Origin of the sequence: Antarcticibacterium flavum (genome assembly GCF_006159205.1) — a bacterium.
GTDB lineage: Bacteria > Bacteroidota > Bacteroidia > Flavobacteriales > Flavobacteriaceae > Gillisia > Gillisia flava.
Genome location: NZ_CP040812.1, coordinates 2,536,501 through 2,594,171, shown reverse-complemented (window position 1 = coordinate 2,594,171; position 57,671 = coordinate 2,536,501). Strand labels below are relative to the sequence as shown.

The following is a 57,671-nucleotide window of genomic DNA, read 5'->3' as shown; positions in this document are numbered from 1 at the left end:
TCCCTCTTCTCAAAGGAGCATCATCCATTATATCATCATGAACAAGTGAAAAATTGTGAAATACTTCTATAGCAAGAGCCGCATCCAGGGCTTTTGTATAAGGTGCGTCAAAAATCTCTGCAGACATTAAAACCAAAACCGGGCGAAGGCGTTTCCCTCCCAGGTTAAGTATATAGGTAATAGGTTCATAAAGATTGACGGGTTCTTTGGTTACAACTTTCTTATTTAGATAATCCAAAAAAGCCTCACGGTATTGAGCAACTGATAGCATTCGAAGAATTTTGCAGCTAAAATAGGATAATTATAAAATATTTGGATAGTCACGACTGAAGAAAAATTTTAGGAAACTTTACTAGTTTTTAAAGTTTCCTATTGTATCTTTGCGCCCTCAGAAAATGAAAATGAAGAAAGAAATAACCTATACTGCCGCCGACCTCTTTTTAAACCTGGGTTTCAAAAGTGTGACAATGGACGATATTGCCAATAAAATGGGTATCTCCAAGAAAACAATTTATGCTCATTTTCCCACAAAATCAAAACTGGTTGAAGCCACCACCTATCACCTGCTGGAAACCATTGACAAAGGGATAGAAGAGATTCGCAAAAAAGATCTTAATCCTATTGCTGAACTGTTTGAGATCAAAAAATTTGTGATGCACCATTTGAAAGATGAAAAATCTTCTCCACAATTTCAGCTCAACAAATATTATCCACGGGTATACGAAGATGTACAAAAACATCACCTTCACACTATGCACTGCAGCATAGCCGATAATCTGGAAAAAGGAATAAACGGAGGATATTACAGGCAATCCATACCAGTTGATTTTATAAGCAAATTTTATTTCGTAGGCATGATGGCCATCAAGAATAATGAGGTTTTTCCTGTTACGAAATACTCCATGAGGGAACTAACAGAAAATTACCTGGAATATCACCTTAGGGCAATCGTAACTCCCAAAGGATTTGAAAAACTGAAGGAATTTTTAACTATTGTAGATTAAAATGAAGAAGTTCTATATAATAATAGGTGTTATATTTTTTACCAGTCAAGTATTTGCGCAGGAGCAGGAGGCACCACAGGCCTATACTTTTTCCCTGGAGGAAGCTATAATTTTTGGTTTGGAAAATAATTACACCTCTCAAATTGCTCAAAAGGAAGTAGAAAAAACTCTAAAACAGCGTTGGGAGATCATTGCACAGGGCTTGCCCCAACTATCGGCAAACGTGGATTATCAAAATTTACTTGAGCGTCCTGTAACCTTGCTTCCCGCTGAACTGGCCGGAGGAGAACCCGGAACTTTTGTACCCGTAAGGTTTGGAACCCAGCACAGCCTGGCCGGCACCGCTACCTGGAATCAATTGATCTTCGATGGTTCTTACATCGTGGGCGTACAATCGGCAAAAACCCTGCTACAAATTTCAAGGAATGCGAAAACCAAAACAGATCTTTCTGTAAAGGAATCGATCATAACTGCTTACGGGAATGTTCTTTTAGCTGAAGAAAGCGTGCAGATCCTTGAAAAGAATGTGGGATCTATTGAAAAGAACTTTACCGATACCCAAAAGATCTTCGAAACGGGTTTTGCTGAAGAAGAGGATGTGGAGCAGCTGGAGATCACTCTCCTGGGATTGCAAAATAACCTTAACCGAAGCAGGCGCATGAGAGACATTTCCTATGAGATGCTCAATTTGACACTTGGCCTGCCAACAGACACACGGCTAACCTTAACTGAGGATCTTGATAGCCTGGCTATGAAGTATTATGACCTAAACCTGCTCACAAAAGAGATCCCTGTAGAAGAGAACATTGACTATCGTATAGCATCAAATAATGCTGAAGCTGCCAGGATCTTTGTGAGACTTGAAAAGGCCAAGGCTCTTCCTTCCATTACAGGATTTTTGAACTATGGGGTGCAGGGTTTTAGCGAGCAATTTACCTTCTTCAATAGCGATCAGGATTATTTTAATCAATCCATCCTTGGGGTAAGTCTTAATATTCCAATATTCAGCAGTGGGTTGCGGGGCGCAAAGACTCAACAAATGAAGATAGAATATGAGCAGGCCCTACTGGAACTTGATGATACAGAAAACAGAATAAGGCTCGAGATCAATTCAGCAAAGAACGATTATGAGTTTAGTCTCGAGAACTATCAAGCACAAAAGAAGAACCTTGCACTGGCAGAGCGTATTGAAAATAAGAACCAGGTAAAATTCTTTGAAGGTATTGCAACAAGTTTTGAGCTAAGTGAAGCACAAAGACAATTATTTGCGGCTCAACAGGATCTTCTTCAATCTATGCTGGAGGTAATTACTACCAAAGCAACCCTGGAGAACCTTCTTGACACCACGAAATATTCCGATAAAAATTAAATCTCATTAAGCATTACTATGAAAAAGTTACTTTATATATCCTTCCTTTCCATCCTGCTTATTTCTTGCGGCAATAGCGAGGAAAACTCTGTAGACGAGGTGATAGCATCCCAGGATCTTGACCAAATAAGGGCTAAGCGGGTTGAATTAAGCAAAGAGCAAAGGGATCTCGCCACAAAGATGGAAAAACTTGATGCCGCTATTAATGACCTGGACCCATCGCTAAGGCTCGCCCTTGTCACTACAGAAATAATAAGGGACACCACCTTCAGGCATTATACCCGGGTGCAGGGAGATGTTGCAACCCGTGAGAATATTATCATTTACCCTGAGTTTTCTGGGGTTCTCACCCGCATATTGGTAAGTGAAGGCGACCGGGTGAACCGCGGGGACCTTTTGGCAACTATAGATGACGGCGGGCTTTCCAGCCAGCTTGCACAATTGGAGGCACAGGCAGCACTTGCCAAGACAACTTATGAGCGACAGCAGAGATTATGGGAACAGAACATTGGCTCTGAGATCCAGTTTTTGGAAGCCCAAACCACCTATCAAAGTGCACAAAATGCTGTAGACCAGTTACGTTCCCAACTAGGGAAAACGCAGGTAAGAGCTCCCTTTAGCGGGGTAATAGATGAAGTGATATCAGATGAAGGCCAGGTGGTAAGCCCCGGGCAAAATCAATTATTCCGGCTTGTAAATCTTAAAAATATGTATGTGCAGGCATCTGTTCCCGAAACTTACCTCAACCAAATACAGGTGGGAAGTGAAGTGATCGTGGAAATTTCAGCAATTGATAAACAATACGAAGGCAAGGTAAGGCAGGTTGGAAATTTTATCAATCCCAACAACCGCACATTCCAAATTGAGGTTTCGTTACCGAATGATGAGGGGATGATCAAGCCAAACCTTATAGCGACAGTAAAACTGAATGATTATACAGCTGAAGATGCTACTGTAATTCCTGAAAGTGCCGTATATAAGAATTCCATGGGTGAAAGTCTCATCTATGTTTTCAAACCTGAAAATGACAGTATTGGTACTGCAGAAAGAGTGATCATTGATACCGGCTATAAACAGGATAACAGGGTCGAAGTACTCGAGGGTATCCAAAGCGGGGATGAAGTGATCGTTGAAGGTGGCCGTAACCTGCGCGACGGGCAACGGGTAAAATTAAGAAACTAAGCAGCAGTTAGCATATAGCCTTACTATGAGTAAAAAAATAGATAAAGAATTTAAAATATCATCCTGGGCAATTGAGAACAGGATGACCGTATACGTGATCATAGCCATTGTACTTGTAGGTGGGCTCATTTCCTACTACAGTATGCCCAGGGAATCCTTTCCCGAGATCATTGAGACCAAGATCTATGTAAGTTCCATCAACCCGGGAAACTCGGCTGAAGATGTTGAGAAATTCATCACAGAGCCTTTAGAACAGGAATTCAATAATGTGGGAGGGGTTAAGGAAATTAGTTCCACCACATTCCAGGATTATTCCATGGTAATAGTGGAGTTTGATGATGATGTGAGTGTTGATGTAGCCCGGCAAAAGATCAAGGATAAGGTAGACCTGGTAAAGGCAGAGACTACCTGGCCTACCCTGGATAACGGCGCAAAGGTAGAACCCAATGTCTTTGATCTTAATCTTTCAGAAGAGCAACCCATCCTCAATATTAATTTGACGGGAGATTTTACTGTACAGCAATTAAAGGAGTATGGGGAATATTTGCAGGATCGTATTGAGATCCTTCCGCAGATTAAAGAAGCCACCATTCGTGGGGCTGAGGAGATGGAGATCGAGATCGCCCTGGATGTCTACAGGATGACCGCCTCCAAGGTGAGCTTTGACGATGTGGTCAACTCTGTTAGCGCAGAGAACAGGACAATTTCCGGAGGAAATATTATCACCAACAACCTCCAGAAGAATATACGCATCATAGGAGAAATAGAAGACCCCGCAGAGCTGGAGAATGTGGTGGTGAAAAGAGAAGACGGTAATATCTTCCTAAGGGATATCGCACAAATAAGGTTCCAGGAAAAAGATGCTACCACTTTTGCCAGGGAATATGGTGATCCTGTGGTGATGCTGGACGTGAAAAAACGTGCCGGCAGTAATATGATCGAGGCGGTAGATGAGATCAAAAAGATCATTGAGGTTGAAAAGGAAACTTACCTGCCAGAAAGCCTGGAAGTATCACTTACTAATGACCAGTCAATTAAAACACAAATCCAGGTAGATGACCTGGTGAACAATATAATTTTTGGAGTGATCCTGGTGGTGGTAGTGCTTATGTTCTTCCTTGGTTTCAGGAACGCCTTATTCGTTGGTTTTGCTATCCCTCTTTCAATGTTCCTTTCTTTTATTATCCTTTCCACCCTTGGAATTACCCTGAACACCATGGTGCTCTTTGCACTGGTAATGGGATTGGGGATGCTTGTGGATAACGGGATTGTTGTGGTAGAGAATGTGTATTCCCTTATGGATCAGGGTATGCCCAGGATTAAAGCAGCCAAACAGGGACTTGGAGAAATTGCCTGGCCTATTATTGCTTCAACTGCCACTACCCTTGCTGCCTTCTTCCCCCTTGGACTGTGGCCGGGAACAATTGGTAAGTTCATGATGATCTTCCCTATGACCCTTTCAATAGTACTTGGATCCTCTTTGTTTGTTGCCCTCATTATTAATTCGATGCTAACCTCGCGTTTCATGCAAACCGAGGAGAAGGAGTTTACAAAGAAAAAACTGGTAAGGCTAAGTGTGATCCTTGCAGGAAGTGGACTGCTGCTGGTAGTGACAGGTTTTATTATAGATGCCGGGGTTTCCCGCGCAATTGGGAATATCCTGCTCTTTGCTGCTATTATGCTTTGGTTCTACAAGTATGTTCTTTCAAAGGGCGTAGATTACTTCCAGTATCGTGCATTAAAGAAACTGGAGAATAACTATGAACGCTTTTTAAAGTTTGCCCTGCGGAAGAAGAAAGCGTACATGTTCTTCTTCGGAACGCTTGGACTGCTTATTTTCTCTTTTGTACTTGTGGGACTGGTACAGCCAAATGTGTTGTTCTTTCCTGAAAATGAACCAAACCAGATCATCACTTACATCGAATTTCCTGAAGGGACTGATATTCACAAAACCAACGAGCTCACCAAACAGGTGGAGCAAAGGATTTTTGAGGTTATAAAGAAATATGAGGATGAAGACGGGTATAATTATATGGTAGAGAGTGCCATCTCCCAGGTTGGACAGGGCGCAGGAAACCCGCAGACCGATGGCGGGCAGCAAAACGATATGCCTCACAAGGGTAAAGTTACCCTCTCGATGAGGGAATTCAGCGAAAGGCGCGGGGTAGCAAGCAGTCATGTGCTTAGCGAAGTTCGGGAAGCGGTAAGGGGTTTCACCGGGGCTTCTATAATAGTAGAAAAAGATGCAGCCGGTCCTCCTTCTGGTTATCCCATTAACATAGAACTTAAAGGAGAAAATTATGATGAAATGTTACTGCAGGCAGAAGGCATTAAAGATTACATAAATAGCCTTGGAATAGCAGGAATTGAAGAATTAAATATTGATGTAAACAAATCTAAACCGGAGCTTGGAATTAAAGTAGACCGTCGAAAGGCAGGGCAGCTGGGCGTATCAACCTCCTCTGTAGGACAAACGCTAAGACGTGCCATATATGGGGAAGAAGTCTCTACATTTAAAGATGGTGATGATGATTATCAAATCAATGTGAGATTTAATGAAGACCTGCGTTATGACCAGATCGCCCTTTTCAATCAACCTGTAACCTTCAGGAACAACCAGGGAGAATTGGTACAGGTGCCTATTTCATCGGTTATTGAAACCCGGGAGACCTCTACTTTTAATTCTATTAAAAGAAAAGACCTGAAGAGGGTTATCACTATTTACTCTAATGTCCTGCAGGATTTTAATGGAAACGAGATTGTGGAGCAATTAAAATCGGCACTAAATAACTATGATCTTCCAAAGGAAATGAGTTTGGAGTTTACAGGGGAACAGGAAAAACAAGCTGAAAATATGAGCTTTTTGCTTAAGGCTTTATTGATCGCTCTTGGCGGAATCCTTTTAATACTGGTCGCGCAATTCAATTCAGTTTCCAAACCGGCTATTATATTAATGGCGGTGGTACTAAGCTTAGCGGGTGTATTCCTGGGACTGGTAATTTTCCAGATGGACTTTATCATTATAATGACAATGATGGGGATCATTTCCCTCGCGGGGATCGTGGTGAACAATGCGATCGTACTCATTGATTACACCCAGCTCCTGGTAGACAGGAAAAAAGCTGAGTTGGGATATGAGGACCATGAGCTCCTTACAAGAGAAGAATATTTTGAAGCCATCGTAGCCGGTGGAAAATCAAGGTTAAGACCTGTACTATTGACCGCCATCACTACGGTATTGGGATTGATTCCACTTGCAGTAGGTTTAAACATTGATTTCTTCGGACTCTTTATAGATTATGCTCCCAATATTAAAATTGGAGGAGATAACGTGATCTTCTGGGGCCCGCTGGCCTGGACCGTTATTTTCGGATTGATCTTCGCTACTTTTCTTACACTTATTGTTGTACCGGTAATGTTCTACCTGGTGAATAGGATGAAAGTGAATGTTCGCAATAAACGAACTGCGAGAAAGCGCCTTAAAAGCATAAAACAGGTATAATATAAATGACTTTTTAATAACAAAAACCCCGGCCAAGAGACCCGGGGTTTTTGCTATTTTTTATTCTCCATGGCTTTCGTTAGTTCCTTTATTCTGTTGATTTTTATTTTTTCCATATTATTTAGGTCCAGCCAGCTATAAATAAGTTCAAAGCTCCATGAGGAAATTTGGGTTTCAGTTATCTGGACCTCATGTCTAAAACTTTGCAGCTCAGATTCTTTCGCTTTATCCTGAAGTATTTTTAAAACCTGTTCCAAATATCTTAAAAGGAGTTGCTTATCCTTCTGTTGAATTTGCTCTTTCTTAAGGTAATCGAGATAATCCTGGGCTGCAGGAAGATCTTCCTTGATTATGTAAAGCTCCAGAAGACTTAATTGATATCCAAAATCTACCTGTCCTGCTTCAAGATTATGTTGAATATATTTTTTATAAAATTTCTCTCCCTCTGAAAAATAATCTGCAGCCAAAGAATCTTCCTCTATTGCCCTTGCCAGTAACGCTGCCTCTGCCCAATCCCCAGAGTTAAACCTTTGGGATACATAAGCGAGACCTTTAATTGCCGCCAGGGTATCACCTACGGCCAGGTGCGCCTTTGCCCTGTTCCGAAAGTTCGGATGTATAAAATTTAATACATAAGGGCCACGGGCGGTATCTCGTTCAATGGCCCTATCGTAATATTTAATGGCCTTTTCAAAATTCCCAGCATTGGCTAAAGTTTCGGCATAATCACTTGCACGTATTCTGGAATCTGTAAATTGAGCATCAACTTCAAAGGCGTGCTCAAAAAACTCTAACCGTTTACTCCGGTCCTTCTTATTATAACCAATATTCAATAAGGCTTCTGCAATACCTTCATTGGCCGGTAAGTCACTCCTGTCAATAAATCCGGCTTCATAGAATGCAATGATCAATTGCTCTTTCCTGGAATAATATCTGGATAATTCTCCAATAGGATTATTTGACAGGTCTAAAGTCCTTAGATATGGAGCATTCATTATATTACTGGGTAGAACACTAATTTGATTATTACTCAGGGAAAGAGACTCTACAAGAATATTATCCCACCCTGTTGCTGGAAGGTCATCAATCCCACAATTTTTGAGGTCCACATAATATTCTTTTGACTTTAGATCTTTCAGAATATTAAAGAAAGCCCTCCCATCTATAGGATTATTTTCCAGTCTTATAAATTTCAAATGTTCTAACTGTGAAAAACCTACGGGGAGATATTTTATTCTATTATGTTTTCTCTCGATGCGGGTGGTGTCTTTTACAATTTCTCTCGTTTCAAGATCATAACTACTTATAAAATCATTATAATGATTATTAAAGGAAATTCTTTCAAGGTTCGTTAATTGGCCTATGTTTTTGGGTAATTCTTTTAAATCGTTATTGTCCAGGCGAACTGTTCTTAATCTTGATAAATTACCAAAAGATTTGGGCAACTCCTGTAACAAGTTCTTTGAAAGATCTAAGATTTCTAATGAACTAAGTTTACCAAAGTCCTCCGGTAATTTTTTTAGATCATTTTCCTCCAAATGCACTAGTTCCAAAGCTTTTAAATTTGAAAAACTAGCAGGTAAATACTTTAACAGGTTCCTATGAAGATGAAGCTCCTGCAGGTTTTTTAAGTTACCAATTTCAGCTGGCAACATACCCAAATGATTATGGTTTATGTAAAACTTTGTGAGAGAAGTTAAAGATGATATTTCATCCGGAAGTTTTTCAATCTTATTTCTTTTTAAATTCAACTCCTCAAGATTGACTAGCTCTCCAATTTCCGCTGGTATTTGCTTTAAGCTGGTAAAGTAAATTGAAAGTTCTTTGAGATTATTTAAGTTCTTAATTGCTATATCCAAACTTTGAAAAGTTTCATTATCTGAGATTATTAATTTTTCAAGATTATTTAAGTTATAGACCTGCTGCGGCACCTCAATATCTTCCCCAACACGTTCTAAACGCAAATATTCCAATTTTTCGAAAGAATTAAGGCCGGTGGAGAAATTGGAAGTTTTAGTTCCAAAAACTACCAGATGTTTTAAATTCCTGTTTCCAGATGTATTTCCAAGAAACTCATCCAGATCGTTAATTTCCACATTGCGAAGTTCAAGTCTTTCAATCGAGGTAAATTCTTTAAAAACAGGATAATCCTCTTCCTCTAATTTGAAACTATTAAGGTAGATCTCTTTAAGTTGAGGATTGTTTTTAAATTTCTGCACCTGATCATGGAAATCAGGAAATAGGTCGGCTGAAAGAGCCAGGCTTTTTAGGTTTTTAAGCTCTGAGACCGAGTTTGGAATTCCGGCTCCATATCTTCCAGATAGTGATAAACCTTCCAAAGAAGACAACAAACCTATATTTGCAGCTATCTCTTCATCCTCTCCAAAATTAATTAGTGCAAGATATCTCAGATTCTCCAATTCCCGTAATTGATCGAAAATACCATTGAAATCCCAGCTAAACCTGCCATAGAAATTGATAAAATTAACCCCACTTATTCCACTAAGGTCTTTCGGGAAATCGACTTGAATGGGATCACCAAAAAACTTTATATTTTCCAGCTTCAAATAGAATAAATTGGGAAAGATTGCCAGGTCATTAAACACTTCCTGAAGATCCATATTCTCAGTAAATTCAATAGAAACCCGTTGGATTGCATGGGTATTTATTGAATCTTTGTATAGTTTAAAAGTCTTCGAATCATACTTAAGAATTCTATTTTCATTCCCTTTTATCTCCTGAATATTAGTATCGTATAATTTTTCGGCACCATAAAAACTAAGATATTGAGCATAAAGGTCTAGAAAGCTTTTCTCCTGCGCTTTTATAGGTATGATGAGAAAGAATAAAAAAACGAATATGTAATAATTTCGCATATAAACATTGAACTTGGTCAAGATAGCCAAAATCCTAAAAACAGAAAACCCGGAGCGTTTCAAATGCTCCGGGTTGATATAATTTATATAGTCTGCCTTAATTTACCGTTAATCGCTCTCCGGTATTCTTATAAACCTTTACTTCAGCAATCCTGTTTTCACTGTAATCTACCTCATTTAAAACATCGCCATTAGACCAAAAAAACCACTTCCCGGTCTTTTGTCCTTCGGCATATTCCGCAAGGGCATTCTTTTTACCGTCCTGTCCATAAGAAATCCATTTCCCGTGGAGCTTTCCGTCCTTGTACGTACCTTCCTGTCTAACACTTCCATCTTCATAATAAAAAGTTCCTTTAATTAATTCTCCATGTTCCTCAAAAACCGGTGGTTTTTCCTGGGCATTTGAATTTGTAAAAAATGCAAATACTGCGAATACAAGTAAACATCTAAATATCTTCATAGCTCTATTTTTTGGGAGATTATCTCAAATATACAAAATATTTACATTAAAGCAATGATTACATAACATTAAGTTAACATTGGGATTAGATATGTTAAGCTTAGAACAACCAAAATTTTAATTTTTAAAGCCTAAAAACATTAGAAACCACTCTATCTTCTTACTTTTGCTCTTTTAAAATTTGAATGAAAATCATATGTACAGAAGTCATAACTGTGGAGAGCTAAGAGCATCTCATATAGGAAAAGAGATCACTCTTGCCGGGTGGGTGCAAAAAATACGTAACAAGGGATTTATGATTTGGGTAGACCTGCGGGACAGGTATGGCGTTACCCAGCTTATTTTTGATGAAGAGCGCACGCCGGCTGCAATGATGAAAGAAGCGGCAGAGCTGGGCAGGGAATTTGTCATTCAGGTTAAAGGAAAGGTGATAGAGAGGGAATCTAAAAATCCGCAAATGCCAACGGGCGATGTGGAGATCCTGGTTTCAGAATTTACCCTGCTGAACCCCTCACTAACTCCCCCATTTACTATAGAAAATGAGACTGATGGAGGCGAGGAATTAAGAATGAAATACCGTTACCTGGACATTCGAAGAAACCCTGTAAAGGAAAGTCTTCTGTTTCGCCATAAAGTAGGAATGGAAGTTAGGAATTATCTTTCTGCTGAAGGTTTTGTCGAAGTGGAGACTCCTTATCTTATTAAGTCCACTCCAGAGGGTGCAAGGGATTTCGTGGTTCCAAGCAGGATGAATGAAGGGCAATTCTATGCACTTCCACAGTCGCCTCAAACTTTTAAGCAGCTTCTTATGGTAGGAGGAATGGATAAATATTTCCAAATCGTAAAATGTTTTCGTGATGAAGACCTGCGTGCAGACCGGCAGCCGGAATTCACCCAGATAGACTGTGAAATGGCTTTTGTGGAACAGGAAGACATCCTGAATACCTTTGAAGGATTGACCAGGCACCTCCTTAAGCAAATTAAAGGAGTGGACTTGGAAGATTTCCCACGAATGACCTATGATGATGCCATGCAAAAATATGGTAATGATAAACCAGACATTCGGTTTGGGATGGAGTTTGCAGAGCTTACCACCCAGGTGAAGGATAAAGGATTTAATGTTTTTGACCAGCAGGAACTTATCGTAGGTATTGCTGTACCCGGTGCTGCCTCATATACCCGCAAGGAAATAGATAAATTGATAGATTGGGTAAAACGCCCGCAGATTGGCGCAAACGGACTTGTTTGGGCAAAATATAATGAAGATGGAACTGTAAAATCATCTGTAGATAAATTCTATTCAGCTGAAGATCTTCTTGGATGGGCGCAAACCACAGGTGCAAAACCCGGTGACCTCATCCTGGTCATGGCAGGAGATACCCAAAAGACAAGGACACAGTTAAGTGCCTTAAGAATGTATTTGGCAACTGAATTGGGCTTAAGAGACCCAAATATTTTTGCTCCCCTTTGGGTAGTAGATTTCCCGCTACTGGAATGGGATGAGGAAACAGAACGCTATCACGCGATGCACCACCCCTTTACTTCTCCAAAACCTGAAGATATAAAACTACTGGCTACAGAACCGGGTAAAGTACGGGCCAATGCCTATGACCTGGTGCTCAACGGAAATGAAATTGGAGGTGGGTCCATAAGGATACACGACAAGGCAACCCAGGCTATGATGTTTGATTATCTTGGTTTCACCCAGGAGGAAGCAAAAGAACAATTTGGATTCCTAATGAATGCTTTTGAGTATGGCGCTCCTCCACACGGTGGGATCGCTTTTGGTTTCGACAGGCTGGTGGCTATTCTTGGAGGGCAGGAAACAATAAGGGATTATATTGCTTTTCCAAAAAACAACAATGGCCGGGATGTCATGATTGATGCCCCTGCAAAACTTGATGAAGCCCAACTTAAGGAATTACATTTACAGGTTAAGATTGAAAAGCCTGTGAAGCAATAAGTATTAGATACATAAGATGTAAAAGATCCTGCTTTACGGCAGGATTTTTTATCTTCACCATAAATTTTAAAACCCTTGTTTCTAAATTTTACCTCATCTCTGGAACAGTTTGCCTTGTGGAGGAACAGGCATATCACCCATCATCAATTCCTGATGTTCCTTAGTGCGCTTATTGGCTTCATTGCCGGCCTTGTGGCGGTAACCATAAAAAACCTCACCCATTACATCCAGCGTTTACTTGAAGGAGAGTTTGTGGCAAATTATCATGCTGCTTTTTATTTCATATTCCCTTTAGTAGGTTTAACAATTACGTTACTTATAGTTAAATATGGGTTCAAAAAAGAGGTTGGAGGTGGCATACCTACCACCCTGCGGGCAATTGCACAAAAGAGCGGGATCATGCGCAGGTTCCAGACCTACGCCTCCCTCCTCACGGCACCCATAACTGTGGGTTTTGGAGGATCTGTAGGACTGGAAGCCCCCACAGTAGTGACAGGAGCTGCAATAAGCTCTAATCTTTCCCGGCTTTTCAGGTTTAACCAGGCATCAAGGACCCTTCTTATTGGCTGCGCCGCCGCAGGTGCCATGTCTGCTCTTTTTAAGGCACCCATCGCAGCGATCATTTTTGCAATAGAGATCTTTAGCCTAGATCTCACCCTTATATCGATGATCCCTTTGTTACTGGCATCGGTTTCGGCGATCCTTACAACCTACTTTTTTTCAGGTTCAGAAATTATTCTTAATTATCAATTATCAGATGAGTTTGAAATATCCCAGGTACCTTTTTACATTCTTCTGGGAGTGATAGCCTCCATGTGCTCTATTTATTTTACAAAAATATATTTCAGGATCATAAGATTCTTCAGCAGGATAACTTCACCATTTTACCGTCTACTGTTGGGAGGAAGTATCCTTGGGGCCCTTATATTTTTCATTCCACCTTTGTACGGGGAAGGTTACGATGTGATCAATAATTTGCTGCAGGAAAATTACATGTATGCCCTTCAGAATAATTTATTCGGGGATCTCACAGAGAATATTTGGGTCGTTGTAGGGCTGCTTGCAGGGCTGGTGGTCTTCAAGATCATCGCTACCTCCCTCACCATTGGCGCAGGGGGGGTTGGAGGAATCATCGCACCTGTACTTTTTATGGGTAGTGCTATGGGACACTGCTTTGCACTTATTATTAATAATCTTGGATTTCTTAGAACCCCTTTATCTGTTAGTAATTTCACGATGGTGGGCATGGCGGGACTGGTAGCCGGCATTATGCATGCCCCCTTACAGCCATTTTCCTTATTGCCGAGCTCACCAGTGGATATGAGCTATTTGTACCGCTTATGATTACCGCGGCGATTTCCTTTATGATCACCTCACAGTTCCAGCAACATTCTGTTTATACTTTGGATTTGGCAGCCCGCGGGGAGTTAATTACTCACAATAAAGACCAGGCTGTACTTACCCTCCTGGACATAAGACAGGTACTTGAAACCAATTTCGTCGCGGTGAAAGTTGATGAGACCCTGGGAGACATAGTGCATAAAGGGGTAATAAAATCCTCCCGAAGCCTTTTCCCTGTTATTGATGAAAAGGAACAATTTTTGGGCATTATCCTCCTGGATGATGTTCGGCCAGTTATGTTCAACAGGGAACTTTATGATGAAATAAAGGTGAGGGAACTTATGCAGGTTGCACCAGATATAATAGATATAAATAAGGATTCAACAAAAACCATTATGAAAAAATTTCAGGAGAGTGACGCGTGGAACCTTCCGGTAGTGGATGAAGGAAAATATATTGGCTTTATTTCAAAGTCTAAATTATTGACCGCCTACAGGCAAAAACTAATTGAAGTAACAGTTTAATTATGATGAACTTCCTAAAAATATTGACAGTTCTTATAATCCTGGCTATTGGTACAGGATTCTATTACAGGATAAATGAGGATGTGGTACTTGGTGACCGCATTATTGGACTTGCAGTTCTAGCCAGCGCATTTATACTTATGCCTATCTTTTTATATGTAAGATGGAAAGGAAAAAGACTTGAAGATTATACCCTATCTGATAAAAACATAAAGAAAATGAAGGAAGAAGGAAGGGATAAAAGATTTGATTAACTAGCTAATAATCAATAACGTTAAAAAGAATTTTAATTTAACTAATACTGATAAATAAAAATATGTAAGTTTGTGCTTTATTAATTATTTATTTTTTTTACAATGGAAGGTACAGTTAAATTTTTCAATGAGTCTAAAGGTTATGGATTCATTACAAACGACGAAACAGGAAGAGACATTTTCGTTCACGTTACAGGTCTTAATGGTGAGACTTTGAACGAAGGTGACAAAGTTGAGTACGTTGAAGAAGAAGGAAGAAAAGGATTAACCGCAGCACAAGTGCGTGTGATCAACGATTAATATATTTTTATATTTTAAATCGCAACCTAACATAGAAACCCGCTTTTAAAGCGGGTTTTTTTGTGGGTTAAAATTTCCGGTTATTGAGAAATTATGGCTTTGAGCAGCCCGAAGGGTTAGGCCATACTTTTTAACCCCTCCAGCATTGCCGTGGTAAGTTTTTCAAGGTTATAATCGTGTTTCCAGTTCCAGTCATTTCTTGCAGCGCTGTCATCTATACTACCCGGCCAGGAATTGGCGATCTCCTGCCTGAAATCGGGATCATAGGATATCTCGAATTCTGCAATATGTTTCTTGATTTCTGTAGCGAGTTCGGCCGGCGTAAAGCTCATTGCTGAGAGGTTGTAGGAGGACCTCACTTTTATTTTCTCTGCCGGGGCCTCCATGATATCAATTGTTGCCTTTATTGCGTCGTCCATAAACATCATGGGAAGGCTTGTATCTTCACTTAAAAATGATGTATATCCTGAGGTTTTAATAGCTTCATGAAATATCTCCACAGCATAATCTGTCGTACCACCGCCGGGCAGGGTTTTATAACTTATGATACCAGGGTATCGTATGCTTCTCACATCAACTCCATGTTTCCTGAAGTACCATTCACACCAGCGTTCCCCCGTTTGCTTAGAGATGCCGTATACAGTTGTGGGCTCCATAATGGTTGTTTGCGGGGTATCATTCTTAGGAGTAGTTGGCCCAAAGACAGCTATACTTGAAGGCCAGAATACTTTTTGAATTTTCTTTTCCCTGGCCAGTTCCAGGATGATAAAAAGGGATTCCATATTGAGTTCCCAGGCCTTCATTGGTAACCTCTCTGCTGTTGCACTTAGCAAAGCGGCCATAAGGTAGACATCTGTGATCTCGTGTTGTTCAATAAGTTCTTCGATACGCTCCCTGTCTATGGCATTTGCAATCTCAAACGGGCCAGATCCCATAAGTTCTTCACCACCTGCCTTGATATCGCTGGTGATCACATTCTCCTTTCCATATTTCTCCCTTAATGCCAAGCTTAGCTCACTTCCTATTTGTCCGGCAGCACCAATAATTAAAATTTTCCTGGAACTCATTTTTTAAATTTTGTTGTGCAAATATATTGATTTCGCAAAAGAACCTATAAAGATTCCACTTAAAATGAAGATTGTACAATATCTATTTTTGCTGGATTGGAAAAAGGTTTTGATTAACTTTGTTCTCTTAGATCCAGGTATGAAGATTTTATTCTTATTAGTTTTTTTATTTTTAGTTAGCAGCTGTGGCAACCAGGGAGATAGTGACCAGGAAGGCAATGCAAAAGAAGAAATAGACACCACTATTTACCAGCGCAACCTTAATGTACCCAATGAGGAAGTGGTACTGCAGCCAGAAGCCAGGGAAATAACCATGAACTGGCTCGCCTACTTAACAGCTCAAAGTGAGATCGAGAATTTTGACAACTACACCGTGAATGATGTAATCTCAAATGCCACCCCTATTGCAGAAATAATGGAAAATCTCAGGCAAAGCGTACCAGATAGTTTAAAGACCAATTCCATACAAACCAGGGTAACTGTCCTCTATACGAAAGCCAAAGTTTTGGAACATATGGCCAAAAGAAGAAGCGACAGGCCAGAAGCCATTAAGGCCACGGCAGAGGAACTTCCGGTAGATTTTAATAATTTCAAGTTACAGATCAATGAACTTTTCCTTAAAACCCTGGAGGACTTTGAAAAAGAGCTGGATGACTTCCAGCCAGAGGAGGACACACTCTCCCTTCCACGCCAAATCCTGCCTCCCACAGGTATTGGGGCAGGCACTATCCAGGATACTGTTACAAGTCTCTAGCTCATGAAAACAATTCGAGTACTTCTTCTACTATTAACGATTACAGGCTGCGAATTTAAAGCTCAAACAAACATTGAGACAATTGATCCTGAAAGCGCTAAGGATTCTATCAACCTGCTGCTAAACGACTGGCACGCCGCAGCCGGCCAGGCCAATTATGAGGGATATTTTAATCTTATGGCAGGGGATGGCGTTTTCATTGGCACCGATGCAACTGAGAACTGGCAAAACGAGGAATTCCGGTCATTTGCAAAACCATATTTTGACAGGGGAACAGCCTGGAGTTTCAGTGCACTTGAAAGGAATATTTATTTTTCTGCGGAAGGGGATATCGCCTGGTTTGATGAACTTCTAGATACCCAAATGGGAATATGCAGGGGCTCCGGAGTTCTGGAAAATACTGCTGAAGGATGGAAGATCAAGCATTACGTCCTTTCTATAGCCATTCCAAATGAAAATGTTGAAGAAGTAACTGAACTGAAGAGAGACTTTGACCGGGCTCTTATAGAAGACCTCAGGCAATAATCCATTAGCCGAATCCTTCATTGGCCTCCACATTTTATCAGAAAAATGGTTCTCTTTTGTAAGAGTTTTTAATATGCTTCTTTTTAGTACTTTAGCGCGTAAATTTTTAATCAGGTAATTAGAATGAAAAGATTAACCAAAGTAATGTTCCTTTCAGCTATTGGGGCAGCCGTATTGAGCGGCTGTAACAATGATGACAGGAAAGCGAATGCAGAGCAGGAACCACGAGGGATCAACCTGGCTTATATGGATACAACCGTAAGCCCAAGAAACGATTTCTTTAGGTATGTAAACGGGGTATGGGTAGATTCCACAGAGATCCCGGACGAGTATACCACCTGGGGGAGCTTCCACGAATTAAGAAAGAATACAGATGCCCAGGCTTTGGCCCTGCTGGAGAAAGCATCCACTAATAAAGATCTGGATGCCTCAAGTGACCAGGCTAAAGCAGTTTTTCTATACCAAAGCATTATGGATACGGTATCCAGGAATGAGAAAGGTATAGAGCCACTAAAGCCTTACCTGGACAAGGTAAAGGCAATTGAAAACAAAGAAGACCTGCAGAATTTCCTTACAGAAATGCAGCAATATGGCGGGGCAGGTTTCTTTGCATTTAGCGTGCGTGCAGATGCCAAGGACAGCAATTCAAACGCGGCATACCTGTATCCTTCAGGTCTTGGACTGCCAGACAGGGATTTCTATGTAGTAGATGATTCCAGTTCAAAAGAAATTCGGGAAAAATATAAATCCCATATCACCAGGATGCTCCAGTACCTTGGGGAGTCAGGGGAAGAAGCCGCTGCAAAGGCAGAGACCATTCTTGAATTTGAAACCAGCCTGGCAGAGCCTCAGCTTGATAAAGTAGAGCGCAGAGATGCAAGAAATACATACAACCCTATGCAGGTTTCTCAACTTCAAAATCAGGTATCAGCTATAGACTGGAACAAATATTTTGAGGAAATAGGAGCTTCCAATATTGACACAGTTATTGTTTCGCAGCCAAAATACATGGAGGCATTACAAAAAACTTTTAGCACCAATAAGGTAGAGGACTGGAAAACATATTTAACCTGGACCATCTTCAATAATTCTACCGGAACCTTATCTACTGAAATTGAAAGGGCAAACTGGGAATTTTATAGCCAGACCCTCCAGGGAGCAAAAGAACAGCGACCACTTAAAGAACGTGCACTTGCAACTGTAAATGGAACTTTAGGCGAAGCTTTGGGTAAATTATATGTAGAGGAAAATTTCCCACCAGAGGCTAAGGAGAAAGCACAGGAAATGATCTCCAATATCATTAAAGCCTTTGAGGTAAGGATCAATAACCTCACCTGGATGAGCGACAGTACAAAGGTAAAGGCCATAGAAAAGCTGGGGACCACCACCATAAAAGTTGGATATCCAGATGAATGGAAAGACTACAGCGACCTTGAGATCGCAGGGCCAGATGATGAAGAAGGTTCATTCTTCCAAAATATGATGAATGCCAGAAAATGGAACGTTAAGGAAACTATGGCAAAACTGGGAGAACCTGTAGACAAAACCGAATGGTTCATGCCTCCACAAACCGTAAACGCATACTACAACCCAAGTTATAACGAGATCGTATTCCCTGCAGCCATCCTGCAACCACCTTTTTACGATTATCGCGCAGACGCAGCGGTTAATTACGGCGGGATTGGAGCCGTTATAGGCCACGAAATATCCCATGGATTTGATGACAGCGGGTCCAGATTTGATGCTGAAGGAAACCTCAACAACTGGTGGACAGAGGAAGACTTAAAGCAATTTGAAAATCTAGGTGGCGCCCTGGCAGCACAGTATGATGCTATCGAAGTTCTTGACAGTGTTTATATCAATGGAAAATTCACCCTCGGTGAAAACATTGGGGACCTTGGAGGTGTTAATGCTGCCTATGATGGCCTGCAAATCCATCTTGCTGAAAACGGGAATCCAGGTAAAATTGACGGGTTCACTCCTGAGCAACGGTTCTTCCTTTCCTGGGCAACTGTATGGCGTACCAAAATGCGTGATGAGGCGCTAAGAAATCTTATAAAAACAGATCCACACTCTCCCGGTATGTACCGCGCGTACGTGCCTTTACAAAATATTGAAGCCTTCTATGAAGCCTTTGATATTCAGGAAGGTGATGATATGTATGTAGCACCAGAGGACCGGGTGCTTATCTGGTAATAAAAAATATTATAATATGAAAAGGGTCACAAAGCTGTGGCCCTTTTTTTATTTTTTACTGGTACTGAAATCTCTTTTCCGGTTTAACTATAGCAGAAAATGATGGGGCGAACCAAAAGGGAAATTTTATCTTTGCAGCCCAACCCCAATTAAATGTATCCAATTATAAAAGTTATTATTCCTGCTTACAATGAAGGAGCTTCGATTGGAAAAGTTGTTGCAGACGTGCCTTCGTTAGTTTCAGAAATAATTGTGGTAAGCAACAATTCTACAGACAATACAGAGGGGGTTGCAGCCGCTGCAGGAGCTACAGTGCTGGTGGAAGAAAGAAAAGGTTATGGTTATGCCTGTCTCAAGGGGATGGATCATATTGCCGGAAATGAGGAAAAACCAGATGTTATTGTTTTTCTGGATGGGGACTACAGCGATTATCCTGAAGAATTGGAGAAAATAATTTCTCCAATTTTACACAAGGATATGGACCTGGTTATTGGAGCCAGAGTGAAAGAACTAAGGGAAGTGGGCTCAATGACCTCCACCCAGATCTTTGGTAACTGGCTGGCAACTTCCTTAATGAGAATCATGTTTGGTGCAAGATTTACAGATCTTGGCCCTTTTAGAGCTATAAAGTATGACAAACTCCTGGAGTTAGACATGCAGGATAAAACCTATGGCTGGACAGTGGAAATGCAATTGAAAGCTTTACGGAAAAATCTTGACTACATGGAGGTACCGGTCAATTACCGGAACAGGATTGGAGTTTCCAAAGTTTCCGGAACATTAAAAGGAGCTACTATGGCGGGAGTAAAAATACTTGGCTGGATTTTTAAATACAGTTTTAAATAATGGATACAGCAATAATTATTTTCTATACCCTGGCATCTGTTCTTATCCTGTTCTACAGTATTTCCCAGCTTAACCTGCTTTATTACTATCTGCGCTCCAAAAGTAAAAAGGAGGAACCTGTTGTTTTCAATCTCTCAAATCCCGGAGAAACTCCGTATGTAACCATACAGCTCCCCATTTATAATGAGATGTACGTGGTGGAACGCCTTCTTCGAAATATTGCCGGCATAGATTATCCAATGGACAAGCTGGAGGTACAGGTACTGGATGACTCTACAGATGAATCTATTGAAAAATCCAGGCGCCTCGTGAAAGAGCTTCAGCAAGAGGGATTGGATATACAGCACATAACCCGGCAGCAACGGGAAGGCTTTAAAGCCGGGGCACTAAAGGAAGGGCTTAAGGTAGCCAAAGGTGAATTCATTGCCATATTTGATTCAGATTTTTTACCAAAGAAGGATTGGTTGCAAAAGACGGTTCCCTATTTTAAAGATCCCGAGATTGGGGTTGTACAGACTAGATGGGGACACGTTAACAGGGATTACTCCCTGCTCACGAAGATACAGGCCTTTGCCCTGGATTTCCATTTTATAATGGAACAAACCGGCAGGAATTTTGGAAAGCACTTTATAAATTTTAATGGTACGGCAGGAATCTGGAGGAAGGCATGCATTGAAGATGCCGGTAACTGGAGCGGTGATACTTTAACCGAAGATTTGGACCTTAGCTACCGGGCCCAGATGAAGAAGTGGAAATTCAAATACCTGGAGGATGTGGAAACCCCGGCAGAACTGCCGGTAGTGATGAGCGCTGCCCGTTCCCAGCAATTCAGATGGAATAAAGGTGCGGCAGAGAATTTTCAGAAAAACTATAAGGTCTTGTTACGCGACAGGGATCAAACCACCGGCACAAAGATCCACGGATTTTTCCACTTATTGAATTCCAGCTTTTTTATCGTGCTTTTATTGCTGGCAGTGCTTAGTGTTCCTGTTTTGTATATTAAAAATATGAATCCGCAGTACTCCTGGTTTTTCAACTTTATCGCTTTATTTACCGTTAGCGCATTGATATTTCTTATTTGCTATTGGGTCACCTGGTCAAAGCTCCATGGAAAAAGCTTTAGAAGCTATCTCAATTTTACCGGGATGTTCTTTGCTTTTTTCTCTGTGGCAATGGGCCTGTCACTGCATAATTCCCTTGCGGTACTTCAAGGACACTTTGGCAAAAGGAGCGAATTTGTTCGCACACCCAAGTTCAATATAGGTAAGGTCAAAGATTCCTGGAAAGGAAATATTTATCTGAACAAATCCCTCTCGGCAACTATCATACTGGAATTCCTGCTTTGGCTATATTTTGGTTTTGCGATCTATAGTGCTTTTAAATTGGAAGATTATGGATTGTTTGTGTTTCATTTAATGCTTTTTGCCGGCTTTGGATTTGTAGTACTTAAATCCCTGACGAATAAAACCTAAGTCTAAGGTAGTATGTACACAGGATATTGAGCAATTTAAAATAATAATATAACCCTAGGAGGTTCAGGAGAAAATGGATTCATTAACACAAATTGTTCTGGGTGCCGCAGTAGGAGAAGCTGTTCTTGGCAAAAAAGTTGGAAATAAGGCGATGCTCTATGGTGCCATTGCAGGTACCATTCCAGATCTTGACACCTTTGCGAGCCTCCTTACAGATACGGTAACAGCTACAGAGATCCACCGGGGATTCACACACTCCATCGCTTTTTCTGTCTTGTTTGCACCTGTTTTTGGCTGGCTCATTTCTAAAATCGAAAGAAAAGCCAAAGCAACCTGGCGGGAATGGTCCTGGCTTATGTTCTGGGGCCTTTTCACACATCCCATTCTTGATTCATTCACCACCTGGGGCACCCAGCTTTTCTGGCCTCTGGAAACAAGGCTGGCGTTTAAGAACATCTTTGTAATTGACCCCCTTTATACAGTTCCCTTCCTCATTTTCCTGATCCTGGCCATGCGTAAGGATAAGACCTCTGCCAAAAGAAGGAAATACAACAGGCTGGGGCTCATTGTGAGTAGTAGTTACCTGCTCCTCACCCTGGGTTTAAAAGGAATGGCTAACCTTCAATTCAAAGATGCCCTGGAAGAGCAGGAGATCTCCTATTTGGATTATCAAACAAAGCCCAGCCCATTCAATTCTATCCTTTGGACAGCCAATGTTGAGACTGAAGATTCTTTTTTAATTGGGGATTATTCTTTTTTCGATACCCAGCCCATACAATTCAAACAATTTGCAAAAAATCATCATTTACTGGGCGACTTACGGGATGAAGACAAGGTAAAGCGGCTTATAAAAATTGCTGAAGGCTGGTATATTATATCCAAAAAAAATGAAGAGGTTTTCTTCCACGACCTGCGTTTTGGAGTTCTGGATGTCAATGCAGATGATCCAAATTTCGTTTTTACCTATAAGTTAATTCCCCGGGAAGATGGTCTTGTAGTTGAAGAAGTAGACAGGGATACAGAAGAGGCTAAAAAGTTGATTTCTGTATTGGGAGATAGAATATTGGGGAATTAGTCCCCTAAGAATTACCTCATTATTGAAGGTCCCGGGTATTTGATATTTTTACTTTAACTTTCAGCAAAGAAATGCTCCTTACATGAAATTCAATATTTTTCTCCTGCTATTTACCTTTTTAACAGCCACGACCACCTCACATTCTCAAAATGATTCCAAAACCCTTTCAGAGGTAATAGAAGAAGTCCAGGATCATAAAGCTTATGACCGGGAGGAGTTTCCCCTTGGTTTATTTACCAAAGAACATTATAGAAGGGAAGCTGGTTTTGCTGAAAAGCAACTGGAAAAACTTCAAAATATCACAGAAGAAAACCTCTCAAAATCTGAAAAGATCTCCCTGGAGCTGCTAAAATTTCGACTACAGGAAAGCATTGATTTCTATGAATATGAAGCATATTTGAATCCGTTGCTTTCAGATGCGGGATTCCACGTGAGCCTGCCTTATCACGTGCGGGAGCTGGCAAATTATGGCCAAATAAAGGAATATTTGAACAAGCTCAATGCAATACCGGGATATGTAGACCAGCACCTGGTTCTGCTACGAGAGGGAATGAAAAAAGGGATCACCCAGCCCGGGGTTATTTTTAAAGGTTATGAAGCTACTTACAATGACCAGCTCGTAAAAGATCCAAAGGACAGTTATTATTACACTCCATTTAAAAACCTGCCATCCTCCATTACTAAGCAGCAAAGGGACTCTGTTCTTGCAGCCGGGGAAGAGGCAATAAAAAAGAAAGTGCTACCGGAGTTCAAGCGTATTAAAAAATTCTTTGACAAGGAATATTTACCCACTGCCAGGGAAAGTGTGGGAGTATCTGAAATTCCCAATGGAAGAGCCTACTATCAAAACAGGCTTGATTATTATACCACCCTTAAACTTACTGCGGAAGAAGTTCATCAAATAGGGCTGGATGAAGTGGCCCGTATTAATGCCGAGATGAAGAAGATCATTTCAGAGGTTGGGTTTGACGGAAGCTTCGAGGAATTCATCCACTTTCTTCGCACAGATGAACAGTTTTATGCCGTGACCGCAGAAGAACTGCTGAAAGAGGCACGGAATATCTCCAAAAAGATCGATGCCCAATTGCCAAGGTATTTCAGGAAATTACCACGAAAACCTTATGGAGTAGCCCCGGTGCCCGATGCTATTGCTCCTAAATATACCACCGGAAGATATATAAGCCCTTCAAACGAAACACAACCGGGTTATTACTGGGTGAACACCTATGATCTCCCAAGCAGGCCCTTATACGTTTTACCTTCCCTTACGGCACACGAGGCAGTACCGGGTCACCACCTGCAAATTTCCCTGAATGGGGAGCTTGGAGATAGTATTCCGAAGTTTCGAAGAAATTTTTATTTATCGGCATTCGGAGAAGGATGGGGACTTTACTCTGAATTTCTTGCTGAGGAGATGGGAATCTATACCACTCCTTATGAATTATTTGGAAAGCTCACTTATGAGCAATGGCGAGCCTGCAGGCTTGTAGTAGACACCGGGATGCACGCCCTTGGATGGACCCGGGAGGAGGCTGTGGAGTTCTTACAATCCAACACCGCCCTTTCCCTGCACGAGGTAAATACAGAAATTGACCGCTACATCTCCTGGCCGGGGCAGGCAGTTTCCTATAAAATTGGAGAAATAAAGATCCGTGAACTAAGGGCAAGGGCTGAAAAAGAACTGGGACAAAAATTTGAGATAAGGGATTTCCACGAGGTGATCCTGGGCCAGGGTACAGTGACTCTGGAAATTATGGAGCAGCTGGTGGATGAGTATATACAGGGAAAGTTGAAGGTATAAGGGATATTAGCACGGATTGCAAATCCGCGCTATCCATAATTTTGCTAAACGAGATGAACGTGATAGTGAAAAACAATGATGGCGCGAATTTGCAATTCGCGACGACTTAGTCAAGGTATCCTAACACCCACCCAAAATCACATCTGGATATTTACTCACATCAATTGAAACTTCATTTGTGCTTTTTTTCACCATTCTGATAGCTTCTTCATGGCTATATTTATGTGGTCCAATATAAAAATTTGCTCCACGCTTTGCCAAATCAATTACATATTCTAAAGTGTTTGAATTTTGGGATGGTGGAGACTGTGCCGCCGTATAAATAAATCCCAGGTTTTCTGATGAAGAAGTTTTAGGAGGTGCCGGCGGCGGTGGAGGCTGCTTATTTTCGGAAGGAACTGGTGGGGCCGGTAGTATTTTTAATCCATCCCTGCTACTGGTAGGAGGATTATGATTAAGGCTTTTTTTATCGGAAATTTTAACTGTTTTTCCGGTGGGATTTTCCTCTACCCGCACCTCCAGGTTTTTCCCGCCGTTTTTCTTTACTATTTCCAATACGTTCTGGTCGGTTGTTTTCTTTCCATTATAGAAAAACTCTGCACCCTCCTCGATCCAATCCTTAACCGATTCCATAGGTGAGGGTGGCGGAGGCGGTGGTGCCTGCATATTACCCATTACAGGAGCCGGGGGAGCAGGTGGTACATCCACATTTTTGCTGCTCTTTTCAGGAGCTGGAGGAGATTGGGGTTGGGGCGTCGGTGCAGGTGGCGGCGGGGGTGGTACGTCAAATTTAATTTGCTCTGCATTCTCCTTCTGTTCAGGGGTCATACGGCCCAGGATTGCCATTATTCTATTAATATCCTCCTGTTTTACCTGAATTTCCCCTTCAGGATTGGCATTCTGCAACGCATTGTAATACTTCACCAGCCTGTTGTATTCCGCCATCATTTCTGGTGTCGCCTTATCCTGCATTGCTGTTTTAGTAGTACAAAGAGCAACGCTTCCTGCCAATCTATTTTGAGCCATTAGCTGTCTAAGATCGATCATGATGGAAGAAGGAGCATTTTCAGCCACTTCAATATGATAGGAGGTGTAGCTCCCATTGTTGATGTGCTTCCGCAATTCTGCTAAATTTGTTTCATTTTTCTGAAAATAAAACTTTCCGCTATTATCAACCTCTAACATGAGAGTGGTAGTATTCATAGTTTCAGCCGGTAAAACGTTTATTTCTCTTTCTACAATCTCTTTATTGCTGAAACTAAAGAATAGCAAGGATATGAGTGGCAGGATCAATATTGATCTTAGCCAGATTGCTTTTTTCGATGTGTGTGTTTTCATAACTTTAAATCGTTTTTTGATTGATGAATAATTGATGGGATTTACAAGATCACTGTGTAAATGCCCTGATGAGAATTGTAATAATGTCTTTTGATAACCTGCAGTATGAACTCCTTTTTCAACTACTGCTTTGTCTGCAAGGAATTCGTGATTTAGCTTCACCGCGTCCTTTAACAGGATGATGAGCGGATTCATCCAGAACATAATTTGCAGCAATTCCACAAAAAGGATGTCCAGGCTGTGCTTCTGCCGGGCGTGCGCCTCCTCGTGAATGATGACCTCACGCGGGATTTGCTCCTGTTCATATTTCTTTCGGTTAAAAAAAATGTAACTGAAGAAGGTGTGAGGATCTACTTGCTCTCGCAGCAGGACTCTGGTATAAATGCCCTTTTTGATCTTCGGATTAATCTTTATTTTTAACAGGATCTCCCGAAGATTCCTTATAAATTTAAAACTGAAGAAAATGACTCCACCAGCATATATGGCCCAAAGAACATGCGGCATATAATCTGAAAAAGACTTGCTTTCTGCTACTGAAATTTCTTCAGAATAATGGAACAGCACAGGATCAAAATTTCCCGCGGTAGGTTCAACATACGTGGTAAGGGTGATAAGAGGAATCCCAACCGCTGCCACCACAGCAAAAAGCAGGTAGAAGCGCTTGAAATTGTGCATATTCTCCTTCTCCAGCAACAGCTTGTAAAACAGCAGCAAAGCAGCCAGGATCGCACCAGATTTTAAGATATACCACTCCATAATTACTTATTCTTAATTTCGTTATCTATCAATTTCTTTAGATCTTCCAACTCTTCCTTACTAAGGTTGGTCTCTTTCGTGAAGAACGAGGCAAACTGCGAAGCAGAATCATTGAAGAAGTTTTTGATAAAGCCGTTCACCTGTTTTGAAAAATAATCCTTCTTTTTCACCAGGGGAAAGTATTCCCGCGAGCGGCCGTATTGTTTGTAGTCAACAAAATCCTTGTCCTGCATCCGTTTTAAAAGTGTGGCCACTGTGGTTGGTGCCGGCTTAGGATCTGGATAAGCCTCGATTAGATCTTTCATAAAAGCTTTTTCCTGCTTCCAGAGGATTTGCATTAATTGTTCTTCTGCTTTTGAAAGGCTCATTACTCTACAAGTTTAGTTCGTTCTCTACAAATGTAGAATAATTATTTAATTCTACAAACATAGAAGAATAAATATTTTTCTGAAGGAGATATCAACAGAGTAAATTTTACCAGATAACTATTGATAAACAATTTCCTGTATAGGCAATTCAAAAAGTAGAAAAAGCGGAGAGTGCTATGATCAACATCTCCACCCCGGCAAAATTTTAATAATTCGGCGGTTGAAAAACTGTGTGAAACTCGAGCGCCTGGAGTTAGGTATATCTATAGAAACCTGTATATTCGCAAACTAAATTTTAGACCTGATGAGCCTGGAACAGGAATTATTTCAAAGAAGCGACTCCAAGTGTGAACTATGCGGTTCCGGGGAGGATTTGAATGTTTTTGCCATTCCAGATTCCCCTGCAAATGTTGAAAATCACATTCTAATTTGTGCCACATGCCGGGAGCAGATCGAAGATCCTGAGAAAACAGATGCCAATCACTGGCGCTGTCTTAATGATTCCATGTGGAGCAGCGTTCCCGCTGTGCAGGTGATGGCCTGGAGGATGCTCAACAGGCTAAAGGCTGAAGGCTGGCCGCAGGACCTGCTGGATATGATGTATGTGGATGATGAACTAAAAGCCTGGGCAACCGCCGGGCAGGGTACTTCTGAAAGTTCTGCCGGTATCATCCACAAGGACAGCAACGGGGTAACTATTGAAGCCGGAGATACGGTTGTCCTTATCAAGGACCTCAACGTAAAAGGTTCCAGCATGGTGGCAAAAAGAGGGACTGCCGTGCGAAGAGTTTCCCTGGTGCACGATAATCCTGAACACATTGAAGGAAAAGTTGAGGGACAACAGATCGTTATCCTCACCAAATTTGTAAAGAAAGTATAATATTCTCCCGTAGTTGTCCCGGACGCTCCACAAATCCAGTTTTGTGCCACTCCGTTAAACTGCGGGAAACCTTTTTTGATTTGTTCTAAATATTGAGATTTGAGACAAGAGTCAGGACCGCTTCGCTTCTGGAATCTAGAGTCTGAACTAAATTTTCTATGCTTTTATAAAATAAAAAACCCCACAGTCAGGCGTGAGGTTTTTAATTCTTAAAATCTATTTTTTAGAAATAACTTATAAAGCACAGGTCTTTTTAGAAATCCGAGGGATTTCTATCTCCTGAATTTTAAATACTTTTATTTTCACTTCTTTATTCCTCGCTCTTCAATTTCGTAAAATGTTTAAAGAACAAGGGAATGGTTTCAATTCCTTTTAAGTAATTCCACACCCCGAAATGTTCGTTTGGAGAGTGGATAGCATCTGTATCCAGTCCAAAGCCCATAAGGATCGTTTTACTTTTAAGTTCCTTTTCAAAAAGGGAAACAATTGGAATACTTCCTCCGCTTCGCTGCGGGATTGGTTCCTTTCCAAATGCCTCAGCATAGGCATCATTCGCAGCCTGGTATTCCAGGGTGTCAATAGGGGTTACATAACCCTGCCCGCCGTGGTGGGTATTTACCTTCACTTTCACACTTTTTGGAGCTATACTTTCAAAATGCTTTTTAAAGAGTTCGCTTATCTCCTTCCAGTCCTGGTTTGGCACCAGCCTCATGGAAATTTTTGCATAAGCTTTGGAAGGCAATACTGTTTTGGCTCCCTCTCCTGTGTAGCCACCCCAAATTCCGTTTACATCCAGAGTTGGCCTTATAGATGCCCTCTCAAGTGTAGAATAACCTTTCTCCCCATGCACATCTCCAATATCCAGTTTCTCTTTATACTCCTCCAGGTCAAATGGAGCCTCTGCCATTTTCTCCCTTTCCTCATCTGTAAGCTCCTCTACCCTGTCGTAAAAACCGGGAATGGTAATATGGTTGTTCTCATCCTGCAGGGATGCGATCATCTTTGCGAGGATATTTATTGGGTTTGCCACCGCTCCGCCATACAATCCGCTATGGAGATCGCGATTTGGACCTGTAACTTCTACTTCCATATAGCTGAGTCCGCGCAATCCTGTGGTAACAGAAGGAACATCTTTAGAGATCATTCCGGTATCACTAATAAGGATCACATCATTGGAAAGTTTATCCTGATTTCGTTCTATAAACCAGCCAAGGTTGGCACTTCCCACTTCCTCTTCCCCTTCGATCATAAACTTCACATTACAGGGAAGCTCATTATTCCGGGTCATATATTCCAGTGCCTTTACGTGCATATACATCTGGCCTTTATCATCACAGGCACCGCGGGCAAAAATGGCACCCTGGGGGTGCAGTTTCGTTTCCTTGATCACAGGCTCAAATGGCGGACTCTCCCACAGATCCAAAGGATCTGGTGGTTGCACGTCATAATGTCCATATACCAAAACAGTAGGTAGATTTTTATCAATGATCTTCTCACCGTAAACAATAGGATATCCGGGAGTTTCACATATTTCGGTATGGTCACAACCCGCTTCCTGAAGCTTTTCTTTAACGGCATCGGCAGTTTTTAGTACATCCTGCTTATAGGCAGAATCTGCACTTATGCTTGGAATTTTTAATAGATCAACCAGTTCCTGTATAAACCGGTCTTTATGTTCCTCAACGTATTTTTTTATGTCACTCATTCTTTAAATTTTGATTTAACGTAAAGGTAAGAAAATGAGAATTGAGTATTTAGAATTTAGTAGTGAGAAGTGAGTATTGAGAATTGAGTGGGCTGTGTGTTGTAAGTATAGGCAAAAATAAATTGATGTTTGAAATTTAGTCGTTGGTGTTTGGAATTTGGTGCTTGGAATTTGGAATTTAGTGCTTAGAATTTTTGCAAGTTTTAATCAAATGATCAAGCTTTCAAAAAAAGTAAAAGTTTTGAAATAAATTTTCTCTCTGTTATTTGAAAATTGAAAAATGATTGTATATTTGCAGCCGCTTATCAAGGTAAGCAGTTTTACAATGAGTCCTAAGTGTTGTAAAATTTAAATGCGGGCGTGGTGGAATTGGTAGACACGCTAGACTTAGGATCTAGTGCCGCAAGGTGTGGGAGTTCGAGTCTCCCCGCCCGCACAGCAAGAAAAGCCTTCTGGAAACAGAAGGCTTTTTTTTATGGACAAAAGTGAAATTGAGCAAAAACAGATGGATTGTTAGAATTGGCCTCATATCAGATCTACAGAATTTTTTTATTAAGGTCTGGCTTTCACTAATTCCTTTTCTAAGTGCAAAAACACGCCAGGCTAAACTCCTTTTTTACTTCACAACAATAACTCCCCCTTCGGGGCTGGGGGCCTTGCATTTCAACTAATATATATTCCCTTTAACGAGTATTTTTCCCGGAGGAGCAGAAACTTCTTAACTTAATACCATTCAGATAATTAACCCTAACAATTATTCATATGGAAGCTATTAATATGTTTGTAGACAACTACAAAGAAGCCACGAGAGGACTGCATATTTTCCTTAAAGTTTTATTTGCACTGGTGTTCGCATTTATAATGTTGGCGGTAGCGAGTGCCTTTGTTAATGTGCTTGTTTACTAATTAAAAAAGCCTCCCAATCCCGACTAATATTTCATTTGAAAGTTATATAAGTTGGGTATAAAAAAAAGAGCCGCAGGACTTCATATTCCTGCGGCAGTGAGAAATTCATTTCCACTATAGATGATCAAATTAGAAGTCCCTACCACTTCTTTTTGATCATCTTTTATCTTCCCCCAGGGTCAATTCTTTCTATAGATACGTACATATTCCTGCTCTCCCTCATCCTCATCATCGAGGGTATATTGCATCGTTAGTTCTGAGCTTGCAATAGTTGCATTGACCGTAAATTCCTCTTCGGGATACTCAAGTTCATACCCGCCATTGGCCAATCTCCTCCAATTGCCATCAATGGTAAAATTTCTACAGGAGGCGGGATTCTCTCCGTCATAGATGGTTTCCGTAAAATCGCCCCCCGCAAAAAACTGGATGGTAGACCTGCGTTCGCATTCATTAAGCTCTACAAAATTCTCATCGATAAGCAACCTGTCAATATTCCAGATGCCCAGGATCCTTTCCTCTGGCATTTCATTGTCATCATCGCTGCTACAACTTGCAAACCCTGCTGCCAGTAAAACTATCCCGGCAAAAAGAAATAACTTTTTCATAATTTGATAATTTAAGGTTATACTTAATCTAATATTTTCAATTTAACGAGGGGGGATAAGAATAGGGAGGATTAATTAAGGCGATATCCCACTCCTACGAATCCGGAGTTGACAATGATATCCCAGTCTGTTCTCACTTTACGTTCCAGCCGGGCTGAAATAAAGAATGGAGGAATATGATACTCCACTATGCCGTTAAGGCCTACAGAGGGAGTCAACTTCCTGGGTTTGTTTATAAGCCCCATTTGCACTCCCAGCCCCATCTTAAAGGGATTATCATATCGAAGGATATAAGTAAGATTTAATCCCCCGGTCTGGTAATCCAGGACTGCAAAAGTTTCATAAAAAACATCTGCCCGAAACCACTGAGCAGAAAATCCTGCCTTGAAGACACCGTTATACCCCCTTTCATTCACCGTCCCCCCAAAGATCATATTCCTGGCATCAATTTCAGTTTGCAGGAAAAGGTATTGATTGGACTGGGAAATTAAGATCATAGGGAACAGAAGGGCTATAACCACGATTTTCATTAAGGTTGATATTTTGAGGTTATAGCCGCAACTCTTTCAGCGGGATTTTTCTCATCAGGCGCCTTGTCCCATATACTGGGTAAGCCCTCCATCCATAACATAGGTGGACCCTGTGACATAATCTGAATCTGCCGATGCCAGGAAAACCGCCAGCCTGGCAATTTCCCCGGGCTTTCCGGCTCTTTTCATAGGGATGTTATCTGTTTTTTCCTCTCTTGCCTCTTTATCATCCTTTGCTTCCTGGTTAATGGGTGTAAGGATCATTCCCGGCGCTATATTATTGACATTAATTCCCTCTTCTGCAAGTTCCAGCGCCAGGGTACGGGTGAGCATTTTTACAGCGCCCTTTGAACTACAGTAATCTCCGGTACCGGGTGCAGGGATCTCCTCGTGTACAGAGGACACGTTTATAATCTTTCCTTTCCTTCCATTTTTCCTGCGTAAGTTTATAAACCTTCTAATACAAAAGAAATAACCATACAGATTTGTTTTAATAGCCCGGTCCCATTTTTCGGTAGACAGGTCGGCTATGGGAATTCCCTGTCCGTTAATTGCCGCATTATTCATTAGAATATCCACTGTTCCAAACTCCTCCAGGGCTCTATCAAACATTTTTTCGACCTCCTCTTCCTTACTCACATCCACCTTGACCAATAACCCCTTCCCCCTGCATTTTCAACTTCCTTAAGGGTTTCCTTCCCACCATCCTCATCGGTGTGGTAGGTGATCACCACATTTGCTCCTTCTTTAGCAAATTCAATTGCTGTAGCTTTTCCAATACCCGAATCTGACCCCGTAATCAAAGCGATCTTGCCTTCAAGTCTTCCCATACCCTCTAATTTAATAATGATTAATTTCTCCCAGAAGCTACCAAAAAGATAAGGATATCGCTGTTAACAAAAAGATAATTAAGGGATTAGAAAATAAAACACCTCTAAAAAAGTATTTTCCAGTACAAAATATCATGAGCAACTCAGAAAATTTCTATTAACATATAATTATGATTTGTTGGAATAATTAATAACTTTAGCTCGGGAACAACCTATATCACAGCTGCTATCAATATTTGCTCCTTCATCCCCTACTATGAAAAAACACACCGCAATACGTTTATTACGCACACAATTACAGAACATCCATAATGAAGATATAAAACGAGATGAATGGCTTATTTCTACTACCACTGTTCTCTTAAGAGTTTTTCCACTTTCGGCCGATAAAAAGATCGGGCAGCTGGAACAAATAGAGAACAACCCCGGGTATTTTGAAGACCTTCCTGCCCAAAAAAGGATCGCTGCCCGCAAGGAGAAAGCTGAACGTTTTCTAAATAATTACATTGAGGAAATAGAGGTCATGGGAACAGAGAATACCGGCAGCAAGCTCGAACTGTTCTTTGGAAGCTTCAGGTTCTGGATGATCCTTTCTTCCATTTGTATCTTAAGCTTTATAGCTGGCACTACCAGCACAACTCCCCTGGCTGATACAGGAAATTTCGATCGAAACAGTTTAAAGATCTATGAGGATATGGAAAAGCAGTTGCACCTTAAGCAAAATACTATTGATTCTCTTTCATATGAGCTGGAGAAGCTACGGCTAAGAAGTTAGGCTAAACATTCTATTCATTGTTGTCCGGTAAGAGAGTCTTGACCGCTTGCGCTGCTAGAATATAGAACCTGGACCAAAATTTATGTCTTTGTAAATCAGATATTTACCTAATTCTAAAACGTCTGGATTTTTTTAAATTATATTAGATTCACAGCCACCTCCTTTGGAGGTTGATAAGACCCCGGACTATATGTAGCAGGACTTAACGTAAATTCACATTATTATCATCGGACACCAATGACCATCTATCCAAGAATTTCATAATGAATAGGCTTAAAACTGCCATTGTTACTGTCCTCTGCAGAGCAGGCAGTGAGGCCAACTATAAGGTCCATTTGTGCTTCCAGCAACACATAATCCCCTGCCTTACTTAAAGGGGATCTACACTTAATTTCCCGTCTTCCTTAAACTGTACATTCATAAAAATATTGAATGCTGTGGGAATATCATCTGGCTCAATTCCAAAGGATTTTAAATTGGTGTGCAAATTTTCAAAACAGCTTGGATGGTACCCGGAGTTGTTGTACATGATCTTAAAAGTCTCCGGGCTGCATGGCGCCAGTAAGAAATCATTCCTCCCGTTGGTATCCTCCAGTATCTCCATCATTTTATTGCTGCGGTTGCTCCAAAGAAAATGCCCTTTGGTGATCAAAATGGTTTCTTCAAAATCCAGGGTCTTTCCAGAGGAGATCTTCTCCCTGGTATCATGGGCATTGAACAAAACCATATCACTTACCTGCTCCCCCTGGGATCAATTACTTTTAACCGCTGCCCTTTTTTAAGCTTAAATGCTGCTCCCTGCTGCTTCTCTATTTCCCGGACCATAATTCCTGTTTATTTATTTCTGAAATATTTATAACCTTCGGCAATAATAAATAAAAAACAGGGGACAGACCCTGTAACCTTCAAAGTTTAAAGGATTTTTAGGTTTTTGCTTTCTCTTTTTCCTCAAAAGAAATTTGCTGAACTTTTTGGAAAAGCTCACCTATTCCATCTTCTGCCTCCTGAAGGTCTTTAAGGAATTTCTCCTTTTCGGCAATAAGACTTTGTTCTACTAATTGCCTGTAATACTCCACCCCTCCTGTAAGACCGGTTAAAAAGGAATTCCAGCTCTTCAGCATCCTGGCATTTGATTTAAAACTGCTTTTCATTTCATCCTTTAAATAGGAAATATATAATTGCAGTTCTCTTACAAACATATGCGGCCGGTCCTTTTTAAGCTCCAGTGCCGCGCGGCCATATATATGATCTATCATCTCATTAAGGCTGCTAATTTTTGAGAAGTTAGAAATATTGGGACCCGGGCATATGGTCACGGCATCAAGTTTCTTGAGAAACGGTTCCCTGTACTCAACGGGAGCAGCATTGCTTAAACCTATACAAAGGCACTCCTTGCTTAAAAGATCCCCTATCATTTGTTCCCTCACATCTTCCTGTAAATCGGCAGTTTGTAGCTCTTGCAGCTTTAATTTTTGATATTTTTTTGAAGCTGTACAAATGGGTTCTTTGGTAAATTCTGTATTGGAAACAAGAAATTTTTCTGTACAGGGGCTTCCAGGTTTTCCCCGGGTAATACGGTCCAGTCGTTCCTTTTCAGCAGTAGTTCCTTTGAGATAATTGAACGGCACGCCCAGTGGGGAAGCTTTACTTAGCACTATATCCTTTTCTTCGGCTTTGCACAGGACCTCCATAGTTTTTTGGTCCACCGTAGTAGCTTCAGGACATAAAAGAAAAGGCGTGCCCCACCCGGTACTGTCAATCCTGTAATGATTTCTAAGGAAGCTATCTTCTTCAGCAGTACCAATCCCGCCCTGAACTGTAATTTTTATAGGGTGCGGATTTTCAAATCCTTCCTGCCCCCGTTCCTGTATCGCTGGATTATATAAAATAAAAAGCTCCTGTGCCAGTTCCTCTCTTTTGCTTCGGAATTCTTCCAGTATTGGCCCCATCAAAATCCCCTGGGTCGCAAATGCATGTCCCCCGCAATTAAGCCCGGATTCTATTCTAAACTCGCTTACCCATATTCCTTTTTTGGCTAAATATTTTCCCTGGATCAATGCTGAACGATAATCACTCACCTTAATGGCGATCTTCTTTTTAAACTGTCCCCAGCCAAGCGCATCAAATTCCCTGAAGTTTTCGAGGTAGTTGTACAATCTAGGGTTCATTCCCGCTGAGAAAACAACCGAAGAGTTGGATAGATCACTTTTTGCGTATCCTTTAAGGGCCTCCAGCGCATCAGATCCATTTTCTCTTGGAACCCCGGCCTCATCCAGGTTGTTCTTATCTACCTTGGTCATGATATTCACCTCAATAGACCCCGGTTGCACATTTTTTCTTAACTCCTCTTCCAGCGCCTTTTTTGCTTCAGGATCGCTTAAGTGCAGGAACTCCCTGTACTTTTGCTTAAGGGCATTGGAATCTGGCAGCATTTCGAAATATTTAGCGATGTCTGATCCCATTTCGAAAGCCGAGGATTTCAACTTTTCCAGCTGCTCCTGTACATTCCGGTTCATAAGGTCAAGATAATCTGTGATCCTCCTTGCCCTGTAGTCCTCCTCCTTTGGGGTTATAGGAAAATAAGGCTCATTATTTTGCTGGTAATAATATTTTCTCATAACCTCTATAAGGTTATCTTCTATGATCGATATTGCAGATGTGATCCCATAACGGGCCACCTTAAAGGGAGAATCAATAGTAAAAGCTATTCCCATAACAGGAATATGAAAGCTGTGCGGACTGGTATAATGCATGTCAAAATTTTTGGATCTCCAAAGATGGACATCCAAATGTGAGCAGAATATGATAAAGATCATATAAAAGAAAAAAGACCATTTTTTAATGGTCCCCTAACCCGGGTTTTTAATCCAGGTTGTTTTCCTTTTTAATATCCCGGCTCAAGGGGCAGGCCATAGAATCATCCCTGGTTTCGAGGTGTTTGGTTACGCTTTCCAGATCATCCCTATCAAAACCCTGGTGCAATTTTGCAATAGCTTCAACTTTCAAAGGTTCACACCAAAAACCGGTAATTCTTGATATATTTTCATCTATAATATCCCTTGGCAGATCCTTGAAGTATAGCGGATTTTCCTGTTGCTTTTCAAATTTGTAAACCAGGTCCTGCAGGGAATCCTCCAGCTCCTCCTCTGTTTGAAGTTTCAATTTTACATTCACATGCACTGCAGAATAATCCCAGGTGCTTATTTCTTTCTCTTTATACCAGGAAGAAGAAACATAACCATGAGGCCCCTGGAAAATTAAAGTGCTTCTATCCCATCTTTAAGAAAAGAAAACTGCTCATTATGGTTTGCAATGTGTGCATATAAGGTAAAATCCTCTAATGGTCCTTTTATTAAAACTGGGATATGTGTTGCCAGCAACCTGTCTCCCTGGAGCACGAAAGTGGCGAAAGGATTCCTCTTAATAAAATCGTAGATATATTGCTTGTCTTTCTTAAGATATTTCTTAGGCTGATACATTCTTATTTTTTGCCTGAAGAAACGGACATTTCCATTCTTCTCCAACTTTTCTTCCGCTATATTGACGGGCTTCACTTTTTTCTCCGAAATCTTCCAGCATTGGGTTATTGCTACCCTGCAGCTCCATATCCCGTTCCCTTATTTTGTTCCTTACGGTATCATATGTCCCCATATCGCGCAGCTTCTCAAACTGCCAGTGCAGGTTGAAGGCTATTGCAGGATAAGGACTTTGTCTCGCCATCCTGGAGGAATTTGGATGCATTCCCACCATATAAAACGCCTTACCTCCTATGCTGAAGCTAAAGTTGTTTTCTTCGGGATCACTTGCAACTTCGTGATCCCAGGGCTGGTCGTCCAGTTCATGCAAAAACTGTAATTGCTTCCAGAGCAATTCTTCAAACTGAACCTCTGTAAATTCCTTTCTTCCTTTAAAGACTGCGAAGAATGTTAGGAAGTCATTGGATTCAAAATCATATTTTTCTATGTAATTTTTGAGATCCTTCAGGATCTTTGCAGATGTTTGTTTGGATCCAAGATTCTCATAAACGTGAAAATCCACCTTGTCCATAGAAAAGACCGTTTGGGCCATAACGCAGGGGTGGTTATTGTCTATGATGAAATTTTGAAATTCTGTTCTTATCTTTTGGGATTCAGAGTTTTTAATCTTTGTTTTCCCTTCGGCATTTGATGTTTCTATCGGCATAATAAAAGTTATATCTGTAAAAATAAAAGTCAGCCGCTTATTTGCCTGAGAGTTTAAGAAGATTTTACACTTAAGTTTCGGGAATATTAACAGTCGTTAAGTTTAGGCCTGCGCCTCTTCCGGCTAGTTCTCCCTATATCTAACCATTAAAAAAAGCATGATACCATTGAGACATAAGGCCACCCCATTTGTTGCTATAATAGGAATATCATCCTGCGTTATCCCGTAGATCACCCATAAAAAAAGGCCTACCATTAATACAATGAACATTCCCGGGGAAACATCTTTTACTTTCTTGGTTTTCCAGGCTTTTCTAATTTGAGGGATCACCGCAACAGTAGTACATACCCCCGCCACAAGTCCCAAAATATCTGTCCACTCCAGCATACTTATTATTTTACATCTTCAAAGATCCAGTCATCCGGCACCTCCTTCGAATTTAAATCCCTGATCACAGAAATATCACCGGTATTTTCAAAAATCACAGCTTTTACCTGTGAGATATTATGCACATTATTCCTTCTTAACACCGCCCTTAGGTCCCCTTCGGTGATTCTGGCACTTTGCATATTTTCCCATAACACCTTGGAATCCTTCATCAAATACATAGGCTGGTTATCCACGGTTTTCCTATATATTTTAAACCGTTTCCTCAGAAAATTCGAAAAAATCTCCAGTAAAAAGATCGCTGTAAGTCCCGTCACCCCTTGCAGGAAACTAACAGAAGGAGAAAGGACTGTGGTTGCGATCATTGCTCCAATAGAGATGGTCATTGCAAAATCAAAACTGGACATTTTGGTAAAGCTACGTTTACCTGCAAGTTGAGTAAGAAAAATCACGGCGAGATAGACTCCAATTGCGCTAATAATGATAACGAAGAGGGAGTCCGGAGATGCTGTAAACCAATTTTCCATGTGAGACTATTTAGTGATCGAAGTGGAAATAGTGCAAGTTAAATAATGGATGCTACCCTCCAACTACTTCTCCTCCATTTACATGTATTACCTGTCCTGTAATATAGCTGCTATCCTCCCCTGCCAGAAAGACATAGGCCGGCCCCACCTCGCTGGGTTGCCCGGCACGCCCCATAGGAGTATCCTGTCCAAAATCACTTACACCTTCAATTGTGGCAGGAATAAGCGGGGTCCAGATTGGCCCAGGTGCCACAGCATTCACCCTTATATTCTTTGATGCCAGCATTTTTGAAAGGGAGCGGGTAAAACTCACTATAGCTCCCTTTGTACTGGAATAGTCCAGTAAGTGCGTACTCCCGCGATATGCGGTCACAGAGGTGGTATTAATGATAGTGTCCCCATCTTTTAAATGGCTCATTGCCTCCTTCACAACAAAGAAGTATGGATAAATATTGGTTTCAAAGGTCTCTTTAATATCCTTTGTGGACAGCTCCTCTACTTTTTCTTTTGAAAACTGAATAGCTGCATTATTCACCAGGATATTCAAACCTCCAAATTCCCCTACACATTTTGAGACTACCCGCTTACAAAACTCTTCCTTCTTCAGGTCCCCTTCTATAATTAGGCATTTTCTCCCCTCTGCCTCCACCATCTTTTTAGTTTCTGCCGCATCCTCGTCCTCTTCCAGATAAACTATGGCAACATTTGCTCCTTCCCTTGCAAAATAAACTGCGACGCTTCTTCCTATACCACTGTCACCGCCTGTTATAAGGGCAACCTTATTTTCAAGCTTTCCACTCCCTTTATAATTTTCTCTTATTATTTCAGGCTCAGGATTCATTTTATGCTGCTCCCCAGGCTGGGATTGCTCCTGTTCCGGAAATTTTTCTGGTTTACTCATTACAATCTCATTTTGTGAGTTATAAAGTAAAATTAAGTACTCAAAGCGGTAAAAAAATGTTAAGTAGTCCTAAGCCTTTCTAAAATGAACATTTTAAAAATATATTACTCCTTTATTTAACTGTAGAAATTCAGAATTCTTCAAAGCTGATATTTTAAATACCTTTGTGAAATGGAACTAAAGAAAATTGGGCATCGCGGGGCTAAGGCACACGTGGCAGAGAATACACTGGAAAGCATCTCCAAAGCTCTGGAATTTAAGGTAGATGCCATAGAAATAGACGTTCACCGGTGCCAGACAGGAGAGCTGGTCGTAATTCATGATTTCACCCTGGACCGCACCACCAATGGCAGTGGAGAAGTATGCCGCAAGTCCCTCCAGGAACTACAGGAGCTTCTGGTAGAAGGAAAATACAAAATTCCCTTGCTTACAGAAGTGCTTGATCTAATATCTGGAAAATGTCAAATTAATATTGAGCTGAAGGGAAGCAACACTGCGGAAGAGGCCTGCAAAATAATACAGAAGTACATAAAAGAGAAAGGCTGGGAATATGAGGATTTTATCGTTTCCAGTTTTCAGCAGAATGAGCTTTTTAAAGTATTTCATTGCGACCCTGAAATACCGCTGGGGGTTTTGAGCAAGGCAAGTGTGGCTGAAGCTCTTGAGCTGGGAAATAAAATTAATGCAAAAGCCATTCACCCTTCCATTGGGATCATCTCCAGGGCCAATGTCCAGGATTGTAAAAAAGCAGGTTTCCAGGTAAATGTATGGACGGTGAACGAGCCGGAAGCTATTGCCAGGATGAAAGATTTTGGGGTGGATGGGATTATTTCCGATTTTCCAGATTTGCTTTAGATCTGGAGACAAGGATCAAGAGACAAGAGACAAGAGACAAGAAACAAGAGACAAGAATCAAGAAACAAGAGACAAGAGAAGAGAGAAGAGAGGAGAGAAAAGAGAAGAGAAAATCGTACAGACGCAATGCCTTGCGTCTTCTCGATGAAATATTTCTCTATTCCAATATCATTGAACTCTAACATTTAATGAGAGAATACGACATTATAATAATAGGCGGGGGAGCTGCGGGATTTTTTGCCGCGATCAATGCTGCAGAGATGGATCCTTCAGCAAAGATCCTTATCCTGGAACGGGGAAAGGAAGTTCTTACCAAGGTAAGGATATCTGGCGGTGGCAGGTGCAATGTGACTCACGCCGAATTCATCCCTTCAGAATTAATAAAAAACTACCCGCGGGGTACCAAGGAACTTCGGGGCCCTTTCCATACCTTCATGACCGGGGATACCATTGCCTGGTTTGAAGAAAGAGGGATCGAATTAAAGATCGAGGAAGACGGCAGGATGTTCCCGGTTTCAGATTCTTCAGAAACTATTATTACCTGTTTTCAAGATGAGGTTAATCGGTTAGGAGTTAAGGTTGAAAGGAACCGGCCGGTTACCACAATAGAAAACCCCGGCGAAAATTGGATTATTTCCACCTCCAAAGAACAATTCAAAACTGAAAAACTGCTGCTGGCCACAGGAAGTAACCCGAAGATATGGAAATTGCTGGAAGGCCTGGGACATACCCTCGTTCCCGCTGTTCCTTCCTTATTTACGTTTAATATAAAGGATCCCCGAATTAAGGATCTTCCCGGCGTTGCCACCAGGGCTTTAGTGAAAATTAAGGACGAGAAACTAAAAAGTGAAGGACCATTATTAATAACCCACTGGGGGATGAGCGGCCCCGCTATCTTGAAACTTTCTGCCTGGGGAGCAAGGGAGTTAAACAAACACGACTACAACTTCAATATCATAGTAAACTGGCTGCCTCAATGGACCAGGGAAGATATTCTGGAAAAATTAAAGGAGCTTAAATTTTCCCAGGCTAAACAGCAGGTCTTTAAATATGCCCAATTTGACCTTCCTAAAAGGCTCTGGAGAAGTCTCGCGGCAGCTGCCTGCATAAAGGAAACAGCCACCTGGGCAGATCTCTCCAAAAATGAGCTGCAGGACCTGGCCAGGCAACTCACCGCGGCTGAATTTCAGGTGAACGGAAAAAGCACTTTTAAAGACGAATTTGTTACCGCAGGAGGTATTGAATTATCTGAGGTCAACTTTAAAACCTTTGAAAGCAAATTACACAAGAACCTTTTCTTCGCGGGAGAGATCCTGAATATTGATGCCATCACCGGCGGATTTAATTTTCAAAATGCCTGGACAGGCGCTTACATCGCTGCAAAGGCAATGACGGGAACAGGCTAAAAATTCTTCAGAAAATAATTCAAACTATGAATTAAGCCACCAGATCTCAAAGTTGAGGATCGCGGCAAAAAGCACCCAAACGGCGTAGGGTATAAGAAGATAAGCAGCAGTATTGTTCACCACTCTAAACCATTTGATGGTGAGCAGCAGGACAATAAACAGGGCAGTAATATCAATTAAAGCCCATAATGGCTCTTTAAGTCCGAAAAACAAAAGTGACCACGCTGCATTTAGTAAGAGCTGAAAGCCAAAATGATAAAGTGCGGTTTGCACCCATTTATGATAGAACCCCTTGCTCCAAACGATCCCGGCTGCAATTCCCATCAAAATATACATCACGATCCAAACCGGCCCAAAGATCCAGTTGGGCGGATTAAACCAGGGCTTGACAAGCGAAGGGTACCACTCTACTATACCCTCCTGAGTAGCAAGGGATCCCATAAATCCAATGAACAGGGATGCACCTATTGCCAGCGAGATCCTTATGAATAATTTAGCCGTCATTTTGGATGGTTTAGTAAATTAAAAATAGGAATTTATTTGAAACTCTGCTCTACCTCCTCTAAACTAAAAAAGTATATTTGCTGAAATTTACCTTAGAAATGACTATTGAAGAGTTTGTATATACTGCCTCAAAACAGGAGATAAAAACAGGAAGTGTAACCTGGATTTCACCCAGCAATATTGCATTGGTAAAATACTGGGGGAAAAAAAAGGATCAAATTCCTGCCAATCCTTCCATAAGTTTCACCTTAAACAACTGCAAAACAACTACCACCCTGGAATTTTCTAAAAAGAAAGCAGCAGGAGATATTACAGACTTTGACCTTTATTTTGAGGGTAGCAGCAAACCGGAATTTAAACCAAAAATCAATAGTTTCTTTGCGCGTATTGAGAAATACTGTCCTTATATAAAAGATTATAAATTCACTATAAGCACAGAGAATTCCTTTCCCCACAGTAGCGGGATAGCTTCCTCTGCCAGCGGGATGAGTGCTCTTGCATTGTGTATTATGAGCCTTGAAAAGGAACTTAACCCGGCGATAGATGAGGAATTTTTCAATAAAAAAGCATCGTTCCTGGCCAGGCTGGGATCTGGAAGTGCCTGCAGGAGTATAGAAGGCCCTTTGATAATTTGGGGGAAACATGTAAAAACAGAGAATAGCAGTGATCTATATGGATCAAAATATCCATATGAGGTCAATGATATTTTTAAGAATTATCAGGATACTATCCTGTTGGTAGATAAAGGTACCAAACAGGTAAGCAGCAGTATAGGTCATAATTTAATGCATGGTCACCCTTTTGCTGAGGCCCGTTTTCAACAGGCACATAGTAATCTTGAAAAACTCCGGGAAATATTTAAAAGCGGGGATCTAAAAGCTTTTATTAAAATAGTAGAAAGCGAAGCTCTTACCCTTCACGCTATGATGATGAGCAGCAACCCCTATTTCATTCTAATGAAACCCAATACCCTGGAGATCATTAACAGAATATGGAGTTTTCGGGAAGAAACTGGCCTGCCTGTTTGCTTTACACTGGATGCCGGGGCCAATGTTCATGTGCTGTATCCCGAAAAAAATAAATCGGAAATTTTAGAATTCATTAAGAATGAGTTAGTTGCGTATTGCGAAAAGGAACAGTATCTTTGCGACGAAGTTGGAAAGGGAGCAGAAAAATTGTAATTTTAATTATTAATTTTGTTTCGGGCCGGTTTCAGTTACCAGATCTTACATCAAGCTTATGAAAGGACCATTATTTTATTCTAAGATTCTCCTGTTTGGGGAATACGGAATTATTAAAGATTCCAAAGGTTTATCCATCCCTTATAATTTTTACAACGGCGCCCTGAAAGTTGATGAAAATCCTACCGATGAGGCTCTTAAATCCAACAAGAGTTTGCATCGTTTTGCAAAGTACCTGGATGAGTTACAAAGCAAAAATCCCGAACTCGTTTCTTTTGATCTGGAATCCCTCAATAAGGATATTGAGAGAGGAATGTATTTTGACTCCAGCATCCCGCAGGGATATGGAGTGGGTAGTAGCGGAGCATTAGTGGCTGCTATTTATGATGAATATGCAAATGACAAGATCACGGTACTGGAAAACCTTACCAGGGAAAAATTACTGAAACTTAAAAAGATCTTCGGGGAAATGGAATCCTTCTTCCACGGAAAATCTTCCGGGCTGGATCCTCTGAATAGCTACCTTAGCATTCCAATCCTTATCAATTCAAAAGACAATATTGAACCTGCAGGCATTCCTTCTCAAACAGAGAATGGGAAAGGAGCAGTTTTCTTACTGGATAGCGGCACCATTGGCGAAACAGCTCCTATGGTACAGATCTTCATGGAAAATATGAAGCAGGAACCTTTTAGAAAAATGCTGAAGGAACAATTTGTTAAACATACAGATGCCTGTGTGGACGATTTCCTGCAGGGGGATGTAAAGTCCCTTTTTGGGAATATAAAAAAACTTTCCCACGTGGTTCTTGATAACTTCAAGCCTATGATCCCTGCCCAATTCCATAAACTTTGGAAAAACGGCATCGATACCAATGACTACTATCTTAAGTTATGCGGTTCCGGTGGAGGCGGGTATATATTAGGATTTACAGAGGATATTGACAAGGCAAGAAAAGCGCTTAAAGATTATAAATTGGAAATTGTATACAATTTCTAGATCCCTCCCTTTTTAATGGCTGCAGCTAAGAACAAACGTTTGATGCTTAAAATGCTGAGTTTGTTTTCAGTAGTGCGCGGTTATAATATTCTGGTTCTTGTAATTGCACAGTATTTGACTTCAGCTTTTATATTGGCGCCCGAACTGCCTCTGCGAGAGGTCATATTTGATGATTACCTCTTTTTTCTTATCCTTTCATCTGCCACGGTGATCGCGTCGGGCTACATAATCAATAACTTTTACGATAGCGAGAAAGACCTCATCAACCGGCCAAGGAAAACTATGCTGGACAGGTTTATAAGTCAGCGTACCAAACTTTCCGTCTACTTCATTCTCAATTTTGCCGCAATCTTCTTCGCCAGTTATGTTTCATTTAGAGCAGTTGTTTTCTTCAGTATTTACATATTTATGATCTGGGTCTACTCCTACCGCATAAAAAGAATTCTTTTTCTTGGTAACCTTGTTGCGAGCATTTTGGCTATCATTCCATTTTTCGTGGTCTTTATATATTATAAGAACTTTGAAACTGTCATATTTATACACGCCACTTTCCTTTACCTGATGATCGTAATGCGGGAACTGGTGAAGGACCTGGAAAACCTCAAAGGGGATCTTATCCAGAATTATAAGACGATACCGGTTGTTTATGGAGAGAACTGGAGTAAATTTTTTCTTTCAATTCTTACAGTTATTGCAATCATTCCTATTCTTTTGCTCACTACCAGGTTTGATATTGGTCTAATGGATTGTTACTTTTATGTCTCCCTGTTACTGCTGGTGTTTTTCGTTCTGTTTCTCTACTTCAGCACCGCAAAATGGCAATATTTATTATTGCATAATATTCTGAAATTGATCATTGTGGCGGGGGTTTTCAGTATCCTGCTTATAGAACCTTCAGAAGTATTGAACAGGGTTTTCTAGAAAGGTTACTGCCTCTCGAAATCAAAACCAAATCTTTTTTCTTAAATTCACAGAGTTACTTTAAACCAGTATCTTTGCAAAAAATATAGTTATGAGCAGGAATGACAAATCTTCAGGTAAAACGTATGGCGGCAGGCAGGGTGGCGGCGAAAGAAAGCCAAAAGGCGGTCCTCGTGGAGATTCTCCTGGAAATCAAAATACAGCACCGCGTTCCGGATCCTCAAAAAAATCCATGGCCAGGGGCAATGCTCCCGTTGGACCAACAGGCTCCAAACCGGCTGCCAAAAAGGATGACGGGATGAGGTTAAATAAATATGTAGCTAACTCTGGCGTGTGTTCGAGAAGGGATGCCGATATCTATATTGCAGCAGGAAATGTTACCGTAAATGGTAAACCCGTTACAGAAATGGGCTATAAGGTAAAGCCCGGGGATGAAGTGAAATTTGACGGACAAAAACTGAATCCAGAAAAACCCGAATATATCCTTCTTAATAAACCTCGTGGTTTCTTTACTACAGGAAGCACAGAGAAAGGATCTAAAACTGTGATGGACCTTATTTCCAAAGCTACTAAAGCAAAAGTTGTACCTGTAGGAAAACTGGACAGGCAGGCCAGTGGTTTACTTCTATTTACCAATGATGGCACGCTTGAAAAGCAACTTGGAAAACCAAAGAATGGAATAAGACAAATCTATCACGTAGAGCTTACAAAACCCGTGGCCCAGGATGATCTTGATAAAATAAGCGCAGGTATTACCCTTGAAGACGGGAAGGTCAAAGTGCAGGAAGTAAGTTATGTAGATGGCCGCCCAAAAAATGAAATTGGACTGGAGATCAATAGTGTAAAACCTCATGTGGTACAGCGAATGTTCAAGAGCCTGGGTTACGAAGTGGAAAAACTGGACCGGGTGGTATTTGGTGGCCTTACTAAAAAGGACCTGCCACGCGGCAACTGGCGAGTTCTAACAAAACAGGAGGTAATCAACATCAAAATGTTATAGACACATTTCCTTTTTTGAGGATGTGGTATAAAATTTTATTTACTTTTGTACCTTACTAAAAATTTTAGCCGGTAAGTAGGAATAATGAACCGGTTATATTTTTTTGCTATAAAATACTGAATTATAAACGGTTGATAAAACTGATTTTATTCTCTAATACTCCGGCTGGTGCAGCTTCGGGAAGTTCTCTGACCTTCGCGACTTTAGCCCCCGCATTTTTTTGTTACCCATCCATTTTTATCTTAACAATAATTTACCAGTCATTTTTTTTGACCCTATAAATTAATCCCTAATTTTTCACTCCAAATACATATAACCCAAAGAATTGAATACTAAATACAGCGATCTAATCGACCAGACATATTATTTTCCCCAGGAAGAGTTCACACTGGAAAATAACGAATTAAAATTCCACGATATTGACCTAATGGAACTGGTGGAAAAATATGGTGCCCCACTCAAGTTCACCTATCTTCCCAAAATCTCTGATAATATTCACAGAGCTAAGACATGGTTCCATAATGCAATAAAGAAGCATAATTACAAGGGTAGTTACAATTATTGTTATTGTACCAAAAGCTCTCATTTTGAACATGTTCTTAATGAGGCCCTTAAAAATGACATTCATATCGAAACATCTGCGGCTTTCGATATAAATATTGTGGAAAAGCTGAAAGCTTCGGGAAAAATTTCAGATGACACTTATGTTATCTGCAATGGTTTCAAGCGCGACCAGTATATTACGAACATTGCAAATCTCCTTAACAGCGGCCATAAGAACTGCATTCCAATTATTGATAACTACGAGGAGATCGATCTGCTTTCAGAAGAGATCAATGGGAAATATCAAATAGGAATTCGCATAGCTTCTGAGGAGGAACCAAAATTTGAATTCTATACTTCAAGGCTGGGAATTGGATACAAGAATATTGTGCCTTTTTACAACAAGAAAATAAAAGAGAATGAGCAGGTTAATTTAAAGATGCTGCATTTCTTCATAAATACCGGGATAAGGGACACGGCCTATTACTGGAATGAACTTAATAAGTGCTTACAAGTTTATATCGATCTTAAAAAAGTATCTCCCACCCTGGACAGCCTTAATATTGGCGGTGGTTTCCCAATAAAGAATTCCCTTCATTTTGAGTACGATTACCAGTATATGGTAGAGGAGATCATTAACCAGATAAAATTGACCTGTGAAGATGCCGGCGTAGAGGTTCCACATATATTTACAGAATTTGGTTCTTTCACGGTAGGTGAAAGCGGGGGTGCCATTTATGAGATACTCTATCAAAAACAACAGAACGACAGGGAAAAATGGAATATGATCAACTCTTCTTTCATTACTACCCTGCCAGATACCTGGGCAATAAGCAAGAAATTTGTCATGCTGGCCATTAACCGCTGGAATGACGAGTATGAAAGGGTGCTTTTAGGAGGCCTTACGTGTGATAGTGATGATTATTATAACTCAGAGCAACACACAAATGCTATCTATCTTCCAAAATACAGGCGGGACAGGCCATTATACATTGGATTCTTTAATACCGGGGCTTACCAGGAAACCATTGGAGGTTTTGGAGGCTTACAACACTGCCTTATTCCGCAGCCAAAGCACATTTTAATTGACAGGGATGAGGATGGGAATTTAAGGACAGAGCTCTTTAGTGAACAACAAACATCAGATGATCTCCTGAACATCCTGGGATATGGAAAAAACAAATAGTTTCAAAAAAATATTATAACTTTAAAATTATTACTAACTTTTTCTAATTTAAAAACAATAAAAACTAGCAATGAGCAAAAAGAATTACGCGGGGATACCAGATAAGTATGCACGTATAGACGAAGCAAAAGTGGTATTGATTCCGGTTCCTTATGATGGGACCAGTTCCTGGCAAAAAGGTGCAGACAAGGGTCCGGATGCTTTCCTTGAAGCTTCAGAAAACATGGAGCTTTTTGACATTGAAACCCGCTCTGAGGTTTACAAAAAGGGTATTTACCTGGCACCTGCTGTTACTGAAAATTCTTCTCCTGAGAAAATGGTCGAGGCCGTCCACAAGACTACCAAAAACTACATTAAGCAAGAGAAATTCGTTACTATTTTTGGCGGGGAGCATTCGATTTCTATTGGTACAATTCGTGCCTTTGCAGAATCCTTTGAAGACCTTACCGTAGTTCAAATAGATGCTCATGCAGATTTGCGCCCGGAGTATGAAGGCTCAAAATGCAATCATGCCTGTGCCGTTCACGAAGCCAGCAAAAAGACAAACCTCATCCAGGTAGGAATACGTTCCATGGATATATCTGAAATGGATCATATGGACGAGAACCAGGTATATTTCGCACACGACCTGTATGAAGATTGGATGGAGGATGCAATTGGGCAAATGACACCAAACGTGTTTATCACCATAGACCTGGATGCTTTTGATCCTTCAATTATGCCATCAACAGGAACACCCGAGCCGGGAGGACTTTTCTGGTATGAAACACTGGAATTCCTGAAATTAATGTTTAAAAAGAAGAACGTGGTAGGCTTTGATATAGTGGAACTATGTCCAAATGAGAATGAGAGATCATCAGATTTCCTTGCCGCGAAATTATATTATAAAATGTTGAGCTATAAGTTCAAATATTTAAACCACAACCCAGACGAAGACGAAGATGAGTAAAGGAGCAATTTCCCAATTTTTAGAAAAATATTATTTACACTTTAATTCTGCCGCCCTTGTAGATGCTGCCAAAGGTTATGAGAAGCAGCTGCAGGACGGTTCCAAAATGATGATTACCCTTGCCGGGGCTATGAGTACTGCAGAGCTTGGAAAAATCTTTGCCGAAGTTATACGCAAGGATAAAGTTCAAATCATCTCCTGCACAGGTGCAAACCTGGAGGAGGATGTGATGAACCTTGTCGCGCACTCGCATTACGAAAGATTGCCACATTACCGCGACCTTACCGCACAGGACGAGTGGGACCTTTTGGAAAGAGGTCTTAACAGGGTAACAGATACCGCTATCCCGGAAGAAGAAGCTTTCAGGAGGATACAGCAACATATTGTAAAGATCTGGAAAGATGCAGAGGCTGCAGGAGAACGTTATTTCCCGCATGAATTCATGTATAAGTTATTACTTTCAGGAGCTTTGGAAGAGTATTATGAAATAGACATCAAAGATTCCTGGATGTATGCCGCGGCAGAGAAGAACCTGCCAATGGTTGTTCCCGGGTGGGAAGACAGTACGATGGGAAACATCTTTGCTTCTTATGTCCTGAAAGGAGAATTGAAAGCAAGTACTATGAAAAGCGGGATTGAGTATATGACCTTCCTTGCAGACTGGTATACAGAAAATTCTGAGAACGGAATTGGTTTCTTCCAGATTGGTGGAGGTATCGCAGGGGATTTCCCTATTTGTGTGGTGCCTATGCTATACCAGGATATGGAGAGAACAGATACTCCTTTCTGGAGTTATTTTTGCCAGATATCAGATTCCACTACCAGCTACGGGTCATATTCCGGAGCGGTACCTAATGAAAAGATCACCTGGGGGAAACTTGATAAGGACACTCCAAAATTTGTAATAGAGAGTGATGCCACCATTGTGGCACCATTGATATTTGCATATCTCCTGGATATGTAAAAAATATTAAAAAAAAGGGCCGGAAATCATTCGGCCCTTTTTTTATTTAACGATCTTGCACCTCCTTTAAAAAGGCTCAAAAAAAGCCAATTTTATGTTCAATGAGTAATTGGATTATCTTCAGTATAGGCTTTTTAGCCCAATTCTTTTTCGGCGCCAGGTTGATCATTCAATGGTTCAAGTCTGAAAGATCAAAGCAGGTAGAAACCCCTTCCATCTTCTGGAAGCTTAGCTTAATAGCATCGATCTTAATGTTTATGTATGGATATTTAAGACAGGATCTCGCCATCATGCTTGGGCAGGTATTCATCTATGTGGTATACATTAGGAACTTACAACTACAGGACCAATGGACCGGATCAAACAGGTTAATGAAATTTATATACGTAGGAGTGCCGTTAATTATAGCCGCATATCTCATATTTATTTCCAATTTACGTCTTGATTATTTAATTAGCAGGGATAATATTGCGCCCTGGCTGGTTGGTTTTGGAATCCTGGGACAGATAGTGTTCAACGCCAGGTTCTTTTATCAATGGATCTATTCTGAAAGACAGAAGGAATCATCACTGCCTATGGGATTCTGGGTCATTAGTCTTATGGGAGCTTCCCTCATCCTTGCCTACGGAATTTTAAGGCATGACCCTGTACTTATCGCTTCTCACTGTTTTGGAGCTTTTGTTTACTTCAGAAATATCAATTTGCTGAAGAAATCCTTTGCTGAAGCTTAGATCTTCTACACCTCTGCAGGTGATCTCTCAGTATTTCGATGTTCCCTCCATTCTTTAAAAAGCTCATATCCAAAGACCCCTATTACTGCAAGATATTCCACCGCAATAAGCCAATAACTTTCTTCATAAGCAGGATTGGAATAAGCATAATAACTTAGAATTACCAAAAATGACCACAGCAAGGCAAATTTGTACCGGGTAAAAACTGAAAGCAGTAAGGGAGTGAGAACATACCAGGGATGTACGGTAGTGGCAAGCAGGAAGTAAGCTATTACCGCCAATAACATCGTTGAAATAAGCTGCTGAAGGGATCGGTTTCTCCTGAAAAAGCTAAGAACCAAAAGCAGAAGTATAAAAACTAAGGGAAGCACCTTCCCGGCCGTAGCGATAATATTATATCCCTTCACCTGGAACCCAATCCACCTTACCACATAATAAATGCTGGCATTGAATTCAAATTTTTGAAACCAAAGCCCAATGCTGGCTGCGAAGTTTGAAACTGTATCCATTGACAAAAAAGGAAGGAAACCTACAACGATCACAAGGGCTACTACAGAGTAGTAAAGCAACATTTTACCTAAACCCAAAGCTTTTTCTGAAGGGTTCAGTTTCTTCCGGAAAAAATTAAAAAGCAGCGGCAGAAATATTAGCGGAAGCAGCTTTAGCAATACAGAGAGCGCCAGCAGCACCCCACTAAGTATCCATCTATTCTTTAGCAGAAAATAGAGCGAAGCCAGTAAAAAGAATAACATCACCCCTTCAAAATGCAGGTTTCCGGTAAGCTCTATGATCACCAACGGATTCAATACAAACCAAAATATCTGATACGCCGGGAGTTTAAAATGTTCCAGTAGTTTCTTTCCGAAGTAAAGAATACCAACATCTGCAGCAATGATCACCAGCCGCATTATTATAACCGATCCCAAAATACTTTTACCTGCAAAAATTCCGGCCAGGGCAAAGATGAGCTGATTGAGGGGAGGGTAATTCGTGTAATGACTTCCGTTAAGCTCGCCCATTCCCGTATAAAGCTCGCTTGCCTGCTCCACCGGTCCTGTTCCTGTTGCAACAAGATCTTCCGGCAGGTATAAATAAGGATTCCATCCTGCAACCAACATCCTGCCATCCCAGATGAACCTGTAAAAGTCCTGGGAAAGGTTTGGTAGGGACACTATAAAAATAAGCCTGAAGAGTAAGGCAGCAGTGGCCAGGAACCAAAAATCTGTCTTTTTAAGCTGCACCAGTTTCCAGCTTAGAAAAAACAAACCTGCATACAATGTCACCAGCTTTATGAAATCCTCCCTTACAAGATCATATGCAAAGGAAGAATATAGAAGGACACCTGTAAATAGTAGTAACAGCGGCATTTTATTGAATTGAAGAAATCTTCCCATACATGCACTCCGGTTAATTTCTAATCTACAATCTGCATCTTTTTAAGCAGGAAGGAAGCATTCATATTTTGACAGATCCCGGTTTTAAATCGGTAGTCAAAATGAAGTTCATCGTTGATGATCTCTGCATCAAAATAATAGTTCTTTACCTGTGGCAGTTCATTTGAAACCTCACAGAGACTAAGATCGTGCGTGGCTATGATCCCGGTAGATTTGGAGTTCACCAGTTTCTGAATAAATTTACGGGAACCAATCGCCTTGTCTGTACTATTGGTCCCTTTCAGGATCTCATCAAGGATAATGAAATATTTGTCAGTCTTTATCTCGCCGACGATATATTGCAGTCGCTTAAGTTCAGAAAAGAAATAGGATTCATCATCGCTAAGGGAATCTGTAGTCCGCATGCTGGTAATAAGCTTGATGGGATTATATTCGCAGCTTTCTGCACATACAGGAAGCCCCAGATTTGCCATTACAATTTGCAGAGAAACAGTGCGCAGGAAGGTGCTTTTCCCGGCCATGTTCGCTCCGGTAATAATAAAGAAATTCTCAATTTCAATCGCAAAATCATTCGCCACTCTTTTTTCCGGATCAAGAAGGGGATGGGCAAGTGCAGTGGCTTTAATGGTAAATTTTCCATCTCCAATTCCTGGAACCGTATACTCCTGATGATTAAAAGCAAAATTCCCAAGGCTGTTATAAGCATCAAAGAATTCAATGATCTCAAACCAGTTCTCAACGTGATGCTTATTCTTTACGAGCCACTTTTCAAGTTTGTAGGATTGGCGAAGATCCCAGAGCATAAATCCGTTGAGGAGCACCCCCATCAGGAAATTATTGCGCTGCTCCAGGGAATCTATGGCGCGGGAGAATTTCTTTGAGACCTTTGAAGCTTTCCTATGCCCGGAAATTATAGGCTCTGTCTTTTCCTTTAATATTTGTGAGGAGAATTTTGTCTTTTCTATAAGCCCAAGGAGCTGGTGGTATTGATGAAAAGTGTCCTGGACCTTATTCACACTGCCGGAGAGCAAATTCACCTTTTTAAAATAAATACCGGTGATCATTAAACCTGCAAGGAACCAAAGGAACAGCTGCAATCCGGTAATATATTCCAGAACATATGCTGCTATGGCAATACCAGAAATAACCGAAAAAACAGCCGGCAGCCATTTGGCGAATGCCGGCACAAAAGTCTTATAATTCCTGAACCAATCCAGTACCTGATAAGAAGGAGTTTCAGTTTTGACCAGTTTTGCAAGCGCGGTATATTCCTGCCGCCATTTCACCATGCCCGCCAGTTCTTTGATCGCATCCTGCTTCGCAGGAATGTTGTCTATAGAATTTTCTTTCAGTAACCCGGCCAGTCTTCGGGTTCCCTCTTTAAGGGCCGTCCTGTTCATATACTGGAAAAACGAACCCTGGCCAAAGAGGTCAATATCCTGCGAATAAGCGTGCAGGGGATCATCGAATTCCTTTCCGGTAGGCAGTTCCTGAAAATCTCGCTTTAGCACTCTCAACTCAAGCTCATTGAGACTCACGAGTTCCTTAACTTTATCTCTTTTGTATTTTAGATCTGTATGCCGGGAAACAAGGAAAAGAAACATTCCAATTCCAACTATAGCAATAAGCCCCGAGATCCTGGGAGTATCAAAGAAGTAATAGACTCCGTATGCTGCCAGTAAAAAAACAAAAAGCCTTAAAAGGCTGGAAATATTAAGTTGCCGGTTGGCCTGGGCAAGATGTTTTTCCTGCTCGTTTATTTCTTCTTTATAAAAATCTACAGCTTTCATGCTTGGTTTAAGATTGTTCCAGATCATTGAGTTGAGCCTGAACTTTTTTAGGCAGTCCCTGCACTACCAGCTCATAAGAATGATCAATGAGCCCGAAGATAAGGGAATTTGGAAGATTCCCTTCAGGAAGTACCGTATTCCAGTGTTTTTTATTCATATGGTAGCCGGGCAGGATATGTTCGGGATATTCCGCCCTCAGGTCCGGTACACGTTCAGGATCACATTTTAGGTTTATGCGCAAGGGCACCTCATCAAGGCCTGCAGTGGCAAACATCTTCCCCATCACCTTGAAAACAAGAGTATCCGGCCCAAAAGGAAGTTCTTCTGTAACCCCTTTTTTTTTCAGGCAATAATTTCTGATGGTTTCAATGTCCATTTACTATTCAGGTTTTAGAAAATCACATTTGCTGTGGCTCCAGGTTTTTGACGCCTATGCTCTTAAAAAAAGTACTGCGGTACTGCTGCTAGTGTAATTTTGCCCGGTCTTCCTTAACATCTGCGGTAAGAGCGGTATAATCGAGTTTCCAGCCTATGGTTTCTACGATCTTCTCGATAAGTAGAATAGTTGAAAGTGCCTCGCTTCTGGCTTTTTCTATAAGTCCGCTCTGGGGGATCTTATCTACAATGTGTTTTTTTGCGTCACGATTGATATCTGTAAGATCTGATGTAGTGAAAGGATTTGCCCAGCCTTCACGTTTATCATAATACTTAAAATCTGTTTCCACAGTTAAAAGCTCCGGTTGGGGGAAGTTGGTAAGGATGATCTTTTTGGCTTCATTGTCACTTTCCATCCTAATTTTACTGAGATCAAAACCAATATGAGCTTTGGCATTGATTAGTACAATGGCCTTTTTCTTGCCAAGTAGGAGGCTCATATATTTTTCCTTGAGGTTCTCGTAATGATATATTTCAGAAAAATCCCCCTCAACGGTAATGAACTTACAAACGCTCCTAATCTTATCCATTAAGATCACAGATTGCTCATCTGCCCGCTCTTTGCTTCGGTATTTATTGAACCTCGCGAAAATGAAATACGCGAGTATAGCGCCTGCGGCAAGTCCTATAAAAAGATACTCCATATATCAAATATAATCAAATTGCACCGGTTGCAGCACCTGCAGTCGTTTCAAATTCTTTCTTCAACACAAAATTAGCCTACTATATTCACGATCTTCCCGGGAACCACGATCACCTTTTTAGGCGTCCTGCCTTCCAGTTGTTTTTGCGTCTTCTCGTTCTCCATTACGGCTTTTTCAATATCCTCACGGCTCATATCCAAAGGCAATTCCAGGGTAAAACGCATCTTTCCGTTAAAGCTTACGGGGTATTCCTTGGTGCTCTCCACCAGGTATTTTTCCTCGTAAACCGGATATTCTGCAGTAGAAATTGATTCTGAATGTCCCAGTCTCTCCCATAACTCCTCTGCAATATGAGGCGCATAAGGTGCAAGTAGAACTGCTAATGGTTCCAGCACTTCCCGCTGATTGCATTTTTGAGCGGTAAGCTCATTTACACAGATCATAAAAGTTGAAACCGCAGTATTAAAACTGAAGGCCTCGATATCCTCAGTCACCTTTTTTATGGTCTTATGAAGGGTTTTGAGGGAATCGGCCGATGCTTTTTCATTTGATACACTGATCTCCTCTCCGTCGTGATAAAGTTTCCACAGCTTTTTAAGGAAGCTGTTCACGCCGGTAATTCCGGCGGTGTTCCAGGGCTTTGCCTGTTCTAGTGGCCCGAGAAACATCTCGTACATCCTCAGCGTATCTGCCCCGTATTGTTTACATATCTCATCGGGGTTTACCACATTGTACTTGGATTTGGACATTTTTTCGACTTCACGTCCAACTATGTACTTCCCGTTATTCTCCGTGATGATTTTAGCATCCTTGAATTCCGGGCGCCATTCTTTAAAAGCTTCAATATCCAACTCATCTGATGCATTTACAAAAGAAACATCGGCATGAATAGCCTGTACCTTTTGATCCCCGATCAAATTTTTGGAAATCAGGGTATTTTCACCCTCGAGCCTGTACACAAAGGCGCTGGTTCCAAGGATCATTCCCTGATTGATAAGCTTCTTAAATGGCTCATCAACAGTAACCAATCCGCGGTCAAAAAGAAATTTTGTCCAGAATCTTGAGTACAATAAATGGCCGGTGGCGTGCTCACTTCCTCCTATATATAAATCCACATTCTCCCAGTATTCCTGCGCTTCCTTTGACACGAATTCTGCATCATTCTGAGGATCCATATATCTAAACCAGTACCAGGAACTTCCTGCCCAGCCCGGCATAGTATTAAGTTCAAGCGGGTACACTCCCTCATGCCCTTCTTCCGGAGTTGAAACTACTTTGTTTTCTTTCGTGCTCCAGTACCAGTCTTTTGCACGGCCCAGTGGCGGTTCCCCTTCTTCAGTTGGAAGATATTTCTCAACATCCGGCAGTCTAAGCGGCAAATGCTCCTTTTCGATCATTTGCGGCAGGCCGTTCACGTAGTAAACCGGAAATGGCTCTCCCCAGTATCGCTGCCGTGAAAATACCGCATCCCGCAATCTGTAGTTAGTCTTTCCTTTACCCTGGCCTATTCTCTCAAGTTCTTCGATCACCTTTTTCAGGGCATCCTTATACTCAAGGTCATTTAGAAAATCGGAAGCTGTAATTACTGTACCTTCTTTTCCGGCAAAAGCCTCTTCAGAGATATCTATATCCTTGAAAATATTCTTTATTGGAATATCGAAATGTTTTGCAAAATCATAATCCCGCTGATCGCCACAAGGAACTGCCATCACCGCACCTGTCCCATAACCCGCCAGCACATAATCCCCTATCCAGATGGGCACAGGTTCTTTTGTAAATGGATGTTCGGCATAAGCCCCTGTAAATACTCCTGTGATGGTCTTTACATCTGCCATACGTTCGCGCTCACTTCGCTTTGCACTAGCCTGCACATAAGCCTCTACTTCCTCCCGCTGCTCATCTGTGGTAATTTTTTTTACAAGATCGTGTTCAGGCGCAAGGGTCATAAAGGTCACTCCGAAAATTGTATCGGGGCGGGTAGTAAACACACCTATTTGGAATTTAGAATTTAGGATTTGAAAATTTACGTGGGCTCCTACAGATTTCCCAATCCAGTTACGCTGACTTTCTTTCAAGCTCTCGCTCCAGTCAATTTTATCCAGTCCTGCACGAAGACGCTCTGCATATGCAGAGATACGCATACTCCATTGGGTCATTTTTTTACGCACCACGGGATACCCGCCACGCTCTGAAACTCCGTTGATGATCTCATCATTTGCCAGGACGGTTCCCAACTGGGGGCACCAGTTTACTTCGGTTTCGGCGAGGTAGGTAAGTCTGTACTGCAATAATATTCTTTGTTGTTCTTCAGAAGAAAAAGAATTCCATTCATCAGCAGTGAAAGAAGATACATCATCGTCACAGGCTGCCTTCACTTGGGTATTTCCTTCCGAAGAAAATATCTCGATAAGTTCATTTATATCGCGGGCTTTATCTGCTTCCTCATCATACCAGGAGTTGAACAACTGGATGAAGATCCATTGCGTCCATTTGTAATAAGAAGGTTCACTCGTGCGCACCTCGCGGCTCCAGTCGAAAGAAAAACCTATCTGGTCCAGTTGCTCCCGGTACCGCTTGATGTTCTCATCTGTAGTGATGGCCGGATGCTGACCGGTTTGGATCGCATACTGCTCTGCCGGCAGACCAAAACTGTCATAGCCCTGTGGATGCAGCACATTAAAACCCTTATGCCGTTTATAACGGGCGTAGATATCACTGGCTATATATCCCAGCGGATGCCCAACGTGAAGTCCCGCACCGGAAGGATAAGGGAACATATCCAGAACGTAAAATTTCTCTTTTTCAGAATCATTGGAAGCTTTAAAAGTTTGATTTTGGGCCCAGTACTTTTGCCACTTCTCCTCTATCTTGTTAAAATGGTAACTCATTTTATTTTTTATTTCTTGATGCTGATGGTTTTCAGCTAATTTTCCTTCTTCTAACCCGCTGATTTGGGGGATGTGGGCGCAA

The 57,671-nt window shown here is 41.2% G+C and carries 48 protein-coding genes, 1 tRNA gene and 3 pseudogenes (1 of these 52 running past the window's edge); 28 read left to right on the top strand and 24 right to left on the bottom strand.

The features are described from left to right. Positions 1 to 271, bottom strand: the beginning of a protein-coding gene (locus FHG64_RS11095) for a polyprenyl synthetase family protein (protein ID WP_139066465.1). The gene continues 704 nt to the left of window position 1, outside the view; the window shows 271 of its 975 coding nt (coding positions 1–271); the start codon lies at positions 269 to 271; the stop codon falls past the left edge of the window. A gap of 130 nt (positions 272 to 401) precedes the next feature. On the opposite strand from FHG64_RS11095, the gene FHG64_RS11090 reads away from it, so the two are divergent. Genes FHG64_RS11090 through FHG64_RS11075 form a run of 4 tightly spaced genes read left to right on the top strand, consistent with a single transcriptional unit; the run spans position 402 to position 7,057 of the window. Then, positions 402 to 1,004 carry a TetR/AcrR family transcriptional regulator gene (locus FHG64_RS11090; protein WP_139066464.1) on the top strand — a complete coding sequence of 201 codons (603 nt, stop codon included), beginning with the start codon at positions 402 to 404 and terminating at the stop codon, positions 1,002 to 1,004. Between the two features lies 1 nt (position 1,005). Next, positions 1,006 to 2,373: a TolC family protein gene (locus FHG64_RS11085; protein WP_139066463.1), complete on the top strand. Its 1,368-nt coding sequence runs from the start codon at positions 1,006 to 1,008 to the stop codon at positions 2,371 to 2,373. Between the two features lie 18 nt (positions 2,374 to 2,391). Further along, positions 2,392 to 3,555 carry an efflux RND transporter periplasmic adaptor subunit gene (locus FHG64_RS11080; RefSeq protein WP_139066462.1) on the top strand — a complete coding sequence of 388 codons (1,164 nt, stop codon included), beginning with the start codon at positions 2,392 to 2,394 and terminating at the stop codon, positions 3,553 to 3,555. Between the two features lie 25 nt (positions 3,556 to 3,580). Then, a complete protein-coding gene (locus tag FHG64_RS11075; protein ID WP_139066461.1) occupies positions 3,581 to 7,057 on the top strand; it encodes an efflux RND transporter permease subunit in 3,477 nt (1,158 codons plus the stop codon). A 53-nt stretch (positions 7,058 to 7,110) separates the two neighbouring features. Here the strand turns inward: FHG64_RS11075 and FHG64_RS11070 are convergent, their stop codons facing one another. Together FHG64_RS11070 and FHG64_RS11065 are read right to left on the bottom strand one after the other, a co-directional pair. Further along, complete coding sequence (locus FHG64_RS11070; protein ID WP_139066460.1) at positions 7,111 to 9,933, bottom strand: leucine-rich repeat domain-containing protein; 2,823 nt, start codon at positions 9,931 to 9,933, stop codon at positions 7,111 to 7,113. A gap of 97 nt (positions 9,934 to 10,030) precedes the next feature. Beyond that, positions 10,031 to 10,393, bottom strand: a complete 363-nt coding sequence (locus tag FHG64_RS11065) for a toxin-antitoxin system YwqK family antitoxin (RefSeq protein ID WP_139066459.1) — start codon at positions 10,391 to 10,393, stop codon at positions 10,031 to 10,033. 196 nt (positions 10,394 to 10,589) lie between these two features. Between FHG64_RS11065 and aspS the strand changes: the two genes are divergently transcribed. The 4 genes and pseudogenes from aspS to FHG64_RS11045 all read left to right on the top strand — a co-directional run bounded on the left by aspS (position 10,590) and on the right by FHG64_RS11045 (position 14,775). After that, positions 10,590 to 12,356 (top strand): aspartate--tRNA ligase, encoded by a 1,767-nt coding sequence (aspS, locus tag FHG64_RS11060; protein ID WP_139066458.1) that lies wholly within the window; start codon positions 10,590 to 10,592, stop codon positions 12,354 to 12,356. Between the two features lie 75 nt (positions 12,357 to 12,431). Further along, positions 12,432 to 14,221 (top strand): annotated as a pseudogene (locus tag FHG64_RS11055) (chloride channel protein). A gap of 2 nt (positions 14,222 to 14,223) precedes the next feature. Continuing rightward, complete coding sequence (locus FHG64_RS11050; RefSeq protein WP_139066457.1) at positions 14,224 to 14,475, top strand: hypothetical protein; 252 nt, start codon at positions 14,224 to 14,226, stop codon at positions 14,473 to 14,475. 102 nt (positions 14,476 to 14,577) lie between these two features. After that, on the top strand, positions 14,578 to 14,775 hold the full coding sequence (locus FHG64_RS11045; protein ID WP_139066456.1) for a cold-shock protein: 198 nt from the start codon (positions 14,578 to 14,580) through the stop codon (positions 14,773 to 14,775). Between the two features lie 116 nt (positions 14,776 to 14,891). Here the strand turns inward: FHG64_RS11045 and FHG64_RS11040 are convergent, their stop codons facing one another. Next, positions 14,892 to 15,842: an NAD-dependent epimerase/dehydratase family protein gene (locus FHG64_RS11040; protein ID WP_139066455.1), complete on the bottom strand. Its 951-nt coding sequence runs from the start codon at positions 15,840 to 15,842 to the stop codon at positions 14,892 to 14,894. A gap of 139 nt (positions 15,843 to 15,981) precedes the next feature. On the opposite strand from FHG64_RS11040, the gene FHG64_RS11035 reads away from it, so the two are divergent. The 7 genes from FHG64_RS11035 to FHG64_RS11005 all read left to right on the top strand — a co-directional run bounded on the left by FHG64_RS11035 (position 15,982) and on the right by FHG64_RS11005 (position 24,511). Beyond that, positions 15,982 to 16,596 carry a hypothetical protein gene (locus FHG64_RS11035; RefSeq protein ID WP_139066454.1) on the top strand — a complete coding sequence of 205 codons (615 nt, stop codon included), beginning with the start codon at positions 15,982 to 15,984 and terminating at the stop codon, positions 16,594 to 16,596. Positions 16,597 to 16,599: 3 nt separating this feature from the next. Beyond that, positions 16,600 to 17,121 (top strand): nuclear transport factor 2 family protein, encoded by a 522-nt coding sequence (locus FHG64_RS11030; RefSeq protein WP_139066453.1) that lies wholly within the window; start codon positions 16,600 to 16,602, stop codon positions 17,119 to 17,121. Between the two features lie 123 nt (positions 17,122 to 17,244). Continuing rightward, a complete protein-coding gene (locus FHG64_RS11025; RefSeq protein WP_139066452.1) occupies positions 17,245 to 19,317 on the top strand; it encodes a M13 family metallopeptidase in 2,073 nt (690 codons plus the stop codon). 153 nt (positions 19,318 to 19,470) lie between these two features. Beyond that, complete coding sequence (locus FHG64_RS11020) at positions 19,471 to 20,163, top strand: glycosyltransferase family 2 protein (RefSeq protein ID WP_139066451.1); 693 nt, start codon at positions 19,471 to 19,473, stop codon at positions 20,161 to 20,163. Further along, positions 20,163 to 21,635 (top strand): cellulose synthase family protein, encoded by a 1,473-nt coding sequence (locus FHG64_RS11015; protein ID WP_139066450.1) that lies wholly within the window; start codon positions 20,163 to 20,165, stop codon positions 21,633 to 21,635. The genes FHG64_RS11020 and FHG64_RS11015 overlap by 1 nt, the downstream gene beginning before the upstream one ends. Before the next feature lie 73 nt (positions 21,636 to 21,708). Beyond that, positions 21,709 to 22,710 carry a metal-dependent hydrolase gene (locus FHG64_RS11010; RefSeq protein ID WP_139066449.1) on the top strand — a complete coding sequence of 334 codons (1,002 nt, stop codon included), beginning with the start codon at positions 21,709 to 21,711 and terminating at the stop codon, positions 22,708 to 22,710. An 82-nt stretch (positions 22,711 to 22,792) separates the two neighbouring features. Continuing rightward, complete coding sequence (locus FHG64_RS11005; protein ID WP_139066448.1) at positions 22,793 to 24,511, top strand: DUF885 domain-containing protein; 1,719 nt, start codon at positions 22,793 to 22,795, stop codon at positions 24,509 to 24,511. 120 nt (positions 24,512 to 24,631) lie between these two features. Here FHG64_RS11005 and FHG64_RS11000 read toward each other — a convergent pair whose 3' ends face one another. Both FHG64_RS11000 and FHG64_RS10995 read right to left on the bottom strand, forming a co-directional pair. After that, positions 24,632 to 26,605 (bottom strand): M56 family metallopeptidase, encoded by a 1,974-nt coding sequence (locus FHG64_RS11000; RefSeq protein ID WP_139066447.1) that lies wholly within the window; start codon positions 26,603 to 26,605, stop codon positions 24,632 to 24,634. A 2-nt stretch (positions 26,606 to 26,607) separates the two neighbouring features. Continuing rightward, positions 26,608 to 26,973 carry a BlaI/MecI/CopY family transcriptional regulator gene (locus tag FHG64_RS10995; RefSeq protein WP_139066446.1) on the bottom strand — a complete coding sequence of 122 codons (366 nt, stop codon included), beginning with the start codon at positions 26,971 to 26,973 and terminating at the stop codon, positions 26,608 to 26,610. A gap of 304 nt (positions 26,974 to 27,277) precedes the next feature. On the opposite strand from FHG64_RS10995, the gene FHG64_RS10990 reads away from it, so the two are divergent. After that, positions 27,278 to 27,853 carry a PhnA domain-containing protein gene (locus tag FHG64_RS10990; RefSeq protein ID WP_139066445.1) on the top strand — a complete coding sequence of 192 codons (576 nt, stop codon included), beginning with the start codon at positions 27,278 to 27,280 and terminating at the stop codon, positions 27,851 to 27,853. Between the two features lie 310 nt (positions 27,854 to 28,163). Here FHG64_RS10990 and FHG64_RS10985 read toward each other — a convergent pair whose 3' ends face one another. Then, entirely contained in the window at positions 28,164 to 29,558 is a 1,395-nt protein-coding gene (locus FHG64_RS10985; RefSeq protein WP_139066444.1) for a dipeptidase, read from the bottom strand. 354 nt (positions 29,559 to 29,912) lie between these two features. Here FHG64_RS10985 and FHG64_RS10980 point away from each other — a divergent pair. Further along, positions 29,913 to 29,994: transfer RNA gene (locus FHG64_RS10980), tRNA-Leu, on the top strand. A gap of 649 nt (positions 29,995 to 30,643) precedes the next feature. On the opposite strand, the gene FHG64_RS10975 is transcribed toward FHG64_RS10980, so the two are convergent. From FHG64_RS10975 to FHG64_RS19820, 4 genes are all read right to left on the bottom strand, one after another. Beyond that, positions 30,644 to 31,069 (bottom strand): lipocalin family protein, encoded by a 426-nt coding sequence (locus FHG64_RS10975; RefSeq protein ID WP_139066443.1) that lies wholly within the window; start codon positions 31,067 to 31,069, stop codon positions 30,644 to 30,646. Between the two features lie 71 nt (positions 31,070 to 31,140). Next, on the bottom strand, positions 31,141 to 31,599 hold the full coding sequence (locus FHG64_RS10970) for a hypothetical protein (protein WP_139066442.1): 459 nt from the start codon (positions 31,597 to 31,599) through the stop codon (positions 31,141 to 31,143). A 54-nt stretch (positions 31,600 to 31,653) separates the two neighbouring features. Next, complete coding sequence (locus FHG64_RS10965) at positions 31,654 to 32,211, bottom strand: SDR family oxidoreductase (protein ID WP_262710264.1); 558 nt, start codon at positions 32,209 to 32,211, stop codon at positions 31,654 to 31,656. Between the two features lie 23 nt (positions 32,212 to 32,234). Next, complete coding sequence (locus tag FHG64_RS19820; protein WP_262710263.1) at positions 32,235 to 32,429, bottom strand: SDR family NAD(P)-dependent oxidoreductase; 195 nt, start codon at positions 32,427 to 32,429, stop codon at positions 32,235 to 32,237. A gap of 256 nt (positions 32,430 to 32,685) precedes the next feature. On the opposite strand from FHG64_RS19820, the gene FHG64_RS10960 reads away from it, so the two are divergent. Further along, positions 32,686 to 33,204: a hypothetical protein gene (locus tag FHG64_RS10960; RefSeq protein WP_139066441.1), complete on the top strand. Its 519-nt coding sequence runs from the start codon at positions 32,686 to 32,688 to the stop codon at positions 33,202 to 33,204. A gap of 245 nt (positions 33,205 to 33,449) precedes the next feature. On the opposite strand, the pseudogene FHG64_RS10955 reads toward FHG64_RS10960, so the two are convergent. The 7 genes and pseudogenes from FHG64_RS10955 to FHG64_RS10925 form a co-directional block, all read right to left on the bottom strand. After that, positions 33,450 to 34,029, bottom strand: a pseudogene (locus FHG64_RS10955) (DUF1989 domain-containing protein). A 98-nt stretch (positions 34,030 to 34,127) separates the two neighbouring features. Further along, positions 34,128 to 35,957, bottom strand: a complete 1,830-nt coding sequence (locus tag FHG64_RS10950) for a hypothetical protein (RefSeq protein WP_139066440.1) — start codon at positions 35,955 to 35,957, stop codon at positions 34,128 to 34,130. A 109-nt stretch (positions 35,958 to 36,066) separates the two neighbouring features. Next, a pseudogene (locus FHG64_RS19995) lies at positions 36,067 to 36,683 on the bottom strand (FMN-binding negative transcriptional regulator). Beyond that, the gene (gene gntA, locus FHG64_RS10940; protein ID WP_139066439.1) at positions 36,670 to 37,386 is read right to left on the bottom strand and encodes a guanitoxin biosynthesis heme-dependent pre-guanitoxin N-hydroxylase GntA; all 717 of its coding nucleotides are present in this window, start codon (positions 37,384 to 37,386) and stop codon (positions 36,670 to 36,672) included. The pseudogene FHG64_RS19995 and the gene gntA overlap by 14 nt, the downstream one beginning before the upstream one ends. Positions 37,387 to 37,509: 123 nt before the next feature. Beyond that, positions 37,510 to 37,773, bottom strand: a complete 264-nt coding sequence (locus tag FHG64_RS10935) for a SemiSWEET family sugar transporter (RefSeq protein WP_246054075.1) — start codon at positions 37,771 to 37,773, stop codon at positions 37,510 to 37,512. Positions 37,774 to 37,778: 5 nt separating this feature from the next. Then, positions 37,779 to 38,300, bottom strand: a complete 522-nt coding sequence (locus FHG64_RS10930; protein WP_139066438.1) for a DUF421 domain-containing protein — start codon at positions 38,298 to 38,300, stop codon at positions 37,779 to 37,781. Positions 38,301 to 38,352: 52 nt separating this feature from the next. Next, positions 38,353 to 39,201, bottom strand: coding sequence for an SDR family oxidoreductase (locus tag FHG64_RS10925; RefSeq protein ID WP_139066437.1), 849 nt, complete (start codon positions 39,199 to 39,201; stop codon positions 38,353 to 38,355). A 171-nt stretch (positions 39,202 to 39,372) separates the two neighbouring features. On the opposite strand from FHG64_RS10925, the gene FHG64_RS10920 reads away from it, so the two are divergent. Then, positions 39,373 to 40,056, top strand: a complete 684-nt coding sequence (locus tag FHG64_RS10920) for a glycerophosphodiester phosphodiesterase (protein WP_139066436.1) — start codon at positions 39,373 to 39,375, stop codon at positions 40,054 to 40,056. 188 nt (positions 40,057 to 40,244) lie between these two features. Further along, the gene (locus FHG64_RS10910; RefSeq protein ID WP_139066435.1) at positions 40,245 to 41,462 is read left to right on the top strand and encodes a BaiN/RdsA family NAD(P)/FAD-dependent oxidoreductase; all 1,218 of its coding nucleotides are present in this window, start codon (positions 40,245 to 40,247) and stop codon (positions 41,460 to 41,462) included. Positions 41,463 to 41,486: 24 nt separating this feature from the next. Here FHG64_RS10910 and FHG64_RS10905 read toward each other — a convergent pair whose 3' ends face one another. Further along, the gene (locus tag FHG64_RS10905; protein ID WP_139066434.1) at positions 41,487 to 41,966 is read right to left on the bottom strand and encodes a TspO/MBR family protein; all 480 of its coding nucleotides are present in this window, start codon (positions 41,964 to 41,966) and stop codon (positions 41,487 to 41,489) included. A gap of 98 nt (positions 41,967 to 42,064) precedes the next feature. Here FHG64_RS10905 and mvaD point away from each other — a divergent pair, with 98 nt between their 5' ends. From mvaD to FHG64_RS10865, 8 genes are all read left to right on the top strand, one after another. After that, the gene (mvaD, locus tag FHG64_RS10900) at positions 42,065 to 43,147 is read left to right on the top strand and encodes a diphosphomevalonate decarboxylase (RefSeq protein ID WP_139067951.1); all 1,083 of its coding nucleotides are present in this window, start codon (positions 42,065 to 42,067) and stop codon (positions 43,145 to 43,147) included. A gap of 58 nt (positions 43,148 to 43,205) precedes the next feature. Further along, positions 43,206 to 44,144: a mevalonate kinase family protein gene (locus tag FHG64_RS10895; protein ID WP_139066433.1), complete on the top strand. Its 939-nt coding sequence runs from the start codon at positions 43,206 to 43,208 to the stop codon at positions 44,142 to 44,144. 15 nt (positions 44,145 to 44,159) lie between these two features. Continuing rightward, entirely contained in the window at positions 44,160 to 45,065 is a 906-nt protein-coding gene (locus tag FHG64_RS10890; RefSeq protein ID WP_139066432.1) for a geranylgeranylglycerol-phosphate geranylgeranyltransferase, read from the top strand. A 91-nt stretch (positions 45,066 to 45,156) separates the two neighbouring features. Continuing rightward, positions 45,157 to 46,065: a pseudouridine synthase gene (locus FHG64_RS10885; protein WP_139066431.1), complete on the top strand. Its 909-nt coding sequence runs from the start codon at positions 45,157 to 45,159 to the stop codon at positions 46,063 to 46,065. A gap of 325 nt (positions 46,066 to 46,390) precedes the next feature. Continuing rightward, positions 46,391 to 47,794 (top strand): arginine decarboxylase, encoded by a 1,404-nt coding sequence (locus FHG64_RS10880; protein WP_139066430.1) that lies wholly within the window; start codon positions 46,391 to 46,393, stop codon positions 47,792 to 47,794. Positions 47,795 to 47,864: 70 nt separating this feature from the next. Next, positions 47,865 to 48,743, top strand: a complete 879-nt coding sequence (gene speB, locus FHG64_RS10875) for an agmatinase (RefSeq protein WP_139066429.1) — start codon at positions 47,865 to 47,867, stop codon at positions 48,741 to 48,743. Further along, the gene (locus FHG64_RS10870) at positions 48,736 to 49,707 is read left to right on the top strand and encodes a deoxyhypusine synthase family protein (protein ID WP_139066428.1); all 972 of its coding nucleotides are present in this window, start codon (positions 48,736 to 48,738) and stop codon (positions 49,705 to 49,707) included. The genes speB and FHG64_RS10870 overlap by 8 nt, the downstream gene beginning before the upstream one ends. A 101-nt stretch (positions 49,708 to 49,808) precedes the next feature. Further along, complete coding sequence (locus FHG64_RS10865; RefSeq protein ID WP_139066427.1) at positions 49,809 to 50,438, top strand: lipid-A-disaccharide synthase N-terminal domain-containing protein; 630 nt, start codon at positions 49,809 to 49,811, stop codon at positions 50,436 to 50,438. A gap of 5 nt (positions 50,439 to 50,443) precedes the next feature. On the opposite strand, the gene FHG64_RS10860 is transcribed toward FHG64_RS10865, so the two are convergent. The 5 genes from FHG64_RS10860 to leuS form a co-directional block, all read right to left on the bottom strand. Further along, positions 50,444 to 51,832, bottom strand: a complete 1,389-nt coding sequence (locus FHG64_RS10860; RefSeq protein ID WP_139066426.1) for a mannosyltransferase — start codon at positions 51,830 to 51,832, stop codon at positions 50,444 to 50,446. Positions 51,833 to 51,852: 20 nt separating this feature from the next. Next, positions 51,853 to 53,649, bottom strand: coding sequence for a MutS-related protein (locus tag FHG64_RS10855; RefSeq protein WP_246054074.1), 1,797 nt, complete (start codon positions 53,647 to 53,649; stop codon positions 51,853 to 51,855). After that, positions 53,630 to 53,998 (bottom strand): MmcQ/YjbR family DNA-binding protein, encoded by a 369-nt coding sequence (locus FHG64_RS10850; protein ID WP_139066425.1) that lies wholly within the window; start codon positions 53,996 to 53,998, stop codon positions 53,630 to 53,632. The genes FHG64_RS10855 and FHG64_RS10850 overlap by 20 nt, the downstream gene beginning before the upstream one ends. Before the next feature lie 88 nt (positions 53,999 to 54,086). Next, complete coding sequence (locus tag FHG64_RS10845; RefSeq protein WP_139066424.1) at positions 54,087 to 54,701, bottom strand: DUF4230 domain-containing protein; 615 nt, start codon at positions 54,699 to 54,701, stop codon at positions 54,087 to 54,089. Positions 54,702 to 54,772: 71 nt separating this feature from the next. After that, positions 54,773 to 57,589 carry a leucine--tRNA ligase gene (gene leuS, locus FHG64_RS10840; protein WP_139066423.1) on the bottom strand — a complete coding sequence of 939 codons (2,817 nt, stop codon included), beginning with the start codon at positions 57,587 to 57,589 and terminating at the stop codon, positions 54,773 to 54,775. Between the last annotated feature and the right edge of the window lie 82 nt (positions 57,590 to 57,671).

Excerpts from the sequence above, each read along its gene's own strand:
- leuS (WP_139066423.1), bottom strand. The coding sequence starts at position 57,589 with ATGAGTTACCATTTTAACAAGATAGAGGAGAAGTGGCAAAAGTACTGG.
- FHG64_RS10890 (WP_139066432.1), top strand. The coding sequence starts at position 44,160 with ATGGCTGCAGCTAAGAACAAACGTTTGATGCTTAAAATGCTGAGTTTG.
- FHG64_RS10845 (WP_139066424.1), bottom strand. The coding sequence starts at position 54,701 with ATGGAGTATCTTTTTATAGGACTTGCCGCAGGCGCTATACTCGCGTAT.
- FHG64_RS10975 (WP_139066443.1), bottom strand. The coding sequence starts at position 31,069 with ATGAAAAAGTTATTTCTTTTTGCCGGGATAGTTTTACTGGCAGCAGGG.
- aspS (WP_139066458.1), top strand. The coding sequence starts at position 10,590 with ATGTACAGAAGTCATAACTGTGGAGAGCTAAGAGCATCTCATATAGGA.
- FHG64_RS11080 (WP_139066462.1), top strand. The coding sequence starts at position 2,392 with ATGAAAAAGTTACTTTATATATCCTTCCTTTCCATCCTGCTTATTTCT.
- FHG64_RS10905 (WP_139066434.1), bottom strand. The coding sequence starts at position 41,966 with ATGACGGCTAAATTATTCATAAGGATCTCGCTGGCAATAGGTGCATCC.
- mvaD (WP_139067951.1), top strand. The coding sequence starts at position 42,065 with ATGACTATTGAAGAGTTTGTATATACTGCCTCAAAACAGGAGATAAAA.
- FHG64_RS11045 (WP_139066456.1), top strand. The coding sequence starts at position 14,578 with ATGGAAGGTACAGTTAAATTTTTCAATGAGTCTAAAGGTTATGGATTC.
- FHG64_RS10925 (WP_139066437.1), bottom strand. The coding sequence starts at position 39,201 with ATGAGTAAACCAGAAAAATTTCCGGAACAGGAGCAATCCCAGCCTGGG.
- FHG64_RS10910 (WP_139066435.1), top strand. The coding sequence starts at position 40,245 with ATGAGAGAATACGACATTATAATAATAGGCGGGGGAGCTGCGGGATTT.
- FHG64_RS10950 (WP_139066440.1), bottom strand. The coding sequence starts at position 35,957 with ATGCATTATACCAGTCCGCACAGCTTTCATATTCCTGTTATGGGAATA.
- FHG64_RS11025 (WP_139066452.1), top strand. The coding sequence starts at position 17,245 with ATGAAAAGATTAACCAAAGTAATGTTCCTTTCAGCTATTGGGGCAGCC.
- FHG64_RS11000 (WP_139066447.1), bottom strand. The coding sequence starts at position 26,605 with ATGGAGTGGTATATCTTAAAATCTGGTGCGATCCTGGCTGCTTTGCTG.
- FHG64_RS11030 (WP_139066453.1), top strand. The coding sequence starts at position 16,600 with ATGAAAACAATTCGAGTACTTCTTCTACTATTAACGATTACAGGCTGC.
- FHG64_RS10895 (WP_139066433.1), top strand. The coding sequence starts at position 43,206 with ATGAAAGGACCATTATTTTATTCTAAGATTCTCCTGTTTGGGGAATAC.
- FHG64_RS10860 (WP_139066426.1), bottom strand. The coding sequence starts at position 51,832 with ATGGGAAGATTTCTTCAATTCAATAAAATGCCGCTGTTACTACTATTT.
- FHG64_RS10970 (WP_139066442.1), bottom strand. The coding sequence starts at position 31,599 with ATGAAAATCGTGGTTATAGCCCTTCTGTTCCCTATGATCTTAATTTCC.
- FHG64_RS10995 (WP_139066446.1), bottom strand. The coding sequence starts at position 26,973 with ATGAGCCTTTCAAAAGCAGAAGAACAATTAATGCAAATCCTCTGGAAG.
- speB (WP_139066429.1), top strand. The coding sequence starts at position 47,865 with ATGAGCAAAAAGAATTACGCGGGGATACCAGATAAGTATGCACGTATA.
- FHG64_RS19820 (WP_262710263.1), bottom strand. The coding sequence starts at position 32,429 with ATGGGAAGACTTGAAGGCAAGATCGCTTTGATTACGGGGTCAGATTCG.
- FHG64_RS11070 (WP_139066460.1), bottom strand. The coding sequence starts at position 9,933 with ATGCGAAATTATTACATATTCGTTTTTTTATTCTTTCTCATCATACCT.
- FHG64_RS11020 (WP_139066451.1), top strand. The coding sequence starts at position 19,471 with ATGTATCCAATTATAAAAGTTATTATTCCTGCTTACAATGAAGGAGCT.
- FHG64_RS10865 (WP_139066427.1), top strand. The coding sequence starts at position 49,809 with ATGAGTAATTGGATTATCTTCAGTATAGGCTTTTTAGCCCAATTCTTT.
- FHG64_RS10960 (WP_139066441.1), top strand. The coding sequence starts at position 32,686 with ATGAAAAAACACACCGCAATACGTTTATTACGCACACAATTACAGAAC.
- FHG64_RS10850 (WP_139066425.1), bottom strand. The coding sequence starts at position 53,998 with ATGGACATTGAAACCATCAGAAATTATTGCCTGAAAAAAAAAGGGGTT.
- FHG64_RS11075 (WP_139066461.1), top strand. The coding sequence starts at position 3,581 with ATGAGTAAAAAAATAGATAAAGAATTTAAAATATCATCCTGGGCAATT.
- FHG64_RS10985 (WP_139066444.1), bottom strand. The coding sequence starts at position 29,558 with ATGAGTGACATAAAAAAATACGTTGAGGAACATAAAGACCGGTTTATA.
- FHG64_RS10870 (WP_139066428.1), top strand. The coding sequence starts at position 48,736 with ATGAGTAAAGGAGCAATTTCCCAATTTTTAGAAAAATATTATTTACAC.
- FHG64_RS10990 (WP_139066445.1), top strand. The coding sequence starts at position 27,278 with ATGAGCCTGGAACAGGAATTATTTCAAAGAAGCGACTCCAAGTGTGAA.
- FHG64_RS10930 (WP_139066438.1), bottom strand. The coding sequence starts at position 38,300 with ATGGAAAATTGGTTTACAGCATCTCCGGACTCCCTCTTCGTTATCATT.
- FHG64_RS10965 (WP_262710264.1), bottom strand. The coding sequence starts at position 32,211 with ATGTTTGATAGAGCCCTGGAGGAGTTTGGAACAGTGGATATTCTAATG.
- FHG64_RS11090 (WP_139066464.1), top strand. The coding sequence starts at position 402 with ATGAAGAAAGAAATAACCTATACTGCCGCCGACCTCTTTTTAAACCTG.
- FHG64_RS11035 (WP_139066454.1), top strand. The coding sequence starts at position 15,982 with ATGAAGATTTTATTCTTATTAGTTTTTTTATTTTTAGTTAGCAGCTGT.
- FHG64_RS11040 (WP_139066455.1), bottom strand. The coding sequence starts at position 15,842 with ATGAGTTCCAGGAAAATTTTAATTATTGGTGCTGCCGGACAAATAGGA.
- FHG64_RS11015 (WP_139066450.1), top strand. The coding sequence starts at position 20,163 with ATGGATACAGCAATAATTATTTTCTATACCCTGGCATCTGTTCTTATC.
- FHG64_RS11005 (WP_139066448.1), top strand. The coding sequence starts at position 22,793 with ATGAAATTCAATATTTTTCTCCTGCTATTTACCTTTTTAACAGCCACG.
- FHG64_RS10855 (WP_246054074.1), bottom strand. The coding sequence starts at position 53,649 with ATGATCTGGAACAATCTTAAACCAAGCATGAAAGCTGTAGATTTTTAT.
- FHG64_RS10920 (WP_139066436.1), top strand. The coding sequence starts at position 39,373 with ATGGAACTAAAGAAAATTGGGCATCGCGGGGCTAAGGCACACGTGGCA.
- gntA (WP_139066439.1), bottom strand. The coding sequence starts at position 37,386 with ATGCCGATAGAAACATCAAATGCCGAAGGGAAAACAAAGATTAAAAAC.
- FHG64_RS10885 (WP_139066431.1), top strand. The coding sequence starts at position 45,157 with ATGAGCAGGAATGACAAATCTTCAGGTAAAACGTATGGCGGCAGGCAG.
- FHG64_RS11085 (WP_139066463.1), top strand. The coding sequence starts at position 1,006 with ATGAAGAAGTTCTATATAATAATAGGTGTTATATTTTTTACCAGTCAA.
- FHG64_RS11065 (WP_139066459.1), bottom strand. The coding sequence starts at position 10,393 with ATGAAGATATTTAGATGTTTACTTGTATTCGCAGTATTTGCATTTTTT.
- FHG64_RS11050 (WP_139066457.1), top strand. The coding sequence starts at position 14,224 with ATGATGAACTTCCTAAAAATATTGACAGTTCTTATAATCCTGGCTATT.
- FHG64_RS10935 (WP_246054075.1), bottom strand. The coding sequence starts at position 37,773 with ATGCTGGAGTGGACAGATATTTTGGGACTTGTGGCGGGGGTATGTACT.
- FHG64_RS11010 (WP_139066449.1), top strand. The coding sequence starts at position 21,709 with ATGGATTCATTAACACAAATTGTTCTGGGTGCCGCAGTAGGAGAAGCT.